52 protein-coding genes and 3 tRNA genes (1 of these 55 cut by a window edge) are annotated in these 54,889 nt (G+C 61.1%); 37 read left to right on the top strand and 18 right to left on the bottom strand.

The genetic code is table 11. The features are described 5' to 3' along the window. Positions 1-479, bottom strand: the 5' portion of a protein-coding gene (locus tag AB5Y84_RS16895; protein ID WP_139741289.1) for a hypothetical protein. It extends 64 nt beyond the left edge of the window; 479 of the gene's 543 nt are visible here — the first part of the coding sequence; the start codon lies at positions 477-479; its stop codon lies off the left edge, out of view. 201 nt (positions 480-680) lie between these two features. Between AB5Y84_RS16895 and AB5Y84_RS16890 the strand changes: the two genes are divergently transcribed. Continuing rightward, positions 681-757 (top strand) — tRNA-Trp (locus AB5Y84_RS16890). 144 nt (positions 758-901) lie between these two features. Here the strand turns inward: AB5Y84_RS16890 and AB5Y84_RS16885 are convergent. Next, positions 902-1,774: a LysR family transcriptional regulator gene (locus tag AB5Y84_RS16885; RefSeq protein WP_368177425.1), complete on the bottom strand. Its 873-nt coding sequence runs from the start codon at positions 1,772-1,774 to the stop codon at positions 902-904. Between the two features lie 100 nt (positions 1,775-1,874). On the opposite strand from AB5Y84_RS16885, the gene AB5Y84_RS16880 reads away from it, so the two are divergent. Together AB5Y84_RS16880 and AB5Y84_RS16875 are read left to right on the top strand one after the other, a co-directional pair. Next, positions 1,875-2,372 carry a lactoylglutathione lyase family protein gene (locus AB5Y84_RS16880; protein ID WP_005357546.1) on the top strand — a complete coding sequence of 166 codons (498 nt, stop codon included), beginning with the start codon at positions 1,875-1,877 and terminating at the stop codon, positions 2,370-2,372. Positions 2,373-2,579: 207 nt separating this feature from the next. Further along, positions 2,580-4,472 (top strand): methyl-accepting chemotaxis protein, encoded by a 1,893-nt coding sequence (locus tag AB5Y84_RS16875; RefSeq protein WP_167557410.1) that lies wholly within the window; start codon positions 2,580-2,582, stop codon positions 4,470-4,472. Positions 4,473-4,537: 65 nt separating this feature from the next. On the opposite strand, the gene AB5Y84_RS16870 is transcribed toward AB5Y84_RS16875, so the two are convergent. Both AB5Y84_RS16870 and AB5Y84_RS16865 read right to left on the bottom strand, forming a co-directional pair. Continuing rightward, the gene (locus AB5Y84_RS16870) at positions 4,538-5,050 is read right to left on the bottom strand and encodes a lipocalin family protein (protein ID WP_110304130.1); all 513 of its coding nucleotides are present in this window, start codon (positions 5,048-5,050) and stop codon (positions 4,538-4,540) included. 17 nt (positions 5,051-5,067) lie between these two features. Then, the gene (locus AB5Y84_RS16865) at positions 5,068-5,970 is read right to left on the bottom strand and encodes an AraC family transcriptional regulator (RefSeq protein WP_005339751.1); all 903 of its coding nucleotides are present in this window, start codon (positions 5,968-5,970) and stop codon (positions 5,068-5,070) included. A gap of 157 nt (positions 5,971-6,127) precedes the next feature. Here AB5Y84_RS16865 and yqhD point away from each other — a divergent pair, with 157 nt between their 5' ends. The 8 genes from yqhD to AB5Y84_RS16825 all read left to right on the top strand — a co-directional run bounded on the left by yqhD (position 6,128) and on the right by AB5Y84_RS16825 (position 16,800). Then, positions 6,128-7,291 (top strand): alcohol dehydrogenase, encoded by a 1,164-nt coding sequence (gene yqhD, locus AB5Y84_RS16860; protein ID WP_368177424.1) that lies wholly within the window; start codon positions 6,128-6,130, stop codon positions 7,289-7,291. Positions 7,292-7,798: 507 nt separating this feature from the next. Further along, positions 7,799-9,325 carry a Re/Si-specific NAD(P)(+) transhydrogenase subunit alpha gene (pntA, locus tag AB5Y84_RS16855; protein WP_368177423.1) on the top strand — a complete coding sequence of 509 codons (1,527 nt, stop codon included), beginning with the start codon at positions 7,799-7,801 and terminating at the stop codon, positions 9,323-9,325. An 11-nt stretch (positions 9,326-9,336) separates the two neighbouring features. Next, the gene (gene pntB / locus AB5Y84_RS16850) at positions 9,337-10,821 is read left to right on the top strand and encodes a Re/Si-specific NAD(P)(+) transhydrogenase subunit beta (protein ID WP_005339759.1); all 1,485 of its coding nucleotides are present in this window, start codon (positions 9,337-9,339) and stop codon (positions 10,819-10,821) included. Between the two features lie 98 nt (positions 10,822-10,919). Further along, complete coding sequence (locus AB5Y84_RS16845; protein ID WP_368177422.1) at positions 10,920-11,699, top strand: substrate-binding periplasmic protein; 780 nt, start codon at positions 10,920-10,922, stop codon at positions 11,697-11,699. Positions 11,700-11,846: 147 nt separating this feature from the next. Then, positions 11,847-12,515, top strand: coding sequence for a transcriptional regulator (locus AB5Y84_RS16840; protein ID WP_368177421.1), 669 nt, complete (start codon positions 11,847-11,849; stop codon positions 12,513-12,515). 21 nt (positions 12,516-12,536) lie between these two features. Then, complete coding sequence (locus AB5Y84_RS16835; protein ID WP_041202390.1) at positions 12,537-13,838, top strand: serine dehydratase subunit alpha family protein; 1,302 nt, start codon at positions 12,537-12,539, stop codon at positions 13,836-13,838. 133 nt (positions 13,839-13,971) lie between these two features. Next, positions 13,972-15,372 carry an L-cystine transporter gene (locus AB5Y84_RS16830; RefSeq protein ID WP_368177420.1) on the top strand — a complete coding sequence of 467 codons (1,401 nt, stop codon included), beginning with the start codon at positions 13,972-13,974 and terminating at the stop codon, positions 15,370-15,372. A gap of 99 nt (positions 15,373-15,471) precedes the next feature. After that, a complete protein-coding gene (locus tag AB5Y84_RS16825) occupies positions 15,472-16,800 on the top strand; it encodes a CoA-disulfide reductase (protein ID WP_368177419.1) in 1,329 nt (442 codons plus the stop codon). A gap of 149 nt (positions 16,801-16,949) precedes the next feature. Here AB5Y84_RS16825 and AB5Y84_RS16820 read toward each other — a convergent pair whose 3' ends face one another. Next, positions 16,950-17,705, bottom strand: a complete 756-nt coding sequence (locus AB5Y84_RS16820; protein WP_058056274.1) for an outer membrane protein assembly factor BamD — start codon at positions 17,703-17,705, stop codon at positions 16,950-16,952. A 117-nt stretch (positions 17,706-17,822) separates the two neighbouring features. Between AB5Y84_RS16820 and rluD the strand changes: the two genes are divergently transcribed. The 4 genes from rluD to AB5Y84_RS16800 all read left to right on the top strand — a co-directional run bounded on the left by rluD (position 17,823) and on the right by AB5Y84_RS16800 (position 23,314). Continuing rightward, complete coding sequence (rluD, locus tag AB5Y84_RS16815) at positions 17,823-18,803, top strand: 23S rRNA pseudouridine(1911/1915/1917) synthase RluD (protein WP_005339771.1); 981 nt, start codon at positions 17,823-17,825, stop codon at positions 18,801-18,803. A gap of 112 nt (positions 18,804-18,915) precedes the next feature. Next, the gene (pgeF, locus tag AB5Y84_RS16810) at positions 18,916-19,653 is read left to right on the top strand and encodes a peptidoglycan editing factor PgeF (protein ID WP_100647063.1); all 738 of its coding nucleotides are present in this window, start codon (positions 18,916-18,918) and stop codon (positions 19,651-19,653) included. A 202-nt stretch (positions 19,654-19,855) separates the two neighbouring features. After that, a complete protein-coding gene (gene clpB / locus AB5Y84_RS16805; protein WP_368177418.1) occupies positions 19,856-22,429 on the top strand; it encodes an ATP-dependent chaperone ClpB in 2,574 nt (857 codons plus the stop codon). A gap of 60 nt (positions 22,430-22,489) precedes the next feature. Continuing rightward, positions 22,490-23,314, top strand: coding sequence for an MBL fold metallo-hydrolase (locus tag AB5Y84_RS16800; RefSeq protein WP_368177417.1), 825 nt, complete (start codon positions 22,490-22,492; stop codon positions 23,312-23,314). A 222-nt stretch (positions 23,315-23,536) separates the two neighbouring features. Here AB5Y84_RS16800 and asnA read toward each other — a convergent pair whose 3' ends face one another. Continuing rightward, on the bottom strand, positions 23,537-24,529 hold the full coding sequence (asnA, locus tag AB5Y84_RS16795; RefSeq protein ID WP_201947361.1) for an aspartate--ammonia ligase: 993 nt from the start codon (positions 24,527-24,529) through the stop codon (positions 23,537-23,539). 154 nt (positions 24,530-24,683) lie between these two features. Between asnA and asnC the strand changes: the two genes are divergently transcribed. Then, complete coding sequence (gene asnC, locus AB5Y84_RS16790; protein WP_005339783.1) at positions 24,684-25,145, top strand: transcriptional regulator AsnC; 462 nt, start codon at positions 24,684-24,686, stop codon at positions 25,143-25,145. Positions 25,146-25,152: 7 nt separating this feature from the next. On the opposite strand, the gene AB5Y84_RS16785 is transcribed toward asnC, so the two are convergent. Then, complete coding sequence (locus AB5Y84_RS16785; RefSeq protein WP_199415256.1) at positions 25,153-25,917, bottom strand: ABC transporter substrate-binding protein; 765 nt, start codon at positions 25,915-25,917, stop codon at positions 25,153-25,155. A gap of 87 nt (positions 25,918-26,004) precedes the next feature. Between AB5Y84_RS16785 and AB5Y84_RS16780 the strand changes: the two genes are divergently transcribed. Continuing rightward, positions 26,005-26,541 (top strand): DUF2301 domain-containing membrane protein, encoded by a 537-nt coding sequence (locus tag AB5Y84_RS16780; protein ID WP_042054827.1) that lies wholly within the window; start codon positions 26,005-26,007, stop codon positions 26,539-26,541. On the opposite strand, the gene AB5Y84_RS16775 is transcribed toward AB5Y84_RS16780, so the two are convergent. Then, positions 26,538-26,942 (bottom strand): CBS domain-containing protein, encoded by a 405-nt coding sequence (locus tag AB5Y84_RS16775; RefSeq protein WP_150390130.1) that lies wholly within the window; start codon positions 26,940-26,942, stop codon positions 26,538-26,540. The two genes, AB5Y84_RS16780 and AB5Y84_RS16775, sit on opposite strands and share 4 nt — an antisense overlap. Before the next feature lie 162 nt (positions 26,943-27,104). Between AB5Y84_RS16775 and AB5Y84_RS16770 the strand changes: the two genes are divergently transcribed. Continuing rightward, a complete protein-coding gene (locus AB5Y84_RS16770; protein WP_203119763.1) occupies positions 27,105-27,809 on the top strand; it encodes an SDR family oxidoreductase in 705 nt (234 codons plus the stop codon). Here the strand turns inward: AB5Y84_RS16770 and AB5Y84_RS16765 are convergent. Then, on the bottom strand, positions 27,735-28,310 hold the full coding sequence (locus AB5Y84_RS16765) for a 2-amino-4-hydroxy-6-hydroxymethyldihydropteridine diphosphokinase (protein ID WP_368177416.1): 576 nt from the start codon (positions 28,308-28,310) through the stop codon (positions 27,735-27,737). The two genes, AB5Y84_RS16770 and AB5Y84_RS16765, sit on opposite strands and share 75 nt — an antisense overlap. A 124-nt stretch (positions 28,311-28,434) precedes the next feature. On the opposite strand from AB5Y84_RS16765, the gene AB5Y84_RS16760 reads away from it, so the two are divergent. The 4 genes from AB5Y84_RS16760 (at position 28,435) to AB5Y84_RS16745 (ending at position 31,832) form a co-directional block, all read left to right on the top strand. Further along, on the top strand, positions 28,435-28,527 hold the full coding sequence (locus AB5Y84_RS16760) for a YnhF family membrane protein (protein ID WP_005339800.1): 93 nt from the start codon (positions 28,435-28,437) through the stop codon (positions 28,525-28,527). A 103-nt stretch (positions 28,528-28,630) separates the two neighbouring features. Beyond that, complete coding sequence (locus AB5Y84_RS16755; RefSeq protein ID WP_368177453.1) at positions 28,631-30,031, top strand: sensor histidine kinase; 1,401 nt, start codon at positions 28,631-28,633, stop codon at positions 30,029-30,031. A 5-nt stretch (positions 30,032-30,036) separates the two neighbouring features. Then, the gene (locus AB5Y84_RS16750; RefSeq protein ID WP_040070048.1) at positions 30,037-30,555 is read left to right on the top strand and encodes a hypothetical protein; all 519 of its coding nucleotides are present in this window, start codon (positions 30,037-30,039) and stop codon (positions 30,553-30,555) included. Further along, complete coding sequence (locus tag AB5Y84_RS16745) at positions 30,552-31,832, top strand: sigma 54-interacting transcriptional regulator (RefSeq protein ID WP_005339807.1); 1,281 nt, start codon at positions 30,552-30,554, stop codon at positions 31,830-31,832. Before AB5Y84_RS16750 ends, AB5Y84_RS16745 begins: the two co-directional genes overlap by 4 nt. Before the next feature lies 1 nt (position 31,833). On the opposite strand, the gene AB5Y84_RS16740 is transcribed toward AB5Y84_RS16745, so the two are convergent. Next, a complete protein-coding gene (locus AB5Y84_RS16740) occupies positions 31,834-32,316 on the bottom strand; it encodes a DUF1097 domain-containing protein (protein WP_005339809.1) in 483 nt (160 codons plus the stop codon). Between the two features lie 368 nt (positions 32,317-32,684). On the opposite strand from AB5Y84_RS16740, the gene msrP reads away from it, so the two are divergent. After that, a complete protein-coding gene (msrP, locus tag AB5Y84_RS16735) occupies positions 32,685-33,686 on the top strand; it encodes a protein-methionine-sulfoxide reductase catalytic subunit MsrP (protein WP_150390133.1) in 1,002 nt (333 codons plus the stop codon). Then, positions 33,677-34,303: a protein-methionine-sulfoxide reductase heme-binding subunit MsrQ gene (gene msrQ / locus AB5Y84_RS16730; RefSeq protein ID WP_199415254.1), complete on the top strand. Its 627-nt coding sequence runs from the start codon at positions 33,677-33,679 to the stop codon at positions 34,301-34,303. The genes msrP and msrQ overlap by 10 nt, the downstream gene beginning before the upstream one ends. Here msrQ and AB5Y84_RS16725 read toward each other — a convergent pair. Further along, positions 34,300-34,548, bottom strand: coding sequence for a PepSY domain-containing protein (locus tag AB5Y84_RS16725; RefSeq protein ID WP_149153769.1), 249 nt, complete (start codon positions 34,546-34,548; stop codon positions 34,300-34,302). The two genes, msrQ and AB5Y84_RS16725, sit on opposite strands and share 4 nt — an antisense overlap. Before the next feature lie 63 nt (positions 34,549-34,611). Between AB5Y84_RS16725 and AB5Y84_RS16720 the strand changes: the two genes are divergently transcribed. Genes AB5Y84_RS16720 through AB5Y84_RS16705 form a run of 4 tightly spaced genes read left to right on the top strand, consistent with a single transcriptional unit; the run spans position 34,612 to position 37,477 of the window. Further along, positions 34,612-34,950, top strand: a complete 339-nt coding sequence (locus AB5Y84_RS16720; protein WP_069526972.1) for a PepSY domain-containing protein — start codon at positions 34,612-34,614, stop codon at positions 34,948-34,950. 21 nt (positions 34,951-34,971) lie between these two features. Beyond that, on the top strand, positions 34,972-35,628 hold the full coding sequence (locus AB5Y84_RS16715) for a response regulator transcription factor (protein ID WP_005339826.1): 657 nt from the start codon (positions 34,972-34,974) through the stop codon (positions 35,626-35,628). Beyond that, positions 35,625-36,974, top strand: a complete 1,350-nt coding sequence (locus AB5Y84_RS16710) for a sensor histidine kinase (protein WP_005339828.1) — start codon at positions 35,625-35,627, stop codon at positions 36,972-36,974. The genes AB5Y84_RS16715 and AB5Y84_RS16710 overlap by 4 nt, the downstream gene beginning before the upstream one ends. 41 nt (positions 36,975-37,015) lie before the next feature. Next, positions 37,016-37,477, top strand: a complete 462-nt coding sequence (locus AB5Y84_RS16705; protein WP_005339830.1) for a hypothetical protein — start codon at positions 37,016-37,018, stop codon at positions 37,475-37,477. An 85-nt stretch (positions 37,478-37,562) separates the two neighbouring features. Here AB5Y84_RS16705 and torA read toward each other — a convergent pair whose 3' ends face one another. Both torA and AB5Y84_RS16695 read right to left on the bottom strand, forming a co-directional pair. Then, complete coding sequence (torA, locus tag AB5Y84_RS16700; protein ID WP_149153766.1) at positions 37,563-40,043, bottom strand: trimethylamine-N-oxide reductase TorA; 2,481 nt, start codon at positions 40,041-40,043, stop codon at positions 37,563-37,565. Between the two features lie 23 nt (positions 40,044-40,066). Beyond that, complete coding sequence (locus tag AB5Y84_RS16695; protein ID WP_368177415.1) at positions 40,067-41,197, bottom strand: NapC/NirT family cytochrome c; 1,131 nt, start codon at positions 41,195-41,197, stop codon at positions 40,067-40,069. A gap of 276 nt (positions 41,198-41,473) precedes the next feature. On the opposite strand from AB5Y84_RS16695, the gene AB5Y84_RS16690 reads away from it, so the two are divergent. The 3 genes from AB5Y84_RS16690 to AB5Y84_RS16680 all read left to right on the top strand — a co-directional run bounded on the left by AB5Y84_RS16690 (position 41,474) and on the right by AB5Y84_RS16680 (position 46,035). Next, positions 41,474-43,441, top strand: coding sequence for an ATP-binding protein (locus AB5Y84_RS16690; RefSeq protein ID WP_368177414.1), 1,968 nt, complete (start codon positions 41,474-41,476; stop codon positions 43,439-43,441). A gap of 55 nt (positions 43,442-43,496) precedes the next feature. Beyond that, positions 43,497-43,994, top strand: coding sequence for a response regulator (locus tag AB5Y84_RS16685; protein ID WP_005339850.1), 498 nt, complete (start codon positions 43,497-43,499; stop codon positions 43,992-43,994). 67 nt (positions 43,995-44,061) lie between these two features. Then, complete coding sequence (locus AB5Y84_RS16680; protein ID WP_368177413.1) at positions 44,062-46,035, top strand: DNA topoisomerase III; 1,974 nt, start codon at positions 44,062-44,064, stop codon at positions 46,033-46,035. A gap of 40 nt (positions 46,036-46,075) precedes the next feature. On the opposite strand, the gene AB5Y84_RS16675 is transcribed toward AB5Y84_RS16680, so the two are convergent. Both AB5Y84_RS16675 and AB5Y84_RS16670 read right to left on the bottom strand, forming a co-directional pair. Further along, positions 46,076-46,516, bottom strand: coding sequence for a DUF417 family protein (locus tag AB5Y84_RS16675; protein ID WP_005357613.1), 441 nt, complete (start codon positions 46,514-46,516; stop codon positions 46,076-46,078). A 13-nt stretch (positions 46,517-46,529) separates the two neighbouring features. Beyond that, positions 46,530-47,063, bottom strand: coding sequence for a carboxymuconolactone decarboxylase family protein (locus AB5Y84_RS16670; RefSeq protein WP_368177412.1), 534 nt, complete (start codon positions 47,061-47,063; stop codon positions 46,530-46,532). Positions 47,064-47,164: 101 nt separating this feature from the next. Between AB5Y84_RS16670 and AB5Y84_RS16665 the strand changes: the two genes are divergently transcribed. Continuing rightward, entirely contained in the window at positions 47,165-47,995 is an 831-nt protein-coding gene (locus AB5Y84_RS16665; protein WP_368177411.1) for a cupin domain-containing protein, read from the top strand. Positions 47,996-48,035: 40 nt separating this feature from the next. Here the strand turns inward: AB5Y84_RS16665 and AB5Y84_RS16660 are convergent, their stop codons facing one another. Both AB5Y84_RS16660 and AB5Y84_RS16655 read right to left on the bottom strand, forming a co-directional pair. Further along, on the bottom strand, positions 48,036-49,391 hold the full coding sequence (locus AB5Y84_RS16660; protein WP_005341850.1) for a TrkH family potassium uptake protein: 1,356 nt from the start codon (positions 49,389-49,391) through the stop codon (positions 48,036-48,038). Further along, positions 49,388-50,041, bottom strand: a complete 654-nt coding sequence (locus AB5Y84_RS16655; RefSeq protein ID WP_005339863.1) for a TrkA family potassium uptake protein — start codon at positions 50,039-50,041, stop codon at positions 49,388-49,390. Before AB5Y84_RS16655 ends, AB5Y84_RS16660 begins: the two co-directional genes overlap by 4 nt. 127 nt (positions 50,042-50,168) lie before the next feature. Here AB5Y84_RS16655 and murB point away from each other — a divergent pair, with 127 nt between their 5' ends. Together murB and birA are read left to right on the top strand one after the other, a co-directional pair. After that, the gene (gene murB / locus AB5Y84_RS16650; protein WP_368177410.1) at positions 50,169-51,206 is read left to right on the top strand and encodes a UDP-N-acetylmuramate dehydrogenase; all 1,038 of its coding nucleotides are present in this window, start codon (positions 50,169-50,171) and stop codon (positions 51,204-51,206) included. Continuing rightward, positions 51,203-52,168, top strand: coding sequence for a bifunctional biotin--[acetyl-CoA-carboxylase] ligase/biotin operon repressor BirA (birA, locus tag AB5Y84_RS16645; RefSeq protein WP_042054815.1), 966 nt, complete (start codon positions 51,203-51,205; stop codon positions 52,166-52,168). Before murB ends, birA begins: the two co-directional genes overlap by 4 nt. 80 nt (positions 52,169-52,248) lie before the next feature. Here the strand turns inward: birA and coaA are convergent, their stop codons facing one another. After that, positions 52,249-53,187 (bottom strand): type I pantothenate kinase, encoded by a 939-nt coding sequence (gene coaA / locus AB5Y84_RS16640; protein WP_120416174.1) that lies wholly within the window; start codon positions 53,185-53,187, stop codon positions 52,249-52,251. Between the two features lie 263 nt (positions 53,188-53,450). Between coaA and AB5Y84_RS16635 the strand changes: the two genes are divergently transcribed. From AB5Y84_RS16635 to tuf, 3 genes are all read left to right on the top strand, one after another. Continuing rightward, a tRNA-Tyr gene (locus AB5Y84_RS16635) sits at positions 53,451-53,535 on the top strand. A gap of 38 nt (positions 53,536-53,573) precedes the next feature. Then, a tRNA-Gly gene (locus AB5Y84_RS16630) sits at positions 53,574-53,648 on the top strand. A 168-nt stretch (positions 53,649-53,816) separates the two neighbouring features. Further along, positions 53,817-54,889: elongation factor Tu (gene tuf / locus AB5Y84_RS16625; RefSeq protein ID WP_021229319.1), on the top strand; the 1,073-nt coding region annotated here is incomplete at its 3' end.

Here is a 54,889-nt window from a genome sequence, read left to right as displayed (position 1 = left end):
CGGACCATGGCGCGCAAATAACCGAGTCTGTGGTGCCCTTCCAGCAGGCAGTAGGGGCGGGGCAGGGGATGACCGTTCGGGTAGCTGGCTCCCTCCTCCGGCGCCAGCACGATGACAGGTTCGGGCCAGGTGCCGTCGCTCAGCATCTTCTCGCCGAGCCAGGATCGGCGGACATAACGGTTGCTGCGCAGCATCTCGCCCCAGCGCTCGATCACCTCCATATGGCGGGAGTCCACCTGATCCACCAGCTGCGCGGTGGGCCAGCTTTCACAGGTGAACTGATGGCTGGCGAGATCGATAAAGCTCCAATTGGACTCAAAACCGCGCCAATGACGGTAAATCCACTGGGAAAGCACATTTTCAGGAATAAAGGGCACTAGCGGCGCGACCCGTTCAAGATAGGCGGGCAGGGCCTCTGTCTTGCGTTCATCCCTGAAGTTGAGGGGCGCCAGTTGTTGGAGCAGTCGGTAATTGAGCATAAGTGGCCTCCCGGTACCTGATTTCACCCTACCCCCATTTATGTCCCATTCCTACCCCGGCAGGGCTGCAAATACAGCAAGTTATCCCGCTTCGCTGCACAAACAACCGCGACTTGTTCGGGATTTGTGCAATCGCATCGAAAGCGTAAAAAAAGCCTTTACCTTTGATCTCCACTTTGTATACTACGCCTCGTTTGTTGCAGGGGCGTAGTTCCAATTGGTAGAACAGCGGTCTCCAAAACCGATGGTTGCGGGTTCGAGTCCTGCCGCCCCTGCCATTTTCAGAAAGGCCAGCTCATTGAGCTGGCTTTTCGCATTTCCGGCGTTCGCCAATTTATCCCTCTCTCCTTTCTCTTCTCCTTCTTGCCGCTAGCCCTCGGTGACTGTGGCCACATTGATCTCGATGTCTGCCGCAAGAGCGTTCAATGTGCAGCAACCCGCTGTTTCAGGACGGTGACCAGCCGCTGGTGGCGGGCGGGGAGCGGCCACTCGGCGCGGTAGATAAGCCAGAGGGTGTCGATCACTTCAATGCTGCTCTGGATCACCCGGATCTTCTCCTGCTGGGCAAAGGCGGTGACGGCGAAGCGGGGTAGCACGGTAAAACCGAGGCCGCGGGCGACCGGCTCCAGGATCAGGCCGATCTGGTTGGTAAAGCCGCGCTGCGGGATCTCGTCAACGCGCTGGCCGGGGTAGCGTCGTCCCAACAGGCGCTGAGCCATGCTGCGGCCATCCGGGTGATCGATAAAGCCGAGCTGACAGAGGTGCTGCCAGCTCTGCTCCTCGCCATCGTTGGGCACCACCAGACAGAGGGGTTCACGGGCGAAGGGCTCGGCGGCGATGCTGGGGTGTTCAGGCGGCTGATCCACCAGTCCCAGATCGCTGCGCCCCGCCAGTACCGCCTGCACTATGTCGGGGGTGGGGGCAAAGCGGTGCTGGATAGTGAGTCCAGGGTGCTCCTGTTGCTGGTCGAGCAGCAGGGGATAGAGCAGCAGGCCGATGCTGCCCGGGGTGGTGAGGGTGATGGCGCCGCGGTGAGGGTCATCGTCAGAGAGGCGCGCCCGCAGCTGTTCGGCGGCCTGCGCCTGCTGGCGGGCGAAGTCGAGCAGCACCAGCCCGCGCGGAGTGAGCTCCAGCTGACGGGGCTTGCGCAGCAGCAGGGTGCCAAATTCGGCCTCGAGGCGCGAGATATGCTGACTGACGGCGGCCTGGGTGAGGTCCAGCTGCTCGGCGGCACGGGTAAAACTGCCGGTTTCATGCACCACCACCAGGGTGTGGAGCCAGAGCGGATTAACCATAAATTTAATTTATGCCTTCCATTAGTTTGACCTTATTTTTCATTATGTCGCCCCTTCCTATCATGTCACCTGTTTCCCACACACAATTTCAAGGTGACGTATGACCTATCCACGCAACTTCTCCCATATCGGTATCACGGTGACTGACCTCGACAAAGCGGTCGAGTTCTATACCAAGGTGATGGGCTGGTATCTCATCATGCCGGCGACCACCATCAGCGAGGATGACTCCGCCATCGGCGTGATGTGCAACGACGTGTTTGGCCCGGGCTGGGGTTCTTTCCGCATTGCCCACCTCTCTACCGGCGACAAGATCGGCATCGAGCTGTTCGAGTTCCCCAACAGCGAACGCCGTGAGAACAACTTCGAATTCTGGAAGACCGGTGTGTTCCACTTCAGCGTGCAGGATCCGGATGTCGAGGGGCTGGCGGCGCGAATCGTCGCGGCGGGCGGCAAGCAGCGGATGCCGGTGCGCGAGTACTACCCGGGCGAGAAGCCCTACCGCATGGTCTACATGGAAGATCCCTTCGGCAATATCGTCGAGATCTACAGCCACAGCTATGAGCTGACCTACTCCGCCGGTGCATATCAGGGGTAAGTGACAGGCCGCCTTCGGGCGGCCTGCTGCTTTGTTGTTACAAGAGTCAGTAGCATGGAATAGCGATCTGGTTCACACGAATAGCGCGTTCTGTTGTTGATAGATGGGAAAATATACAGATTCACTAAAGTCTGTTTATATTGCGGCCGATAGCCTTTGATACATCAGGGTTTTCCCTGCCTGACACAACAACAAGGATTCGTCGTCATGACCCTCTCTCTGCGCGGCAAGCTGCTGGCCACCAGTCTTGGTGTGGTGCTGCTGATGGCATCACTGCTCGGCATCGTTGCCTTTCACACCCTAAAATCCCGCACCATGAGCGCCATCCAGAGCGAGGCGGTCAACTATGGCCACGCCTACTCGGTCGCCATCGGCGAATGGATGACGGATCGCAAGAACACCGTCCATGCGCTGGTCAACCTGATCAGCGACAACCCCCAAGCCGAGCTGGTGCCCCACCTGAAGCAGGCCTACACCTCCGGTGGGTTCGGCCTCACCTATTTTGGCTCCGCGCAGGGGCTGATGACCCGGCAGGACCCCTCCCTCAACACCGGCAACTATGACCCGCGCGAGCGCCCCTGGTATCAGGATGCGGTGAAGGCGGGGCAGCTGATCGTCACTGCTCCCTATGTCAGCGTCACCATGCAGAAGCTGGTGGTCACTCTTTCCGAGCCGGTGCGCCATCAGGGTGAGCTGGTCGGTGCCGTGGGGGCCAACCTGGCGCTCGACAAGCTGATCGACGAAGTGCTGGCGATGAAGGTGCAGGGTGAGGGCTACGCCATGCTGCTCGACAGCAGTGGCCTCATCGTCGGCCATCCGCAGAAGGATCTGGCGCTCAAGCCCATCGCCGAGCTGGCGCCGGGACTCTCTGCCGCCACCTTCCAGCAGTGGGGCCGCGAAAACAGCGAGCTGCACGCCGCCACCCTCGACGGGCGCGATGTGCTGCTGGCGGTACAACCGGTGCCGGGCACCGATTGGCTGCTGGCCATGGTGATGTATCGCGATGTGCTGGAGGCGCCGCTCAGCAGCCTGCTGTGGGAGCTGGTGGGGCTGACCCTGGTGCTGATGCTGGTATTCAGCGCCCTGCTCACCGCCACCTTCAAATACCTGTTCGCCGATCTCGGTCGGGTCGCGCACGCCCTGCACGACATTGCCCACGGCGAGGGGGATCTCACCGTTCACATCAACACCCACAGCAAGGATGAGGTGGGTCAGCTGGCCCAGAACTTCAACCAGTTCGTGGCGCGGCTGCACGGCATCGTCAGCCGGTTGCGGGATGTGACCGTCGAGCTGGCGGCACAATCCCGTGCCCAGGCGGCCGGGGCGCAGGCTCGCAGTCAGCGGGTGCGCCAGCAGCAGGACGAGATCGTGATGGTGGCGACCGCGGTGACCGAGATGGCTTCCGCTACTCAAGAGATTGCCGGCAACGCCGAGTTTGCCGCCACCACCGCCACCGATGCGGTCGCACTGGCGGTCGCCGGCCAATCCCAGGTTGGCCAGAGTCAGCGCAGCATTACCGGTCTGGCGGACGAAGTGGCCGATGCCAGCCAGATCATCAATGAGCTCGACAGCCATGCCCAGAAGATCAGCGGCATTCTGGCGACCATCAGCGGCATCGCCGAGCAGACCAACCTGCTGGCGCTCAACGCGGCCATCGAGGCGGCGCGGGCTGGTGAGCAGGGACGCGGCTTCGCGGTAGTCGCGGATGAGGTGCGGGTGCTGTCACGCCGTACCCACGACTCCACCGACGAGATCCAGCAGATGATCGAGACCCTGCAGCAGACCACCCGTCGCGCCGTGGGTGGCATGGAGACCAGCCGTCAGCTGGCGGGTACCAGCGTCGAGGATGCGGAAGCGGCCAACCAGAGCCTTGCCCGGATCAACGAGGCAATCGGCTCCATCAGCGACATGGCGACCCAGATCGCCGCAGCGGCCGAGGAGCAGACTTCGGTGACCGGCGAGATCAGCCGCAATACCGAGAATATCCGCCACGTCTCGCAAGAGCTTGCCGAGCAGGCGGGCAACGAGGCGGCGCAGGCGGCCGAGCTCAAGTCGCTGACCGAGCGGCTGGAGCAGGAGATCGGCCGCTTCCGGCTCTGACATCCCGCCACGCCAGCAACAGAAAGGGCAGCCCGCGGGCTGCCCTTTGTTATTTCACGACTGGCTTAAGGGGTCTGCTTGACCCAGATAAGCTGGTCGGTGGCAAAGCCCAGCCCCTTGGCCTTGGCGATCAGCGCGTCAACCTTCTCCTTGGGCGGATTGGGGGAGCGGGAGAGGATCCAGAGGTAGTCGTGGTTGTAGCTGGTCACCAGCGAGAGCTGGTAATCGGGGTCGAGATCGATGACGTTGTAGCCGCCGTAGAAGGGGCCGAAGAAGCTCACCTTGAGCCGCGCCTCGTCAGGGCTGCCGACGAAGTAGGCCTTGCCCTCGGCCTCGCGCCAGCTGCCATCGCTCTGCTTGCCGCGGTTGAGCACCTTGACGCCGCCATCGTCACGCAGGCTGTAGGTGGCGCTCACCTGCTCCAGCCCCCGCTCGAAGCTGTGGTCGAGGCGGGCAATCTCATACCAGGTGCCAAGATAGCGGTCGAGCTGGAAGCCGGTGACGGGGCGAATGCCGTCGGCAATCCCGGTACAGGCCGTCAGCAGTAAAGCGGTGAACAGGCAAAGCAGTGAACGCATAAGTAATCCCTCTGTTGTTATCCCTCGATGATGCGCAGCTGACCATCCCGGAAGCGGGAGGCCTGATCCGTCGGCGTGCTGCCGAAGAAGCGCTTGTACTCCCGACTGAACTGGGAGTTGCTCTCGTAACCGACTCTGGCCGCCGCGGTGCCCGCCTTGATGCCGTCGTGCAGCATCATCATCCGCGCCTTGTGGAGGCGAAACGACTTGATGTACTGCAGCGGCGAGGTTGCGGTGACCGCCTTGAAGTGGTGGTGAAAGGCGGAGACGCTCATGTTCACCTCCCGCGCCAGCTCCTCCATGGTGAGGTTGTCGGCATAACGGGACTCTATCATACGCAGCACCCGGGCGATCTGGCCCACATGGTTGTGGCGATTGGCGAGCGCCTGCAGCGCCGGGCCGCCCCCCTCGGTGAGGGCGTGGAACAGCATCTCCCGCACCGTCTGCGGCCCCAGCACCCTGGCGTGCAGCGGGTTGTCCATCAGCTCGATCAGTCGCTCGGCGGCGCAGAACATGGTTTCCGACAGGGGGACCGAGTGGACGCCGCTCTTTTGCGGCGCGGGGGCGGGCAGGGCATCGCCCAGCTCCAGCAGCAGCTCTTGCAGGGTTACCAGATCGATCTCGATGGTAAAACCGATAAGCGGCTGCTCGGGGGAGGCGAAGCACTCGCACTCGCAGGGCAGCGGCAGGGTCATCAGCAGATAGTGGTTGGGGTCGTAGCGAAACACCTGATCCGCCAGATAACCCACCTTGTGCCCCTGCAGGATTACGATCATCCGCGGTTGGTAGAGCACCGGGGTGCGGCCATGGTGTTCGGTGGTATAGATGAGGTTGACCTGTTTCACAGGTGATGGGGTGATGCCGGGGGCGGTGACGTGGCGGGTCAATCTGGTTGCGAGGTCGCTGTAACGGTTTTGCATGGGCGCTCTTTGATTGGACAGTTCCAGTTTTTGCTGCTTTGTAGAAATAGGCAAGAATCAAGCAGGATGTTGTCTTGATGGTAGGGTTGTTCTGGAGAAAAATGCAATCACGATTTCGCGGCCAAGCCGCCCTGACTATCAGAAGAAGGCAATGTCGATGAACAACTTTACTCTCCATACCCCGACCAAAATCCTGTTCGGCCAAGGGCAGATCGCCCAGTTGCGCGAGCAGCTCCCGAGCGATGCCCGCGTCATGATCACCTATGGCGGCGGCAGCGTGGTACGCAGCGGCTTGCTGGAGCAGATCCGTAACGAGCTGGCTGGCATGACCCTGTTTGAATTTGGCGGCATCGAACCGAACCCGGCCTACGAGACCCTGATAGGGGCCGTGGAGCTGGCTCGTGCCGAGCGGGTCGACTTCCTGCTCGCCGTTGGTGGTGGTTCCGTGCTCGATGGCACCAAGTTTATCGCTGCTGCCGCGCACTACGATCTGGCCAAGGATCCCTGGCACATTCTCGAGACCGTCGGCAGCGAAGTGCGTTCCGCCATCCCGCTTGGTTCCGTGCTGACCCTGCCGGCGACCGGTTCCGAAATGAACATGGGCGCGGTCATCACCCGTCGCAGCAGTGGCGACAAGGTGCACTTCTTCTCGCCGTTCGTGATGCCGCGCTTCGCCGTGCTGGATCCGGTGCTCACCTACACCCTGCCCGAGCGTCAGGTGGCGAACGGGGTAGTGGATGCTTTTGTCCACATCGTGGAGCAGTACCTCACCTATCCGGTCAATGCCAAGGTGCAGGATCGCTTCGCTGAAGGCTTGCTGCTGACCCTGATCGAAGAGGGCCCCAAGGCGCTGGCCGAACCGCACAACTATGAGGTGCGCGCCAACATCATGTGGAGCGCCACCATGGCGTTGAACGGCCTGATCGGCGCCGGTGTGCCGCAGGATTGGGCCACCCATATGCTGGGTCACGAGCTGACTGCCCTGCACGGCCTCGACCACGCCCAGACTCTGGCGGTGGTGCTGCCTGCCCTGCTGCAGGCCAAGCGCAAACAGAAACATGCCAAGCTGCTGCAATACGCAGATCGGGTGTGGGGCTTGAACAGCGGCAGCGAAGCGGAGCGCATCGATGATGCCATCGCCGCGACCCGCGACTTCTTCGAGCAGATGGGGGTCAAGACCCGACTGCGCGACTACGGTCTGAAAGATCTGGGTATCGACACCCTGATCGGCAAGCTGGGGGAGCACGGTATGACTGCCATCGGCGAGCACGGCGACATCGATCTGGTGCAGAGCCAGCATATTTATGAAGCGGCCTGGTAAGGGCCGCCAATCGGTGCCAAACGGGCGAAACGATTGAATTGCCGGGGCCCTCTCCCGCCATCTGGCGGCTGAGCGGCCCCGCTTTTGTTGGGAAAATGTTACTTTTCGGCGTTTCGCTGCGAGAAGTGAGACGAAAGCGGATTTCGTAAGAACAAAAAACGCTAAGATAGAGGGCCGGTAAAACATTTTTTTTGACTGGTTGGATCACTTTTTTCAGCCGTTTTTACTGGTATAAGCCTCTAATTTGGTTTGTTTTTTTTAATCGTAGCCAGGGATGGGCTGAATTCTGTACGAGTGCCGTCGGGACTGCGGTTGTAATAAAACTCCAAAATTTGATACTAATCACCTTCGCGCCTGAAAAGCGGGGGCCTGACCATGACAGGAGGTTGAGGTAAAGCCTACTGATTTTCATAACAAAGAGCCCTGGACCTGCACTTTGGTCATGTCTTGTTTCGTCAGAAGTGAGACACTGGGCAGCGATTGTTTATTAACCATCAGGGAATAGTCATGCAGATTGGAATACCGAGAGAGAGTCTCGCCGGTGAGACCCGGGTCGCAGCGACCCCGGCTACCGTCGAGCAGCTGAAAAAGCTCGGCTTCGAGGTCGCCATCGAGACCGGCGCAGGCCTGTCGGCCAGCTTCGATGATGCCGCCTTCGAGGCTGCCGGTGCCAGCGTGGTGCCGAATGTCTGGCAAGCCGACCTTATCTTCAAGGTCAATGCGCCGACCGATGCCGAGATCGCACAAATTAAAGATGGCGCCACTCTGGTGAGCTTCATCTGGCCGGCCCAAAACCCTGAGCTGGTCAAGAAGCTGTCCGAGCGCAACATCAATGTGATGGCGATGGATATGGTGCCGCGGATCTCCCGTGCCCAGTCCCTCGATGCCCTCTCCTCCATGGCCAACATCGGTGGCTATCGCGCCGTGGTTGAAGCTGCGCACCAGTTCGGTCGCTTCTTCACCGGTCAAATCACCGCAGCCGGTAAAGTGCCGCCTGCCAAGGTACTGGTGATCGGTGCCGGTGTGGCCGGTCTGGCTGCCATCGGTACTGCCGGTTCCCTCGGTGCCATCGTGCGTGCGTTCGATACCCGTCTGGAAGTGGCCGAGCAGATCGAATCCATGGGTGGGGAATTCCTCAAGCTGGACTTCGGTGGCGAAGACGGTGCATCCAGCGATGGTTACGCCAAAGTCATGTCCGATGAGTTCATCAAGGCCGAGATGGAGCTGTTCGCCCAGCAGGCCAAAGAGGTGGACATCATCATCACCACCGCCCTGATCCCGGGCAAGCCGGCTCCCAAGCTGATCACCAAAGAGATGGTCGACAGCATGAAGCCGGGCTCCGTCATCGTGGACATGGCCGCTCAGGCTGGCGGTAACTGTGAATACACAGTGCCAGGTGAGCTGCATGTCACCGACAACGGCGTCAAGGTGATTGGTTACACCGATCTGCCGGGTCGTCTGCCTGCCCAATCCTCCCAGCTCTACGGTACCAACCTGGTCAACCTGATGAAGCTGATGTGCAAGGAGAAGGACGGCAACGTTGCCATCGACTTCGAAGACGTGGTTCAGCGCAACATGACGGTGATCCAGGCCGGTGAAGTGACCTTCCCGCCGCCCGCCATCTCCGTCTCTGCTGCCCCGCAGAAACCGGCCGCCGCCAAACCGGCAGCCAAGAAGGAAGAGGCCAAGCCTTCCAACAAGAAGTTCGTGTTCGGTGCTCTCGGCATCGCCGCCTTCGGCTGGATTGCGTCCGTTGCCCCGGCAGCCTTCCTCTCCCACTTCACCGTATTCATCCTGGCCTGTGTGGTTGGTTACTACGTGGTGTGGAACGTATCGCACGCCCTGCACACGCCGCTGATGTCGGTCACCAATGCCATCTCCGGCATTATCGTGGTCGGTGCCCTGCTGCAGATCGGGCAAGGGTCGACTCTGGTCACCGTGCTGGCGTTCATCGCCGTGCTGATTGCCAGTATCAACATCTTCGGCGGCTTCACCGTCACTCAGCGCATGCTGAAGATGTTCCGTAAGGATTAAGGGGGTTTAACGTGTCTCAAGGACTGGTAACAGCATCCTATATCGTTGCCGCCGTGCTCTTCATCCTCAGTCTCGCGGGACTGTCGAAGCAAGAAACGGCCAAGCATGGCAACCTGTTCGGTATCGCGGGTATGGCTATCGCCCTGCTCGCCACCGTATTCAACCCGGAGACCAGTGGCGTTCACTGGATCATCCTGGCCATGGTGATCGGCGGTGCCATCGGCGTGCGTCTGGCACTCAAGGTCGAAATGACCGAGATGCCCGAGCTGGTGGCCGTGCTGCACAGCTTCGTGGGTATGGCGGCAGTGCTGGTGGGCTTCAACAGCTTCATCGATCTGCACCCCTCTGCACCTGCTGAGGTCGTCGTCTCCGTCGGTTCCAACCTGGATGCCACCTTGGCAGCCGCCCGTGCGGCGTTCGAGCAGGCCAACAGCGTTGCTCAGGTCGAGCACCTGACCGGCGCCATGCTGAACATCCACCTGGTCGAGATCTTCCTGGGCGTCTTCATTGGTGCCGTAACCTTTACCGGTTCCGTGGTTGCCTTCGGCAAACTGCGTGGTCTGATCTCCTCCAAGCCGCTGATGCTGCCGCACCGCCACAAGCTGAACCTGCTGGCCGTGGTCGCCTCGCTGGCGCTGATGGTCTACTTCGTCAACGCGGGCGGCTCTACCTTCGCCCTGCTGGTGATGACCCTGATCGCCTTCGCCTTCGGCTGGCATCTGGTTGCCTCCATCGGTGGCGCCGACATGCCGGTGGTAGTTTCCATGCTGAACTCCTACTCCGGTTGGGCGGCGGCAGCGGCGGGCTTCATGCTCTCCAACGACCTGCTGATCGTCACCGGCGCTCTGGTGGGTTCCTCCGGTGCGATCCTCTCTTACATCATGTGCAAGGCGATGAACCGCTCCTTCATCTCCGTGATCGCCGGTGGCTTCGGCTCCGACGGCGTAGCCTCCACGGCTGATCAGGAGATGGGCGAATACCGCGAAACCAGCGCCGAGGAAGTGGCTGACCTGCTGAAGAACTCCAGCTCCGTCATCATCACCCCGGGCTACGGTATGGCGGTGGCGCAGGCCCAGTATCCGGTGGCTGAAATCACCCAGAAGCTGCGTGATCGTGGCGTCAAGGTGCGCTTCGGTATCCACCCGGTTGCCGGTCGTCTGCCTGGCCACATGAACGTGCTGCTGGCGGAAGCGAAAGTCCCGTATGACATCGTTCTGGAAATGGACGAGATCAACGACGACTTCGCCGATACCGACACCGTGCTGGTGATTGGTGCCAACGACACCGTCAACCCGGCCGCGATGGAAGATCCGGGCAGCCCGATCGCCGGTATGCCGGTGCTGGAAGTATGGAAAGCGCAGAACGTCATCGGCTTCAAGCGTTCCATGAACACTGGCTACGCCGGTGTCCAGAACCCGCTGTTCTTCAAGGAAAATACCCAGATGCTGTTTGGCGATGCCAAGGCCAGCGTCGAGGCAATCCTGAAAGCACTGTAAGTGCCATTCAGAGAGTGGATATCAAGGAGGCTTCGGCCTCCTTTTTTATTGCTCATCCCTTGTATATCCTCAATCCATACGGACCATGAGGGATCTCCATGATGTGGTGTCAGGGTTGGCGAAGGATCGGGTTGTACGGCTGGCTACTGGCCTTCCTGTTTGGTGCTGGTTCGGCCGTAGCGGCGGACGAGCCGCCGACTCTGACGCTGCTGACCGAACTGTGGCCCCCTTATGTGATGCGTGGTGACAATGGCGAGCTGGCTGGCGCCGATCTCGATCTGGCCTGTACCGTGTTGCGCCAGATGGGTTATCGCACCGAAATCAGGGTGCTGCCCTGGAAGCGGGTTCTGCAGCAGGCCCGTCTCAGGCAGGGGGATGCGGTGCTCGATGTCTTCTTTGAACCTTCCCGCCAGCACTGGCTCCACTACCCCGATGAGCCGCTCTCTTACAGCGGTGAAGTGCTCTTCTATCCGACGGCTCGCCCAGTGGATTTCAAGCAGCTCTCCGACCTCAAGGGTCTGCGGATAGGTATTCAGGAAGATTATGCCTACAGTCCCGATTTTCTGACCGATCCCGGGGTGATCCGGATGCCGATGACGGGGGAGGGGAATGCCATCAAACAGCTGCATCTGATGATGGCCGGTCGGCTGGATGGGGTGGTGCTCAACGAGCGGGTCGGTCGCTATTTGCTGCATACCCAGGGGCTGCAGGATCAGGTGAGCCACGGCTCGCGCCTGCTGACCGACGACAACCGCAACTTCCTCGCGTTTACCCACAAGCCCGGCCACGACCAGCTGGCTATCCGTTTCTCCTCTGCCCTCAAGGCGTTCAAACAGACTCCCGCCTACAAGCAACTGCTGGCCCGCTATCACCTCTGAGTTGCCGCCCTGCTGTGCGCCGCTTCACAATTTGTCGCACTTTGTTAAAAGGTGGGCATAATGGCGAGCAAAAAGGGGATGCCGCTCAACATTAGTTGATCTTGTTGATAGTAGAATCAACTGCGGTTTACTCAAAGTTACTCATATATGTCCACAGCAGCCACCACTGACCAGATCAATTCGTTAACGGATGAAGAACGTCATCTGATCGCCAGTTTCGAGCCCGCGGTCGAGGCGCTGGCCGTGCTGTTTGGCGCAGGGTGCGAGGTGGTGTTGCATGCGTTCGATACGCTGGATGCATCGGTCATCAAGATTGCCAACGGCCATGTCACCGGTCGTCGGGAGGGGGCGCCGGTCACCGACTTTGCCCTCAACCGCTTGCAGGGGGAGGCGGGCAGCCAGTGGAGCAGCTACTTCAGCCGTACCCGCGACGGGACGCTGATGAAGTCCTCCTCCATCACCATCAGCAACCGGCAGGGCAAGCCCATCGGTATGCTCTGCGTGAACTTCAGTCTGGATACCTCCCTTGGCTGCCTGCTCGATACTTTTGCGCTGCCCGCGGCACCGGCTCCGCTCAACAACGAGACCTTTGCCAGCTCGGTGGATGATCTGGTGACCCAGGTGATTGAGAAGGTGGATCGGGACGATTCGCTCTCCTGCACGGTGCGCAACAAGGAGATAGTGACCCGGCTCTTCGACATGGGGATCTTCGAGATCAAGGAGGCGGCCCAGCTGGTTGCCCGGATGCTCGGCATCTCCCGTCATACTGTTTATCTGCATATCCGCAATCACAAGGCGGATCTGAACAAGCAATAACTGCCTGCGGGCACCCTGAACATGAGAAACACTGCGATGAAAGCACAATGGACCGACTTTATTACCCTGCTCAAGCGTGAAGTGGTGCCGGCCCTGGGCTGCACCGAGCCGATGTCGGTGGCGCTGGCGGCGGCCAACTGCCGCAAGCTGCTGGGGGAGACTCCGACCCGCATCAGCGTCTGGGTCAGTGGCAATCTGTTCAAGAACGGCATGGGGGTCGGGGTGCCGGGCACCGGCATGATCGGTCTGCCGGTGGCCGCTGCGGTCGGCATCACAGGGGGCAATCCCGATGCCGGGCTGGAGGTGCTCAAGACCCTCACACCAGAACAGGTGGAAGCGGCCAAGACGTTGCTGCCGGTGATCAAGGTGGATGTGAAGGATGTGCCGGACGTGCTCTATGCCGAGGTGCTGGCCGAAGTTGAAGGGCACAGTGCCCGGGTGGTGATCTGTACCGACCACACCCGCATCATCCTGATGGAGAAGGATGGCGAGGTGCTGATGGAGCAGGCCAGTGCCCCCGGCGTGCAGATCCAGCCAGCCAAATCCGCCAAACCGACCATGACCCTGCGGGAGATCGTCGATTTTGCATTGGAAGTGCCGCTGGCGGAGATCGACTTTATCCGCGAGGCCGCCACCATGAATCAGGCGCTGGCGGACGAAGGGTTGCAGGGTTACGGCCTGAAGATTGGCAAGATCCTCACCGAGCAGGTGGAGCGCAAGCTGCTCTCCGATGACCTGATGACCCTGGCGATGCGCCTCTCCTCCGCCGCCTCCGATGCACGGATGGATGGCGCCATGCTGCCCGCCATGTCCAACTCCGGTTCTGGCAATCAGGGCATTGCCGCCACCATGCCGGTGGTCGCGGCTGCCCGCTTCCTCAAGGCGAGCGACGAGCAGCTGACCCGGGCGCTGGTGATGAGCCATCTGGTGGCCATCTACATCAAGACCTATCAGAACAAGCTGTCGGCCCTCTGCGCCGCCAGTACCGCCGCCATGGGTGCCGGTGCCGCCATTACCTGGCTGCTGGGCGGCCAGTATCAGCAGATCAGCCACTGCATCAACAACATGATTGGCGATGTCTCCGGCATCATCTGCGACGGCGCGGGCAGCGCCTGCTCCATGAAGGTCTCCACTTCCACCTCGGCGGCGGTAAAGTCTTCGCTGATGGCCATCAACAACCTGCATGTCCCCCAGAGCGAGGGGATCGTTTCCGATGATGTGGACCAGACCATCGCCAATCTGGGCCGCCTCTCCAAAGAGGGGATGCTGGATACCGACATTGAAATCATCAACATCATGCGAGCGAAACAGCAGAAGCAGTGAATCTGTGACAAGGGGGCGATAGACCCCCTTGTTCTTGTCACGACGGCGCAGACCGTCTGACACGGTTGCCAGGGCAAGCATGGCGCTTGCTCTTGTTTCTCGGGCCCAAGCCCGCTTTTTGGGGAGTCATACCATGACATTTAGCGTTATCGGCAATCTGGCCATCGCCGCCATCTTGCTGTTCTTTCTCTACCGGTTACAGGAAAAACATGTGAGCTTCACCCGCCGGGTATTTGCCGGTCTGGGGCTCGGTATTCTGTTCGGCGCCGCGTTGCAACTGCTTTACGGTGCCGGTTCGTCCGTCATTGTTCAGACCATCGACTATCTGGATATCGTGGGTAGCGGCTATGTGAAGTTGCTGCAGATGATCATCATCCCGCTCATCATGGTCTCCATCATCAGCGCCATCCTCAAGCTCAACGGCGGTACCGCCCTTGGCAAGATCAGCGCCATGACCATAGGCGTGTTGATCTTCACCACCGCCATCGCCGCCGGGGCGGGCATCCTGATGTCCAACCTGTTTGGCCTGACTGCTGAAGGGCTCACCTCCGGTGCCGCCGAAAGCGCCCGTGGCGCCGCGCTGCAGACCACCCTCGGCAGCGTCGAGAGCATGTCGTTTGCCAAGATGATGCTGGAGTTCATTCCGGCCAACCCCTTCCTCGACATGACCGGGGCGCGCAAGACCTCCACCATCGCCGTGGTGATCTTCTCCATCTTCATCGGCCTCTCCGCTACCGGCATCGCCCGCAAGAAGCCGGAGATCTTCGCCAGCTTCAGCCACTTCGTGGCTGTGGCTCATGCCATCGTGATGCGAATGGTGACTCTGGTGCTGCGCCTGACCCCGTTCGGCGTGCTGGCGCTGATGACCAAGGTGGTCTCCGGCTCCAACTATGCGGATATTCTCAACCTGCTCAGCTTTGTGATGGCCTCTTACGGCGCTATCGCCATCATGTTTGCCGTGCACCTGCTGCTGGTGAGCATGGTCGGCATCAATCCGCTGCGCTTCCTCAAGAAGATCACTCCGGTGCTGGCCTTTGCCTTCACCTCGCGCACCAGTGCGGGCTCCATCCCGATGAACGTGCAGACCCAGACCAAGTCGCTGGGTATTCCTGAGGGGATCGCCAACTTCGCCGCCTCCTTCGGTTCCACCATCGGTCAGAACGGCTGCGCCGGTATCTATCCGGCCATGCTGGCAGTGATGATTGCCCCGACCGTCGGGGTCAACCCGATGGATCCCGGCTTTATCATGACCCTGATCGCCATCATCACCGTTAGCTCCTTCGGGGTGGCCGGGATTGGCGGCGGCGCTACTTTTGCCGCGCTGATCGTGCTCTCCGCGCTGGACTTCCCGGTGGCGCTGGCCGGTCTGCTGATCTCCATCGAGCCGCTGATCGACATGGGCCGTACCGCCCTGAACGTCTCCGGCTCCATCACAGCAGGGACTGTCACCAGCCGCCTGATGGGCGAAACCGACATGCATGTGTTCAACAGCGATCACGAAGTGAGTCTGGACGGCGAAGAGTCCACCGTCTGATTTGCTGTTGGTTGATCTGGGCGTGGAAAGGGGTGACCCTTTCCCGTCATAGACCGCAGGGAGGGCATGCCCTCCCTGCGCCATTGAGAGGAAAAAACAATGAGAATTCTGATCATCGGTGGCGAAGCCGCCGGTATGAGCGCGGCCGCCAAGGCGCGCCGTCTGGCCAGAGAGGCCGAGATCGTGGTGTATGAGGCCTCCGAAGTGATCTCTTTCGGTGCCTGCGGCCTGCCTTACTTCGTCGGTGACGAGTTTCAGGAGCCTGGCTACATGGCCGAGTTCACCCCCGAGCAGTTCGCCGCCAAGGGGATCGAGGTCAAGATTGGCCATCGGGTATTGAGCGTCGATGCGGCGGCCCAGACTCTGGTGGTAGAGCACAACGGCGACACCTTCACCGACCGCTACGATCGGCTGATGATCGCCACCGGTGCCCGCGAAGTGATGCCCCCCATCCCCGGTTTGCTGCAGCAAGGGGTATTCGGTCTGCGCCGGATGGCCGACGGGCTTGCGCTCAAAGCTGCGGTTCAAGACAAGAACAATCGCCGCGCTGTGGTGATTGGCTCCGGCTTTATCGGGCTGGAGGTGGTAGAGGCGCTGGTCCATCAAGGCAAAGAGGTGCGTCTTATCGAGCTGGCGGATCGGGTCATCCCCGATGCGTTTGATGGCGAGATCACCCAGCATATCGAAACAGAACTGCGCGAGCAGGGAGTCTCCCTCCATCTTGGCGAGCGGGTTGAAGCGCTGCTGGGGGATGGCCGGGTGACCGGCGTGCGAACCAGCCAGGGCGAGTACGAGGCCGATATCGTGGTGGTCTGCACCGGGGTCAAGCCCAACACCGAGTTTCTGGCCGATACCGGTATCGAGCGACTCGGCAACGGCGCCATCAAGGTGGATCGTCAGGGGCGCAGCTCGCTGGCCAACGTCTGGTCGGCCGGTGATTGTGCCAGCGTCTGGCATAGCGTGAAGCAGCAGCAGGTCTATGTGCCGCTCGCCACCATCGCCAACAAGCTGGGCCGCATGGTGGGTGAGAACCTGGCCGGTGCCGAGCAGGAGTTCCCGGGTACCCTCGGTTCTGCGGCGCTCAAGGTGCTGGGGCTGGAGGCGGGCCGTACCGGTCTTTCCGAGCAGGAAGCCAGGGCGATGGGCATCGACTATCGCACCGTGGTGATCAAGGACAAGTGCCACACCAACTACTGCCCGGGTCAGTCCGACATCCACGTCAAGCTGGTCTATGAGGCGGGCAGCAAGCGGCTGCTGGGGGGTCAGATCCTCGGTCGCAAGGGGGCGGTCCACCGCATCGACGCGCTGGCGGTGGCCATCACCATGGGGATGACCACCGAACAGCTCGGCATGCTGGACTTTGCCTATGCGCCGCCCTTCTCCCGCACCTGGGATGCCCTGAACGTGGCGGGTAACGTCGCGAAGTAAGCGTTGCGATGACGGACGGCGTTGGGAAGGCGCCGTTACGTTGCCCCAGCTCTGCAGAGCCCCTGCGGGTAATAGCTGAGGGTAAATTGCAGCGATAAAAAAACCGATGCCAAGGCATCGGTTTTTTGTTACCGGTTTATCCGTATCACTCAGCCACGGCCGAGGCGGTTCTCCGGGTAGTTCTTGGCCAGCACTTCGCGGGCATGCTTGGCCAGCTGCGGCATCTTCAGAGAGTCGTAAGACTCGACCATGATCTCCAGTGCCTTCTCGGTTTCGGCTGTGTCGGGGTAGGTTTCGACAATCAGCTTGGCCCGGTTGGCGGCCGCGACCAGTGCATCACGCTTCACGTAATACTCGGCCACGCTCAGGTCATATCGGGCCAGACGATTCTTCAGGCCAATCATGCGAGCGCGGGCATCGGCGGCATAGACGCTGTTAGGGTAGTTCTGCAACAGGGTCTTGAAGTCCTGGAATGCCTGACGGGCATAAGCCGGGTCTTTGTCGTCACGACCGATGCCGAACAGGCTCTGGAAGAAGTTGTAATCCGCCGCCATGTTGGTCAGGCCGCGCATATAGAAGACGTAATCGATGTTTTTATGCGCCGGATTGAGGCGGATAAAACGGTCGATATTGGCGATCGCCTGAGCGGTATCATCCTGCTTGTAGTAGGCATAGATGAGGTCAAGCTGCACCTGGTTGGAGTAGGCACCGAACGGGTAGCGAGAGTCCAAAGCCTCCAGCAATTCAGTGGCTTGCACGTAATTGCCAACATCCAGTTTGAGGCGTGCTTTCTGGTACAGGGTCTCCGGCGGTTCGTCGGGTACCTTGGGTTTGGTGCTGGAACAGCCTGTGATCAAGGTAGCGACCAAGGCGAGCGACATCAGCAGGTGAGACTTCTTTCCCATCAACAACATCCGGTCCATTTCCACGAAATTGGCAAAGTATCCGTTATGCTTGGCTAAAAGAAAAGCTAGAATACCCGGATTATTTCGAATTGATACCCCCCGCTCAAGAGACCATACATGAGCCAGCATATTGAACTGACAGGCGAATTCCAGGATCACCAATTCGGGCAGCGACTCGACCAGGCCCTGGCCGAATTGTTTCCAGACTACTCCCGCACCCGCATCAAGGAGTGGATTTTACAGGACAGAGTGACCCTGGACGGTCAGGTTGCCAACACCCCGCGCGAGAAGATTCTGGCCGGGCAGCAGGTGCATGTGAATGTCGAGCTGGAAGATGATACTCGCTGGGATGCCCAGGATATCGAGCTCAACATTGTTTATGAAGATGAACACATTCTGGTGATCGACAAACCGGCCGGTCTGGTGGTTCACCCGGGCGCAGGCACGCCGGATGGCACCATCCTCAACGCCCTGCTGCACCGCTACCCCGGCATTGCCGAGGTACCTCGTGCCGGTATCGTGCACCGTCTGGATAAAGACACCACAGGTTTGATGGTGGTTGCCAAAACCGTACCCGCCCAGACCCATCTGGTGGAAGCGCTGCAGGCGCGCCAGATCACCCGTGAGTACGAAGCGATCGCCATCGGTCATATGACCGCAGGTGGCACTGTTGATGCGCCCATCGGCCGTCACCCGACCCAGCGTACCCACATGGCCGTGGTGCCCAATGGCCGCCCCTCCGTGACTCACTACCGGGTTCACGAGAAGTTCCGTGGCCACACCCGTCTGCGTCTGCGTCTGGAGACCGGCCGTACCCACCAGATCCGTGTCCACATGGCCCACATCAAGCACCCGCTGGTGGGCGATCCCGCTTACGGTGGCCGTCTGCGCCCGCTGCGCAACGCGACCCCCGAGCTGACTCAGGCACTGCGCAACTTCAACCGTCAGGCGCTGCATGCCACCATGCTGCAACTGGCTCACCCCATCACGGGTGAAGTGATGCAGTGGCATTCAGCTACACCGCAAGACATGGTGGAGCTGATGGAAGTGCTGCGCGCGGATACTCTCGCCAATCCGGATGATTTAGTCTGGAACTGATGCGATAGGGCCTGCTGCGTCGGTTTCTGGCGTCATCCGGCCCGAACAGATGCCAAACGGGGTTCCCTTGCAGGAGCCCCGTTTTTATATCGGTGAATTGAAGGAGTCACAGATGAAATGGATCGAACCCGACTGGCCAGCCCCGGCGTGTGTCAGGGCGTTGTCGACCACCCGGGATGGCGGCGTCAGTGAAGGGGTCTTTGCCGGTCTCAATTTGGGCGCCCATGTGGGGGATGAACCGGTGCGAGTCGAGGCCAATCGTGCTCGCTTGCAGCAGGCGGCCGCCATCCCGGGGCCCCTCAACTGGCTTAATCAGGTGCATGGCACCGTGGTTCATCCGGTCAGCAGCCATTATCAGCAAGCACCGGATGCCGATGCCGCCTGCGCCCATGAGGCGGATCAGGCCTGCATCGTAATGACTGCTGACTGTCTGCCGGTGCTGTTCTGCGATCGGGCGGGTACTGTGGTCGCAGCTGCCCATGCTGGCTGGCGTGGACTGAAAGAGGGCGTGCTGGAGGCGAGTATCGCGGCCATGGGCTGTGAGCCGGGTGAGATCCTGGCCTGGATGGGCCCGGCCATCGGCCCCACTGCATTTGAAGTGGGTGGCGAGGTGCGCGAAGCCTTTATGGCGGAGCAGGCTGAAGCGGTCGCGGCTTTCGTGCCTTCCGCCAACGACGGCAAATGGTTGGCGGATATCTACCAGCTGGCGCGGTTGCGCCTCGCCCGTGCCGGCGTTACCGCCGTCTATGGCGGCGAATACTGCACCTTCAGCGATAGCGAGCAGTTTTACTCCTATCGTCGCGACGGCCAGACCGGCCGGATGGCCTCCCTCATCTGGTTGGCCCGCTAAGCAATCACCCGCCAAGTAATAGCCCGTCTCTCTCAAGAACAGATCCGTATGAGATAGGCGGGGATCCTGCCCTCTCCCCGCTTTGCAGAAAAAATAACCAGCCCATGCCCTTGAAATAGCCCGTACGGACCTCATCTTTCATCTCAGAAAGTTATGTTGTTTGCCGCGCAAGCGGCGTCTGCCTGTTTGAAGGGGGAGTGCAATGCGCCTCGATCGCCTTACCAGCAAATTCCAGATTGCTATTTCCGATGCCCAGTCTCTTGCGCTGGGTCGTGACCACCAATTCATCGAACCCGTTCACCTGATGACCGCACTGGTCAATCAGGATGGCGGCTCTATCCGTCCGCTGCTCACCCTGACCGGGATGGATATCAACGCCCTGCGCTCCCGCCTCGGTGAGGAGCTGGATCGCCTGCCGCGCGTCAGCGGTGTGGAAGGGGACGTGCAGCTCTCTAACGGCCTCGGCCGCCTGCTCAACGTCTGCGACAAACTGGCCCAGCAGCGCAAGGATCAGTTCATCTCCTCAGAACTGTTCGTGCTGGCTGCCCTCGACGACAAGGGAACGCTGGGTGAGCTGCTGCGCGCCCAGGGGCTGACCAAGGAAAAACTCGAAGCGGCCATCGACAAGGTGCGGGGCGGCAAGAAGGTGGAAGATGCCAACGCCGAGGAGAACCGTCAGGCGCTGGAGAAGTACACCATCGATCTGACCGAGCGGGCCGAAATCGGCAAGCTCGACCCGGTGATCGGCCGTGATGACGAGATCCGCCGTACCATTCAGGTGCTGCAACGCCGTACCAAGAACAACCCCGTGCTGATCGGTGCTCCCGGTGTCGGTAAAACCGCCATCGTCGAGGGGCTGGCCCAGCGCATTATCAACGGTGAAGTGCCGGAAGGGCTGAAGAACAAGCGGGTGCTGTCGCTGGACATGGGGGCGCTGGTGGCCGGTGCCAAGTATCGCGGCGAGTTTGAAGAGCGGCTCAAGGCTGTACTGACCGATCTCGCCAAGGAGGAGGGCAACGTCATCCTCTTTATCGACGAGCTGCATACCATGGTCGGCGCCGGCAAGGGCGAAGGGGCCATGGACGCGGGCAACATGCTGAAACCTGCGCTGGCCCGTGGCGACCTGCACTGCGTCGGCGCCACCACCCTGGATGAGTACCGTCAGTACATCGAGAAGGATGCTGCCCTCGAGCGTCGCTTCCAGAAGGTGCTGGTGGAAGAGCCGACAGTCGAAGATACCATCGCCATCCTGCGTGGCCTGAAAGAGCGTTACGAGCTGCACCACCATGTGCAGATCACCGACCCCGCCATCGTGGCGGCGGCCCAGCTGTCGCACCGCTACATTGCGGATCGCCAGTTGCCGGACAAGGCTATCGACCTTATCGATGAGGCGGCAGCCAGCATCCGGTTGCAGATCGACTCCAAGCCCGAGGCGCTCGATCGCCTCGAGCGGCGCATCATCCAGCTCAAGCTGGAGCAGCAGGCGCTGATGAAAGAGGACGACGACGCCAGCCGCAAGCGTCTGGAGCTGATCAATCAGGAGATTGGCGAGAAGGATCGGGAATACAACGAGCTGGACGAGGTGTGGAAGGCCGAGAAGGCCGCCCTTGCCGGCACCCAGCATATCAAGGCGGCCCTCGAGCAGGCCCGTCAGGATCTCGACGTGGCGCGCCGCGCAGGCGACCTGGGCCGGATGTCCGAGCTGCAATATGGCCGCATTCCGGAGCTGGAGAAACAGCTGGATCTCGCCACTCAGGCGGAGATGCAGGAGACCAGTCTGCTACGCAACCGCGTCACCGATGTGGAGATTGCAGACGTCTTGGCCCGCTGGACCGGTATTCCGGTCGCCCGCATGCTGGAAGGGGAGCGCGACAAGCTGCTACGGATGGAAGATCAGCTGCACAGCCGGGTGATTGGCCAGGAAGAGGCGGTCGATGCGGTCTCCAACGCCATTCGTCGCTCCCGTGCCGGTCTCTCCGATCCGAATCGCCCCATCGGCTCCTTCCTGTTCCTGGGGCCCACCGGGGTGGGCAAGACCGAGCTGTGCAAGGCGCTGGCGGAGTTCCTGTTCGATACCCAGGATGCCATGGTGCGGATCGATATGTCCGAGTTCATGGAGAAACACAGCGTGGCCCGTCTGGTGGGGGCGCCTCCCGGATACGTGGGTTATGAAGAGGGTGGTTATCTGACCGAGGCTGTGCGCCGTCGTCCCTACTCGGTGATCCTGCTGGACGAGGTGGAGAAAGCGCATCCGGATGTGTTCAACATCCTGTTGCAGGTGCTTGATGATGGCCGCCTGACCGATGGTCAGGGTCGCACCGTCGATTTCCGCAACTCGGTGGTGATCATGACCTCCAACCTCGGTTCGGATTTGATTCAGGAGCACCACTCCGAGAAGGATTACGACGAGATGAAGGCCATGCTGATGGATGTGCTGACCCGCAGTTTCCGGCCGGAGTTTATCAACCGGATCGACGAGACGGTGGTGTTCCATCCGCTCGGCGAGGAGCACATCAAGTCCATCGCCCGCATCCAGCTCAAGAGCCTGATGGGCCGTCTCGAGGCTCAGGGTTACGAGGTGGAGGTGAGCGAAGCGCTGCTCAACAAGCTGGTTCACGCCGGGTTCGACCCCGTTTACGGGGCACGACCCCTCAAGCGGGCGATCCAGCAGAAGGTGGAGAACCCGCTGGCGCAGGCCCTGCTCTCCGGCCGCATCGTGCCGGGCAAAAAACTGGTGCTGGGGGCCGACAGCAACGGCCTCACCATGACCCAGTAACGGGATCGTCGATAAAAAACGCAGGCTTGGTGCCTGCGTTTTGTTTTCTGAGGGACTGAAATGCTGAAGTTTTCCGTCTTGGTGGATGACGACGTTCATCTGCCGGACTGTCTGCCCGAGCGAGGGTTGGCGCTGCTGCTGGAGTGTGACGGCCTCAGGGTGCTGTTCGACAGCGGCCGTGGCCAGGCGCTGCGCCACAACGCCGCCGTGATGGGGATCGAGCTCTCCTCGCTCACCCATGTGGTGCTCTCTCACGGTCATTACGACCATGTGGGCGGGGTCGGCTCGCTGCCCGTCTATCCAAAACCCATCCCGCTCATCGCCTGTCCGGACGTGTTTTGCGAGCGGGGCTACTTCCTGTCGCTGCCCTTCTGGCGACGCAACCTCTATCGCCTGTCGTGGGCGCTGGCTCGGGAGTCGCTGCCGGCCAGAGGCTTGCTTCCCCACTGCTCGGCCGAGCCGGTGTGGCTCTCGGATCGTCTGGTGTTCCTCGGCAGCATTGTGCGGCGCAACCGGGCTGCGCCTTCGCTGCTCGGCTACATAGTGCGGGGCGGACGGGTGGAGAAAGACCTGATCAGCGACGACTCGGCGCTGGCCTACAAGAGTGAGCAGGGGCTCATCATCTTTATTGGCTGCGGTCATGCCGGGGTCGAAAACATCATCGCGCGGGCCAAGGAGGTGTGTGGCGATGAGCGGATCCATGCCGTCATCGGTGGCCTACACCTGAAGTTCTCCGGCCCAGAGCGGGCGGCGGCGCTCGGCACCTATCTTCAGGAAGAGGCGGTAGATCAGTTGTTTGCCTGCCACTGTACCGGCAGCAGAAAGGCGGAGTTGCCACGCCAGTGCCAGATCGGAGCCGGGTTCGAACACAGTTTTTCTGCATAAAAAAACGGCAATCCGAAGATTGCCGGGAGGAATGTAGTGACGCGACCTGGCGTGGGTTGAGCGGGTCGCAGGGGCAAGCCCCGGTTTCGCCGTGGGCCATCAGGGATGACCACGCGACTTACAGCATGTCCGGACTGCGCTCGTTCAGTCCGCACCGCCACACACCTTCAGGGCTGACCCGCGTGCCACTGCGCACAGGCCAGACCGGTGAAATAAACGTGTTTACAGCATGCCCGGGATAGCGGCCTTCATTTCAGAGGGCCACACACCAACCTGCACCTGACCGATATGCTCTTTTTGCAGCAGCAGCATGGCCAGACGAGATTGGCCGATGCCACCGCCGATGGTCTGCGGCATCCGTGCGGCCAGCAGGTCCTGGTGCCAGTCGTACTGCAGGCGATCCTCGTCGCCGGTGATAGCCAGCTGACGGCGCAGCGCCTCGGCATCGACCCGGATCCCCATGGAGGAGATCTCGAAGCTGTCTTGCAGCACCGGGTTCCACACCAGAATGTCACCGTTCAGGCCTGCCAGACCCAGCTCGTTGTGGCTGCTCCAGTCGTCGTAGTCCGGGGCACGTACATCGTGGCGTTCGCCATGGGAGAGGGCACCGCCGATGCCGATCAGGAATACGGCCCCCAGCTCTTTGGCGATGGCGCGCTCGCGCCCCTTGGCATCGAGGTCCGGGTAACGGGCCAGCAGCTCTTCGCTGTGCAGGAACTGGATCTCGGCTGGCAGGAAGGGGGTCAGCTCATGTTCGGCGCAGACTGCGCGCTCGGTGGCCTTGATGGCGGCCCAGATGCCGCGCACGGTTTCCTGCAGATAGGCCAGATCGCGGCGCTCGCTCGGCATCACCTTCTCCCAGTCCCACTGATCCACGTAGACGGAGTGGATGGGGGTGAGCTTGTCTTCATCCGGACGCAGCGCCTTCATGTGGGTGTAGATCCCTTCGCCCGGACCGAAGCCGAAGCGACCCAGGGTCTGGCGCTTCCATTTGGCCAGTGAATGAACCACTTCGTAGCTGTGATCCGGCAGAGTTTTTACTTTGACCTGCACTGCATTCTCATGGCCAGAGAGGTTGTCCTGAGTGCCATCACCGACCCGGCTCAGAATGGGTGCTTGCACCTCCATCAGACCCAGTTGTTGGGCGAGTTGGCGGGAGAACATCTCTTTGACGAAGCTAATCTGCTGTTGGCTGCGAATGTAGTGCTGTTTCATGCTGAATTCCTGTTTCAAACCCCGTTGGATGTGGTGATTCTTCAACGGAATGCTAACTAAATTCAATATTCGATAATAGAAATAGGCTTTGTGTATTTTTTTCTTCAAAATAAGCCGTTCTTTGATGAGGTATCGTCAACGGGAGTGCAAAAAAATGCCGGAAAATTACCGAATCGATAATCTCGATCAGGCCATCCTCACCGCTCTGATGGAGAATGCGCGGATCCCTTACGCCGAACTTGCGAAACAACTGGCGGTCAGCCCGGGCACCATCCATGTGCGGGTGGAGAAGATGAAACAGGCGGGGATCATCGAGGGGACACGGGTGCAGGTTAACCCCAAGAAGCTGGGTTACGACGTCTGCTGCTTTATCGGGATCAATCTGAAGAGTGCCAAGGATTACCCCTCGGCACTGGCCAAGCTGCAGGCGCTGGACGAAGTGGTGGAGGCCTACTACACCACGGGCCACTACAGCATCTTCATGAAGGTGATGACCCGCTCCATCGACGAGCTGCAGATAGTGCTGATCAACAAGATCCAGACCATCGACGAGATCCAGTCCACTGAAACCCTGATTTCACTGCAAAACCCGATCCTGCGGGATGTTAAACCCTGACCCCTGATCAGGGGTCGATATAGGGGATGGCGTACTTGTCGTAGAGGGCCTTGAGGCTGCCGTTGCGTTTCATGCGCAGCAGTTCGGCATCGTAGGCCGCCATCAGGGCGGGGGTCTGTGCATCCGCCCGTGCGCGGGCCCAGGTGTTGAAGTAGGGGCTGCTCTTGAGCGGTTTGGGCAGGTAATCGACCTTGCCTGTCAGCCCCTCCTCCTTGATTTGGGTGAAGGCGGTGACCAGCGGCATGGGCACGGTATCGATGCGTCCGGCCAGCAGTTTGCGCAGTTGCAGCTGGTTCATGGTGATCTCCTGGAACTGATAGGCAGGGTCGGTCATGGCCGCTGCCAGTTCAGGGGTGTAGGAGAAATCCTTGGTCACACCGATGCGCCAGGGCTTGAGATCGGCCAGCGTTTCGTAGCGGATCTTCATCAGGTCCGCCTTGCGCACGAAGAAGTGCCAGCTGTGGCGAAGATGGGCCTGTTGGGGATAGATGAGATAGCTCTCCCGCTCTGCCTTGTAGGAGTGGGTCATCACCAGATCGCAGGCGCCGGTTTCGGCATTGCGGGTGAGGCGGGCGCCGGAGTCGGCCAGCTCGATCCGAAAGGGCGTCTCCAGCTTGTCGAAGATGGCGGTGACGATGTCGATATCGAGTCCGCGGGGTTTCTGATCGGCATCGAGATACTTGAGCGGGGGCTCCATGGTGCCGCAGATCACCAGCTCTTTGGCGGGCAATCCGAGTGGAAACAGCAACCAAAACAGGGGGATCACACGCAAACTACGTCTCCTGAGCCCGTTTGAAGATATTCCAAGACCTGATTCCAGTATATTGGATGGCACCTGATCCGTTAGAAGCGACTGTTTATGGCAAATCCTGAAATCGAGAGCCCGCTGGACGGGATCGACAAGTTGACCGTCTCGCTCTACCGCCTTGGCTTGAGTGCGGCAGCCCTGTTGCTGCTTTGCCGCGGTGCGGCGCTGCTGAGCGGGATGGCACTGCTCCCGTCGGCACAATGGTTGATGTCGCTGGCAGTGGCAAGCGCAATCTGCGGCTTCTCGCTGCATATCTACGACAAGCGGATTCGCCTGATTCTGCAGGGATTTGGGTGGGGCGCACTGGCCCTGGCAGCGGTGGGGGCACCGGATGCGCTGGTGCTGGGGGCTGCGTTGGCGACCCTCTCCGGGCTGGCGTTCAAGGAGCAGTTTTGCTTCGCCATTCCCGGCATCAAGCTGGTGCCCGTATTGCTGCCGGCGTTATGGCTGCTGGAGTGGTTGCGGGTGGAGTGGGCCGCCGCATGGGTAGCGCTGGTCTGCGGGGCCCTGTTGACCTTGCTGGCGCTGGCCAAGTGGCGGATGCCCCTGCACTTCGATATCGGTGACAAGGGGCGTTACCAGATCTAGGTCTGCTGGCACACCTTCATCTGCTGGTTGAGGGCTTGCATCACCTGACGGCGGCTGATGATGCCGATCACCTTGCCCTGTTGCAGCACCGGGTAGATCTTGGGCTTGGCGTCGGCCATCTGGCGAGCCAGATCCAGAATGCTCTCATCCGGCCCGACCGAGAGGGGCGAACGGTTCATCAGATCCTCCACCCGGGTGCGGGTATCGCAGTGGTAGCTGCCGGTGAGCAGGCTGGGGATGCAATCTTGTTCGGAAAGAAAGCCGATCAGCCGTTTCTGCTCATCCAGCACCGGCAGGCCGCCAAGACCCGATTGATGCAGGCGATCCAGAGCTTCTGTCAGGCCGAGTCCGGCAGTGAGGGAGTGGGTCAGGCGACCCATGTGGTGGTGTACTTTCAGCATGGTGGTGACTCCGCAAGAGGGGGATGCCGCCACTATGGCGCGGGCGGGTGGCCCGCGACCAATGGCTTGTGCCGCAGGGATTGATAGGCACTGGCCATCGGCGGTGATCCGCTGGCAGGCGGGCTTCGTTCATGCAAGACCATGAAAGGGAAAGGAGATCGTATGCGTGCATTGGTTACGGGCTGCGGCCGTCGACTCGGATTTTATCTCTGTGAACAGCTGGTGGCGGCGGGTTGGCAGGTGACGGGCAGTTATCGCAGCGAGCGGCCGGAGCTGGCCACGCTGGCGGCACTGGGGGTCGAACTGGTGCAGGCGGATTTTGGCCGGGAAGAGGACGTTGGCAAGCTGATCGATGTGCTGGCTGCCCATCAGGATCTGGCGCTGGTGATCCACAACGCTTCGGCCTTCGAGCCGCAGGCAACTGATCCGGCGGCGCAACTGGCCCAGTTCGAGCAGTTCTACCGGGTACACATGGCGGCCCCCTTCCAGCTAAACCGGGCGTTGGCCCCCCGGCTGGCCAGCAATCCCAACGCCAGCATCATTCACATCACCGATATCTATATCCATGCCCCGGCCCCCCGTTTTGCCAGCTATGTGGCGACCAAGGCGGGAGCCCATTCGCTGGCCATGAGCTTTGCCCGCGAGCTGGCGCCTGCGGTGCGGGTCAACACCATAGAGCCGGGGCCGATCCTGTTTCTCGATGAACATGACGAGAGCTGGCGCCAGCAGGTGTTGGCGAAAACGCCGCTGGCGCGGGAGGGGGGGCTTGAGCCCATCTGGCAGGCGGTGCAGTTACTGATGGGGAACAGTTATATGACGGGGGCCAGCATCAAGGTAGATGGCGGGCGCGCGCTGGCCACCCTCTGATAGGTTGCCGAGCACCAGCGGCCCCAGCCCGACCTGCCGAGTCAGCAAGCCCTTGCCGGGTTTGAGCTTGCCCGACGGGGCGGGGAGCGTCACTTGCAGCGCCACCTTGGGGTCATGCACCTCGCCATGGCCGTAGAGCTCGGCCAGCAGCTCCGCCAGATAGGAATCGACCTCTGCCGAGGCAAAGTCACCGCTCCTGTTGCTGGTCAGAATATCGATGTCGAGCGGCCGATCGTGCACCTTGCAGAGCGGATCGCTGCGATCCCGGCCGTGAGCCACTTCAAGGGCGACAAAGTGCTGCTTGAGGCTGGCGGCATCGAGCGGGCTCTCCACCACCAGCAGGCAGTTGAGAAAGTCGTGGCTGGAGTGCATTCCCACCGGCTTGGTGCGGATCACCGAACTCAGCCGCAGGGGGCCGACGTTCGCAAGCAGCTCGGCCAGCGCGCGGCTGACATGGATGTGCGGGTCAATATTGGAACCAATGCTACACAGATAGAACATGCTCACCTTCCCGGGGTTGGGCTCATCTGAAATGTATACGCAGCTCACGGTTATCGGATTAACTATGGCTTAACATTGTCTTATCTATTGTGATCCGGCACTGATTGGCAGAAAGGAGGTTTGCATGAGTGTGGAGCTGAAATGGGCGCTGTTGACCGCCTCGGGCGCGCTGGCGATGATCATGATTATCTGTCTGGCCTCTGTCGCGTTGGCGTGAATCACCACAATCCAGATAATACAAACCGGCCTGTTGGCCGGTTTTGTTTTTTGGGGCGGTGCGGCTATGCTGGCGCACCGGTGAGAATGCAAGAGAAGAGATGATGACCAAGGTTCGCCCACGCTCCCTGCTGCAGGTGGTATTGATGGGATTTGTGCTGGTATTGATGCCGCTGGGCGGCATGATCTGGCACAACAGCACCTCCCTTGCCCACCTCAGTCAGCTCACCAGCGACGAGATGGAGCGGGCGGTCAAGGATACCCGCCGCGCCACCCTGCTGACGGCGCAAGCCATCGATATCGAACGCACCTTGCGCCGCTTCGCGGTGCTGGGGGATCGCCGCAGTCTCACCAGCTACCAGCAGCAACTCGACGGGTATCGGGTGTTGCTGGCGGAACACCGCAACTCCATCACCGACGCCCAGCTTTACAGCGGGCTCGATCAGGGGCTGGCCTGGCTCGACAGCCTGCAGGATGCCGCGCTGGCCCGGGCGGCGGTAGCGGGGGACAAGCTGGAGCAGTTCAACGATGCCAACAAGCAGCTCGAAATAGTCACCCGCAGCCGGGTTGACGAACACATGGATCGGGTGCAGCTCACCATCGCTGGACTGACCAGCGAGCTCTGGTGGGTGAGCGGCGCCGTGGCGGCGCTCAGCCTGCTGATGGTCTTTATCTTCACCTACCTCATCATCCACCCGGTACGACAGATTGAGTCGCGCATCTTGAGTCTGGGAGCCGGGGTCGAACCCGATCCTAAGCCGGTTGACGGCCCTGCCGAGCTGGTATTGTTGGGGGAGCGGATCGTCTGGCTGCACGACAAACTCAAGGAGCTGGAGCTGCAGAAATACCAGTTCCTGCGCCATGTATCCCACGAGCTCAAGACCCCGCTGGCGGTGCTGCGGGAAGGGACGGATCTGCTCTGCGAGCAGCTGGTCGGGCCTTTGACGCCGGATCAGCTGGAGATCTGCCAGATGCTCGACGAGAACAGTCGGCGTTTGCAGACCCTGATCGAGCGGCTGCTCGACTTCAACCGGCTCAGTCAGCAGGAGGCCTTCGAACTGGAGCCCGTCCCCCTGCTGCCGATGTTGTCGGAACTTTCTGCCGAGTACCGGCTGGCATTGGAGTCCAAGCAGATCCGTGTACACTTGCCGACCGTGCCGGTTACCCTGTGGGCGGAGCCCTACCGGCTACGGCTGATCCTCGATAACCTCTTCTCCAACGCCGTCAGTTACGGCGCCAGCGGGGGCAATATCTGGATCAGGGCAGGGCAGAATGAACAGATAAGCTGGCTGGAAGTGGCCAACGAGGGGCCCAAGATCCCCGTGGCCGATCAGCAACGCATTTTTGAACCCTTCGAGCAGGGCGGCACTGTGCGGCAAGGTCTCTTGAAAGGCTCGGGCATGGGCCTCTCCATCGCCCGCGAGTCTGCCAACAGCCTGGGGGGGGAACTGGTTCTGGTAGAGGATGAACAGGCGGATGTCTGTTTCAGGTTGACGTTGAAATGAGGACTATGAAGATACAACGCGTATTCCCAGCTCTGATGGCAGGGCTGCTCGCGGGTTGCTCCTTGCTGCCGCAACAGGCACAGCGGGAGTCCTCCGATATCGCTTTTGCCAAGCGGATGGAGTTTGCCAACAAGGAGATGCAGGTGCGCCTGCAATACTCCGACTGGCTGCTGGCCAGTCACCCCCAACAACGGGTGCAGGAGCGTCAGCGTCTGAAAGGGGCCGACGATCTGGAGAGCCGGGTCAGTCTGGCCATGGTGGACTCCCACCCCGCCGAATCGGTGGCCAATCGCACCGCCGGTCTGGCGCGCCTGAAGCAGATGCTGCCCGAGCTGGGTCTCGATGCGCAGGCCTTTTTACGTAGCTGGATCGCCCTCGGCGAACAGCTGCTGGCCCGCGACAGCCGTCGCGATGACCAGAGTCAGGAGATCCAGCGGCTGCGCCGCCAGATCGAGCAGCTGACCGCCATCGACGACCAGCTCAACCAGCGCAAGCTGAACGAGAATCGTGAGGTAATACCATGAGCCGGATCCTGTTGGTGGATGACGACGTCAGCCTGCTCAAACTGATGAGCATGCGGCTGCGCAGTCAGGGTTATGAAGTGGATACCGCCGACAGTGCGGAAGGGGCCCTCGACCGGTTGCGTCAGCAACGGGCCGATCTGGTACTGAGCGATCTGCGGATGGCCGGCATGGACGGTCTGGCGCTGTTCGAGCGGATCCAGGCCCAGTGGCTGGGTCTGCCGGTGATTATCATGACCGCCCACGGCACCATCCCGGACGCCATTCAGGCGACCCGCTCCGGGGTCTTCAGCTTTCTGACCAAACCCATCAACAAGGATGAGCTGTTCGCCACCATCGAACATGCGCTGAGCCTGACCCGGCCGAAACAGCAGCAGGAGTGGCAGTCGCTGATCCTGACCCGCAATCCCCAGCTGGAGCAGCTGCTGATCCAGGCTCACAGCATTGCCACCATGGAGGTGCCGGTGCTGATCATGGGGCCGTCAGGCTCCGGCAAGGGGGCGATGGCGCAGGCGCTGCATCAGGCCAGCCAGCGGCGCGACAAGCCGCTCCATACCATCAACTGCGCCGCCATTCCGTGGGCGTCACTCGACTTGCAGCTGTTTGGTGAAGATGGCCAGTCCGGCCTGTTCGAGCAGGCCAAGGGGGCGACCCTGTTTCTCGACGAGATTGGCAGCCTCTCCGAATCCCTGCAGGCCAAGCTGCTGCAGGTGATGGAGGAGTATGGTCAGGGCACGCCGGAGGTGAGGGTGCTCAGCTCCAGCCATCAGGATCTGGTCAAGGCGATGGAGGAGGGGCGCTTTCGGGAAGATCTCTTCTACCGTCTCAACGTCGCCAATATCACTTTGCCGTCTCTCAGTGCCCGCAGCGAGGATATCCCCCTGCTGGCCCGTCAGGCGCTCGACGATTACCGTAGCCGCCACAGCGACTGCGCCGCCATGGGTTTTTCGCCCGAGTCGCTGGCGATGCTGGCGGCCGCTGCTTGGCCCGGCAACGTGCGCCAGCTCTGCAACGTGGTGGAGCAGCTCGCCAGCCTCTGTTGCAGCCCGGTGATCGGGGTCTCCATGGTGGAGTCCGCCCTGAGCGGCGGTGGCGGCGGCATCCCCTCGTTCAACGAGGCGCGGGCCGAATTCGAGAAGGAGTATCTGATCCGTTTGCTGCGCACCACCGAGGGCAACGTGACCCTGGCGGCCAACATGGCGGGCAGAAACCGTACCGATTTCTACAAGTTATTGAATCGGCACGGTATCGAAGCTGCAAACTTCAAATCGAAGGGATAAATCAGGCGGGATCAACCACCGCCGGAGCGGCATCGGCTTTTTGAGTTTTATGGGAGAGCCAGAGGCCGCTCGCCTTCATCAGGTAACCGAACAAGGCGCCAATGATGAGGGAGGGCAGGATCAGCCGCCACTCGCCAGCCGCCCCGAAGGTGGCACAGCAACCGGCAAAGGTGCCGGGAATGTAGCCGAGCCACTGCTGCTTGGCCTGTACGCACATCAGGGTTGCGACCACCCCCGTCATCACATAACCCGCCACACCCGCTCCCCACAGACTGTCGCCATGGATCAGCAGCAGTGCCCACAGCATGCCACTGGTGTTGCAGAAGATGGTCTGCAGCAGCGCCTTGTAGCCACCGCTTGACGCGAAATAGCTGGTGCAGCCGAGAAAGCCGACCCAGGAGATAAGGCCGAACGCGACGGCAATCCAGCCCCAGACGGCGGAGAGAATTCCAGTGGTGATGGCGATGGCGATCAGTGGGCTCATGGGGCGACTCTTCAGTTGGCTTCGCAAAATGGGCAGCCTACCCCCGGCAATCGGGGCGGCAAGCGGGGGCCGAATTGTGTGTGATCTTCATCACCCTTTTCAACTCAGGAATACGCTTGCGCTCGCGAAAAAAATTCATTGGTGACCGGCCTGACAGTCGGCCATAGTTAGAGGCCCTGTCCTGCTCATGGAGTGAGTCTGATGGCGCCAAATGTGATCGTTCCCCTTCTGGTGTTCGTAGTCCTGTTTCTGGTCGGCACCATGGCCAAGGCACTGCCCCTGCACCACATGATGTAAATTTGTGTGAAATAAAAATCTGCCGGGGCGGGTCTTATCCATACTGCCTCACTCAGCCCCGGGAGTTTTTCATGTTGATCAAGCGTCGTACCGCCCACCCCCTTACCGAACAGGATGTCACCCCGGAAGCCGTCTATCAGGACCGCCGCCTTATTCTCAAAGGGCTGGGTCTGGGCGCAGCCACCCTGGCATTTCCCACTCAGGCCGGTGTACTCGATCTGCTGCGCGGTAAAGAGGATGCTCCCCAATTAGCCACTAGGCCGATCAACAGCAAGCCTGCGGAGCGCTCGGCCAATCTGGTGCTGACACCGGAAGAGAAGGCAACCAGTTACAACAACTTCTATGAGCTCGGAACCGACAAGTCCGACCCGGCTCGCAACGGCCATTACCTCAAGCCCGAACCCTGGACCCTCAAGGTGGAGGGGGAGGTGGCCAAGCCCTTTACCCTCGATGTGTGGGACCTCATCAACAAGAGCGAGCTGGAGGAGCGGATCTACCGACTGCGCTGTGTCGAAGCCTGGTCCATGGTGCTGCCCTGGAATGGCATCTCGCTGGCGGAGATTATCCGCCGTGCCGAGCCCACCAGTCGCGCCAAGTTTGTTGCCTTCGAAACCCTGTTTGATCCGAAACAGCTGCCGGGGCAGGCCTCCAGTTTGGGGGGCGGCATCGAGTATCCCTACGTCGAAGGGCTGCGTATCGACGAGGCGATGCACCCTCTCTCTTTCCTTGCGATGGGGCTCTACGGCAAGACCCTGCCCGCCCAGAATGGCGCGCCGATCCGGTTGGTAGTGCCGTGGAAGTACGGCTTCAAGAGCATCAAGAGCATCGTCTCGATCCGGCTGGTGGAGGAGATGCCGCCGACCACCTGGAATCTGCTGGCTCCCAACGAATATGGCTTCTACGCCAACGTCAATCCGCAGGTGGATCATCCGCGCTGGAGTCAGGCCAGCGAGCGCTTTATCGGCGAGGGCGGGGTGTTTGGCGCCAAGCGTCAGCCGACCCTGATGTTCAACGGCTATGGTGACGAAGTCGCCTCGCTCTATCAGGGGATGGATCTGCGCCAATGGTACTGAGATTGAAACCGGCCCATATCAGCGGTTTGCGGGCACTGGTGCATCTGGGCGCTCTCGGCTTCCTGCTCTGGCTGGGGTTTGCCATTCCGGCAGGTCTGCTGGGGGGCGATCCGGTGCCAGAGCTTATCCACTACCTCGGCAAGGGGGCGCTCAATCTGCTGCTGCTCACCCTGCTGGTGTCGCCGCTGGCCAAGCGCTGGCGGCAGGGGCAGCTAATCAAGCTGCGCCGCCCCCTCGGGCTCTGGTGTTTTGCCTGGGCGCTGCTCCACTTCATGGCGTGGCTGGGGCTGGATCTGCAGTTTGACTGGGGGCTGATTGGCGGCGAGCTGGTCAAGCGCAGCTACATAGTAGTGGGGATGGTAGCGTTGTTGCTGCTGGCCGCCCTCAGCATCACCTCGCTGCCCGCATTGCAGCGCCGCATGGGTGCCGCATGGCAGAAGCTGCACAACTGGGTCTATGCCATCGCCCTGCTGGTGCCGGTGCATTACTGGTGGTCGCTCAAGAGCGGTTGGGGGGAGCCCCTCATCTACCTGCTGCTGGCCTGCGCCCTGCTCTGGCCGAGGCGGGAGAAACTGCTGCGCCCCATGCGGGGACACTGGAATGCAAAAGAGGCCTAATTGGCCTCTTGTTGTTTGATCTCGCCAGTGTAGGCATCGACGATGAGATGCACCTTCTGATCCTGGCGATTGAGGGTTTTGACCTCGAATTTGTCCCCTTCCAGCTCCACTTCCCGAATGTCGTGATACCCTTGCGCCAGCAGGAGTTTGACCAGCCCGGCCATGTCGAGACGGCTCTGGGCCGCCCAGCTTGTGGCACTCAACAGGCAAAGGATCAGCAGGAAACTGCGCGGGATCATATTCATTCCGGATTCATGGCTGGCAGACTATAAACGCCATTATGTTAGGTTTTTGGAGATGAATCATCCATGAATAGAGCGCTCCCTCTGCTTGGGTTATTGCTGCCGTTGCTGGCACAGGCGGTCACGCCTGATGAAGCCATGCTGCAGCAAGCTGTCCATGAGGGACGGGTTCGGCCCTTCCATGAAATGATGGAGATGGCGGCCAGATTGCCGGTGCGGGTGTTGCGGGTGGATCTGGGGGAAGAGGATGGTATCTGGCTCTATGAACTGCGAGTCATCGATCGGGAAAACAGCGTGATCAAGGTAGCCTATCGGGCCGACAACCTTGAGCTGGTGTGGGCCAAGGGCCACCATCTGGAGCGGCTGTTCGAACCGCCAAAGCCCCCGGTCGAGGATGATGAATAACCCCTGTGTGGAAGCCTGTTCATGCGAATTCTGATTGTTGAAGACGAAAAAATTCTGGCTGGCCAGCTGGCCGAACAGCTGCGCCTCTCCGGCTTTGTCACCGACCTCTGCCACGATGGCAACGAGGCCGGTTTCCTCGGTGAGACCGAACCCTATGACGCCATCATTCTCGACCTCGGCCTGCCGGGGCGCGATGGCCTGAGCGTGCTGAAAGAGTGGCGCAGCAAGGGGATCGATACCCCTGTGCTGGTGCTGACCGCCCGTGGTCAGCTGCACGAGAAGATCGAGGGGCTCAACGCCGGTGCCGATGACTACCTTACCAAGCCGTTCCAGGTGGCCGAGCTGGTAGCGCGGGTCCATGCGCTGGTGCGCCGGGCGGCGGGTAACGCCAGCTCCATTCTGGAGATTGGCGGAGTGCGGCTCGACATGGCGGCGTCGCAGGTGTGGTACGAAGGGACTCCCATCAAACTGACCGCCCACGAGTTCCGCGTGCTGGGTTATCTGATGCAGCACCGGGGCAAGGTGGTATCGCGCAGCGAGCTGATCGACCACATCTATGCTCAGGATTTTGACCGTGACTCCAATACCGTGGAGGTGTTCATCGGCCGGATCCGCAAGAAAACCAATCCAGACCTGATTGAAACAGTGCGCGGCCTCGGGTACCGGATCAACGAATGAGGCTGGTCAGAACCCTGCGGGGGCGACTGGTCGCCATCGCGCTGGTGTGGTGCGGGCTGTTTCTGTTCGCCACCGGTTTCAGTCTGCAGACCATGATGCGCAACTACTGGCAGGAGGCGGAGGCCGACGGCCTTCGCCTGCAGCTTTATGATCTGCTCTCCCGGCTGGAAGTGGCCAAAACCGGCCTGCCGGTGGTCACCGGCTCCCTCTCCGATCCCCGCTTCAATCAACCCTACTCCGGCTACTATTGGCAGCTGGAGTTGGGCCGCGATGTGGTGGGGCGCTCCCGTTCCCTATGGGATACCAACCTGAAGAGCGACGGCCTCAAGTCGGCGTTTGGCGATCCCGACCTCTTCGTCGGCAAGGGGCCCAACAAGGAGCCGCTGCTGATCATGACCCGCACCGTGCTGCTGCCCGGTTCGGATCGGGTGTTCACTCTGGTGATGGCCAAGGACAGTAGCGCTCTGACCCAAACCCTCAACAAGACCCGGATCAGCCTGTTCCTCGGCCTCGGCTTTGCCGCCGCCGGTCTGGTACTCGGCTTCATGTTCCAGATCGTCTACGGCTTGCGGCCGCTGCACCTGCTGCGCCGCGAATTGGGGCGGGTTCACGAGGGTCATCAGGAGGGATTCCGGCTGCGCTATCCGCTGGAGATCCAGCCGCTGGTGGAGGATATCAACCGGCTGCTGCATCACTACGGCGAGCTGCTGCAGCGGGCGCGCTCCCACACCGGCAATCTGGCCCACGCCCTCAAGACGCCGCTCAGCATCATGCGCAATCAGGTGGCTCAATTGCCGCCGGAGGATCAGGCTGCCATCGGCGAGCAGCTCGACCAGATCCAGCGCCATATCGATTACCACCTCGGCAAGGCACGGGTGACCGGCGCCGCCAAGATCCTCGGGGTCTCGACCCCGGTGCGGGCGCGGGTGGAGTATATCTGCCGCGCCTTCTCCCGCCTCTATCCGGGCAAGACGGTGGACCTGCAGGTGCCCGCCAATCTGGCGGTCGGGGTGGAGGAGCAGGATTTCGATGAGATGGTAGGCAACTTGCTGGAGAACGCCTTCAAGTGGTCTGCCAGCGAGCTGCGCATCTCCAGCGCCGAGCTGGGGGGCTGGATCACCTTGCGTATCGAGGATGACGGCCCCGGCATGAGCGAGGATCAGATCGCCAAGGCGGTGCTGCGCGGGGTGCGGCTCGACGAGAAGGTGCCGGGCTCGGGCCTGGGCCTCAATATCGTCTCCGATCTGGCGGAAGCCTATCGGGGCAGTTTCATCATGGGCCGCGCCGAACTGGGCGGTCTGGCCGCCTCCCTCTCGTTGCCCAAGGTGGCAAGAGTCGAGAGCTAGGCATAACATATGGCATTTGTTTTAGCCTGAGGAAGAGAAGCATGACCGACGATCCGTGGGCACTGTGTCACCTTGACGATTCGTTTGATGCCTCTGTGCTGGGGGTCAAGGGCGCCCAGATTCAGTGGTTTGAAGACAGGGATGGCCTGATCGCGTTCCTTCTGGAAGATTTTGTCGACCTGCTGGCCGATGTGGGCGAGCTGGACGAGGAGCAGACCGAGCAGGCGCGGGAGCGCTTCACCCTGCTGGTGGAGCAGAGCTTCGACGATCGCACCCTGATGGATGCCATCAACGATCTCGCCTCCGGCCTGCGCCGCATCGCCTGGTTGGGGCCGCTCTCGGAGCTGGCCGAGATCAGCGACGAGTTTGCCTCCGGCCTGCGCCGCTATTTCTGGAGCCAATACGATGGCGATGAAGATGACCCGGACGCCTGGGTGCCGGAAGAGCTGTGGCCGCAGCTGGTTGAGTGCGCGCAGGAGTATATGGAGGAAGGGGAGTTCTAAACCCGTCCCGACCATGCCTGCGCTTTGGCAGACAGATAAAGAAACGGCGCCTTGATGGCGCCGTTTTTATTGGGTGGCAATCGCCTTAGCCGTTGGCCGGTACCGCGTGGGCGGTGTTGGCCAGCACTGGGCCAGTGTACTTCTCGATCTGCAACTGGGCCATGTGGCCGCAGTTGCCCTGCGCCAGACTGGACGAGCCTTCGTCGAAGGTGAGGCAGTTGACGTTGCCGTTCTTGCAGATGCTGCCCGCTTCGCCCGGCTTGGCCGGGTCATACCAGGCCCCTTCGCAGATCCGCACCACCCCCTGGCGCACATCCTCGGAGAGCAGGGCGCCCACCAAAATCTGGCCGCGCTCGTTGAAGGCGCGCACCAGATCCCCCTGGGCGATGCCGCGAGCCTTGGCGTCGGCGGGATGGATCATGATCGCCTCGCGGTCGGCGATAGCGAACTTGTCCCGCAGCGGGGTGTTGTCGAGCTGGGAGTGCAGCCGCTGGGTCGGGTGGGAGGTGTTGAGCGACAGCGGATAGCGCGCCGCCACCTCGCTCTTCACCCACTCCTTGGGCTCATACCACTTGGGATGGCCGGCGCAGTCGGCGTAACCCATCCCCGCCACCGTGTTGGAGAAGATCTCGATCTTGCCGGACGGGGTGCCGAGCGGGTTGAGCAGCGGATTCTCGCGAAAATCGGCGTGACGGATCCACTGGCGGTTTGCCTCGGGGATCGGGAAGCGGATGTAGTTGTTGGACTCCCAGAACATATTGAACGGCGGCAGCGCCACGCGGGCGCCACGGGCCTGCGCCGCCATGCCGTCGTACATCTGCTTGAGCCACAGCATCTCGTCCTTGCCTTCGGTGTACTGCTCCTGCACGCCCAGTTTGGCGGCGATGGCGCTGAAGATGTCGAAGTCGTTGCGGGACTCGTGCTGGGGCGGCACGCACTGGTGCATCGGGAACACATAGCGCTGGGAGTAGTCGCCACCCATCTCCAGATCGTTGCGCTCGTAGCTGGTGGTGACCGGCAACACGATATCGGCGTGCTTGGCGGTGGCCGTCCAGTAGGGCTCGTGCACGATCACGGTCTGCGGTTTGCGCCACGCTTGCAGCAGGTTGTTGGTGTCCTGATGGTGGTGGAAGGGGTTGCCGCCCGCTACGTAGACCAGCTTGATGTCCGGATAGGTCACCTTGCGGCCGTTGAAGTCGATGGTCTTGCCCGGATTGGCGAGACAGTCGGCGATGCGGGCCACCGGGATTGGGGCCGGGCTGTTCTTCGGTGCGTTGCCGGCGGAGATACCGGCCAGAATGCCGCCCTTGGCGGTGGGGCTGCCACCGGAGGAGTAGTGGTAGCTGAAGCCGTAGCCGCCGCCCGGCAGGCCGATCTGGCCCAGCATGGAGGCCAGAGTGACCAGCATCCAGTTCGGCTGTTCGCCGTGCTGCTGACGCTGCATGCCCCAACCGGCCATGATCATGGTGCGCTTGGCGGCCATGTCGAGAGCCAGCTGGCGGATCACCTTGGCATCGACGCCGCAGACGCTGCTCGCCCATTCGGCGCTCTTCGGTTGGCCGTCATCCTTGCCGAGCAGGTAGTTCAGGAACTTGTCGAAGCCAACGGTGTAGCGATCGAGGAAAGCTTGATCGTGCTTCTTCTCGCTGTAGAGGGTGTGAGCCACACCCAGCATCATGGCCACGTCGGTGTAGGCGTTCGGCGCAATCCACTCGGCACCGACCAGCTTGGCGGTCTCGTTGTAGATGGGGTCGATGCTGATGACGCGGGTGCCCTTCTCTTTCAGCGCCATGAAGCCGGCCTGCCCTTCGTGATCCGGCATGTTCCAGCTGTTCTTCAGAGTTACTTGAGCGTTGACCCCCCACAGCACCACCAGTTCGGCGTTTTCCACCACATTCGGCCAGGCGGTCTGCTGCTCGTACACCTCGATGGAGCCCATCACGTGGGACATGATCACCTGGGCCGCGCCCGTGGAGTAGTCACCGGCATAACCGGTGAAACCGCCGGAGAGGTTCATCAGGCGGTGCAGCAGGGTGCGGCTGTTGTGGAACATGCCGACACTCTTCCAGCCGTAGGAACCTGCGTGGATCGCCTGCGGACCGAAGTCACTCTGCACGCGCTGGATTTCACCGGCCACCAGTTCGATCGCCTTGTCCCAGCTTACTCGCACCCACTCGTCGGCTCCGCGCAGCTCAGGCTTGGCGCCCGGGCCGTGTTCCAGCCAGCTCTTGCGTACCATGGGGTACTTGATGCGGTTCTTGGCGTGCACCTGGAACGGCGCCATGTCGATGAGATCGTTCGGTGCCGGATCATCGGCCACCGGCTGGACGCGCACCATGCGACCATCTTCGACGATCGCCTCGAAAGCACCCCAGTGGGCGCCGGTCAGAATGCCCTTCTGGGCGGGCACCAGAGTCGGGAACTGACTCAATGCGGTGCTGATGGCTTGTGCCAGCGCACTCTTGGGAAAAATGCCGCCGAGCAGGGGCAGGGCTGCGCAGGCGCCGAGCCCCTTGAGCAGGTTGCGGCGGGACAGATTGGTCTTCTTGTCATTGAAAAAAGTCATAACGGTTATCCTCTGTGCCAGCCTTAGTGGGCCGCGCTCATGTCACTGGCGTGTTTCTGGACATACTGGGTCAACATGCGAGCCTGTTCCGGGGTCAGGGAGGTACGAGATTCCATCCCCTTGATGACGCCGATCCACTGGTTGGCATTGAAGTGATCCAGCGCGGTGAGGCCGTGGCAGCCGGTACAGTTGTTGGACATCAGGGTGGAGGCGTATTGCCACAGCTTGCCCTGATCGCCGATGAGCTGGCTCTGGTCGACCCAGGCGGTCAGCTTGACCTGATGCCAGGTGAGGTTGGTGGCGCTGTCGGTTTCGCTCTGGCTGGTGACCAGTGCTTTCTTGGCGGCATCGCCGACCAGTACGCTGAGGATCCGTTTGCCCGGTGCGGCGTAGAACACTTCGCTCACACCATCCTGTTGCCAGCCTTCGATCTGCACCTTGGCGCGGCCGTTTTCGTTGGCCAGCACTTCCACCTTGGTGGAGGGCATCAGGGTGCCTTCGTCGGTCTTGGCGGCAGCATCGAGGAACAGCGGGGTGGTGGCGATGGCGTAACGGGTGGTGACGTTGGCCGGGGTCTGGGCCGCAGCCTGCGCCAGCTCGCTGGCACCGGCGGCAGCCAGGCCGCTCATGTCAGGCATGATGTGGGCGACACCACGGTGGCAGTCGATACAGGTCTGGCCTTCCTTGATGGCGACCGGGTGCTCGGCACGGGCATTGGGGCGCTGGGCCAGAATGTCCATCGCCTCGTAGCTGTGGCAGCTGCGGCAGGTCGCGGAGTCGTTGGCTTTCAGCTCGTCCCAGACGGATTGGGCCATCCGCAGCTTGTGGGCTTCATACTTTTCCGGGGTATCCAGCGTGCCGATCGCCTCGTGATAGATATCCTTCACTGCGCGGATCTTGGTCCACAGGTAGGAGGTGGGGTCGCCCGGGATGTGGCAGTCGGCGCACTCGGCGCGGATCCCCTTGGTGTTCTGGAAGTGGACACTGCCCTGATACTCGGCGAGCGGAGTCTGCATGGAGTGGCAGGAGACGCAGAATTCGGTGGCGCTGGTCTTGTGCAGCACGGTCACGGTGACACCCAGTGCCGCGACACCCAGCAGGGCCCCGAGCAGCAGGAGCCAGAACCAGGTTTTTCTTATCAGTTTTCCAATCATGGCGGCGTTTTCCTACGGTCAATAATTACCTACATAGTACTAGTCCAATAGTAGTAGTAATGACAGGGATAAGGCGTTGACCTCCATCATGGTTTATATTTTTGATTGTTCTCACATTTTGTCTTTTGTTTTGTTTTTTATTTAATTATCGAATTAAATTCAGTTGTTTTCTGTTTTATCTATTTGTGCACTTTCCGCGACAGCTGTTAGCCCCCTCGCAAAACCCCACAAGATTCGCTGATATAGTGAGCAGTGAGCCTCAACGGAGTGTCGCTGATGAGCCCTTTCTCACTGCTGTGTGTCGCCGCCAACGTGCAACTGCTGGCCGAATTCGAACAGGAGTTGGCTCCGCTGCTCGGCCATTTCGCGTTGGTGGTGGTGGTCGGTCAGGGGTCGGCGGAGCTGGCCTTGGACGAGCTGGATCGCAAGGGGCAGCCACCCGCCGTAGTGGTGTGTGACAGCGAGCTGGGGGATGGGAGAGGGGCCGATTTTCTGATCCGCCTCGGCAGCCGTCACGAGGCGTGCCGCAAGATCCTGCTCGGCAGCCAGCCGGAGATGAAATCGATCATCGAGGCGGTCAACCTCGGTCGTCTCGACTACTACCTGCAACGCCCCTGGCGCGATGGCAGCCTGCGCCGGGCGGTGATCGAGCAGGCGAGCCACTTTGTATTGCAGCGTCCCGATGCGGACCTGCTGAGCTATGCCGCCGTGCTCGACAACCAGAAGCTGCTGCGAGCCCATGTCGATCGCCAGTTGGCAGCCTATCGGCAGGGCTTTATGGATTACACCCACTGCAGCGATGAAGAGCTGTCGCGGGTGGTGATCGACGGCCTCTACCAGTTTTTCGAGGGCAATGACGAGGAGCGGGTCTGCCGCCACTACAGCCCGGGCCATGTGCTGACCCGCGAGGGGGAGCCCAACAGCTTCCTCTGGTTTATCGCCAAGGGGGAGGTGGTGCTGCGCAAGCGGGACGAGCAGGGGATCGATCAGGAGGTGGTGCACTACCGTACCGGCTCGCTGGTGGGGGGCATGTCCTTCGTCACCGGCGAACCCGCCTTCACCACCGGCGTGACCCTGACCGGCGCCGAGGTGATCAAGCTCGACAAGCTGCAATTCTCCCGGGTGATGCAGGCGCGCAGCGAACTGCTCCCCTCCTTTACCAACCTGCTGCTGCGCCACTTCAACCGTCGCCTGCAAAACAGCATCCGCACCGAGATGCGGCTGCAACAGACCCTCAACTCCCTCGACGCCGCTCACGCCCAGCTGGTGGAGAGCGAAAAAATGGCGATGCTGGGTCAACTGGTGGCCGGTGTCGCCCACGAGCTGAACAACCCGGTGGCGGCCATTATCCGTGGCAGCGAGACCCTGCGGGCCGCCATCCCCGATCTGGTCAATCTCGAGCTGCCAGCTCCCATCAAGGGTTTGGGCAACCAGACCCTCTGTCAGGCGCTCTCCTCCCAGCCGGTCTCGACCAGCGAGATCCGTGACAAGACGCGGCAGGCAGAGGGGCGCTTTGGTGATCGCCAGCAGGCGCGGCTGGCGGTGCAGATGAATCTGGATGACGAGCTGAACTGGCAGCGCTGGTTTGCCAGCCGCACTGCCGACGAGCGGGAGGCGCTGCTCTCCCGGCTGGAGCTGTTCCAGCAGACCGGCAGCTTCCTGCGCAATATCGAAGTGTGTGCTCGTCGCATCGGCGATCTGGTCAAGAGCCTCAAGCAGTATGCCCGGCAGGATCGGGCCGAGCCCTCGCTGGTAGACCTGCACGAGGGGCTGGAAGATACCTTGATGATTTTCGAAAACCGCCTCAAGCATCATGAGATCTGCAAGGAGTACCAGCCGTTGCCGCTGGTGCGCTGTCATCCCATCGCCCTGCAACAGGTGTGGACCAACCTCATCGCCAACAGTCTGGATGCCATGAGCGGCTCGGGGCGACTCACCATTCGCACCGGGTTGCTGGATCCCGAGTGGGTCATGGTAGAGATCGAGGATAGCGGTTGCGGCATCGAGCCCGAGCTGTGGCAGCGGATCTTCGATCTCAACTTCACCACCAAGCGGGAGGGACATTTCGGCCTCGGTATCGGTCTGAGCGTTTCGCTGCAGATAGTTCAGCAGCACCACGGCCGGATTGAGGTGGCCTCCGAACCGGGCCGTTACACCCGGATGCGGGTCTGTCTGCCGCTGGACGGCATGGGGCAGGCCGGTTACGGGGGCGAACCTCATCACAACAAGGAGCATGCGGCCTGAGCCGTCGCCAGCATCAATCGCGCGGCGTGCCAAACCATGTCGCCAAGGAGGAGCAATGAACAAACACTATCTGATCCTGTGTGTGGACGATGAGCGGGAGGTGCTGGATGCGGTGATCCACGATCTCGCCCCGTTCCGTTCCCACTTCGAGCTGGAGGCTGCCGAGAGCGTCGATGAGGCGCGAGCGGTGGTGGAGGAGTGGGAGCGCGACGGCAACAAGCTGGCGCTGATCCTTTGTGACCACATCATGCCGGGAACCCTGGGGGTCGATTTTCTGGTGGAGCTGAACCGGCGAGCCTCCACCCGTGCCAGCCGCAAATTGCTGCTGACCGGACAAGCGGGGCTGGAGGCCACCGTCGAAGCGGTCAATCGCGGCGGGTTGCACTACTACCTTGCCAAGCCGTGGAAGCTGGAGACCCTGCAAGAGGCGGTGCGCGAACAGCTGACCGACTACCTGCTGGCGGAAGATGGCGAAAATGCCTTCCACTTTGCGCCGCTGCTCAATCAGGCGCGGCTGTTTGCCGCCATCCACGATCACCCGTTCGACGAATAGGGGCAGTTGGGCTTTCGCGGTGGCAGTTGTATACTGTCTGCATATACAGTATTGCAGGTAGCCACCGATGCGACTCTTTATCGCCGAGAAGCCCACGCTGGGCCGTGCCATTGCCGATGCCCTGCCCAAGCCCCACAAGAAGGGCGACGGTTTTATCGAAACAGCCCAGGGGGATGTGGTCACCTGGTGCATCGGCCATCTGCTGGAGCAGGCCGAGCCCGATGCCTATGACGCCGCCTTCAAGCAGTGGCGGATGGAGCATCTCCCCATCATCCCCGCCCAGTGGCAGCTGGTGGCCAAGCCCAAGACCAAAACCCAGCTCACCGTCATCAAGCGGCTGATCAAGCAGGCGGACTGCGTGGTCAACGCCGGTGACCCGGACCGGGAAGGGCAACTACTGGTGGACGAGGTGATCGACTTTCTCGGCTACCCGAAAACCAAGCCGGTGCAGCGCTGCCTCATCAGCGATCTCAACCCGCCTGCGGTGCGCCGCGCTCTCGAGAAGCTGAGGGACAACAAGGAATTCGTACCGCTGGCGGTCTCGGCGCTGGCCCGCAGTCGGGCCGACTGGCTCTACGGTATCAACATGACCCGCGCCTACACCCTGCTCGGGCGTAAGGCGGGTTGCAGCGAGCTGCTCTCGGTCGGTCGGGTGCAGACCCCGCTGCTGGGGCTGGTTGTGCGGCGGGATCTCGAGATCGAGGCCTTCGTCCCCAAACCCTTCTACGAGGTGCTGGCCCATCTGCTGACCGATAGCAACGAGCGCTTCACCGCCAAGTGGCTGCCATCGGAAGCCTGCCTGCCGTGGCAGGATGAGGAGGGGCGAGTGCTCAATCGGGCGCTGGCCGACAAGGTGGTGAGCCGGATCAACGGCCAGCCCGCTCAGGTCGAATCGGTGGAGGAGCAGGCCCGCAAGCAGGCGGCGCCGCTGCCCTACAACCTCTCCAGCCTGCAGATCGATGCCGCCAAGCGCTTCGGCATGGATGCCAAGCGAGTGCTCGACATCTGCCAGAGCCTCTACGAGCGCCACAAGCTCATCACCTACCCGCGCTCCGACAGCCGTTATCTGCCGACCGACCACTTCAAGCGGGCCGAGCAGGTGCGCGGCGCCATCGCTGCCACTGCTCCTGCGCTGGTCAAGGCGGTTGCCGAGGCAGACGGCAAGATCCGCAGCAAGGCGTGGAACGACAGCAAGGTGGATGCCCACCACGCCATCATCCCCACCGAGAAGCAGGGCAACCCCGCCACGCTGGGGGCCGACGAGGCGAAGCTCTATGGCCTGATTGCCCGCCAGTATCTGCTGCAGTTCTATCCCCCGTTCGAATACAACGACTGCAAGGTGCTGCTGCGCATCGCCGGTGGTCTGTTTCAGGCCAAGGCGCGGCGCATTCTCAAAGCGGGCTGGAAGGCGCTGCTCGGGGTGGAGGAGGATGACGACGAAGAGAAGGCGGGCACGCTACCCGCGCTGAAGGAGGGCGAACAACTGTTCTGCGAGCGGGGCGAACTGCAGGAGAAGATGACCCAGCCGCCCAAGTCGTTCACCGATGCCACCCTGCTGGCGGCCATGACCGGCATCGCCCGCTATGTGCAGGATCCCGAGATCCGCAAGACCCTGCGCGACACAGACGGCCTCGGCACAGAAGCGACCCGGGCCGGCATCATCGACCTGCTGTTCAAGCGCCGCTTTCTGGTGCGTCAGGGCAAGAGCATCAAGGCGACCCCGACCGGGCGGGCGCTGGTGCAGGCGCTGCCTGCGACGGCCACCACGCCGGATATGACGGCGCTGTGGGAGCAGAGCCTAGGCCAGATCGCCGAGCGTCACGGCAGCTACCAGCAGTTTATGGGGCCGCTCACCGAGCAGCTCAACGGCCTGATTGAAGGGGCGCGGCAGGACTCCGGCGCCAGCTTCAGCGCCCTGCCCAAGGAGGCGCCGGGTGCCGGCAAGCGGCGTTTTACCAGGCGCAAGAGTCCGGCGGCCAGCACGACTGGCGGGCCCCGACCGCGCAAGACGGCCAGTAAGCGTCAGACCAGGGCGGCATAACGAAAAAAGGCGCCCATCCTGGGCGCCAAAGGCATTGTTGTCAGGCTGCCTGAGTGGACAAGCTGGCACGGATCCTGTGCTGGTAGTGCAGAACCACACCGAGAAACACCAGATCCTTGAACAGGAAGAACTCGGTGACTGGCACGCCGTCAACCATCTTCCAGACACCTGTCAGAGTCAGCAGGAAGCTCAGCGTCGCCAGGAAGGTGACGATAGCCCCCATGCTGCACCAGTAACCGATGCGAGGTTGCCACAGACCCACGACCAGCCCGATGGCGATCACTATCTCGACCACCCCGATCAGGTTCGATACGCTCTGTTCCGACAGGGGGCCATAGAGCCAGCTCATCAAGGGGTGGCTGGCTACCAGTGGTTTGATGGCGGCTGCTTCTGTCGGGGTAAACTTGAAGACGCCGATCCAGAGCAGGGTCAATACCACTCCCGCCAGCGCGACCAGAAAGCCTTTGTCATGTTGCTGCATGGGGGCTCCTTGTTTAAGGGGTCAGAGTGACGGGCGGGAAGTCGATCTCGGTCGCCGCCAGGTGGTTGCCATAGTTGGTCAGGGTATTGACCACCACCTGGCCGAGCACCTCCAGCAGCAGCTCGTCATCTACGCCTGCGGCACGGGCGCTAGCAAGCTGCTCGTCACTGATCACCCCGCGCTGGTTGACCAGTGCCGTTGCCAGTTGCAGCAGGGCGTGATCAAGGGGAGCCGAGGCTTGGCCGAGCCGGGCCGCCCGGATCTCCTGAGCCGAGAATCCGGCCTTGCCCGCCAGTAGTGTGTGGGCAGATAAACAGTATTGGCAGGCGTTGGCTTGACCTATGGCCAGTGCCAGCAACTCCCGTTGTGGGGCAGTGAGACGCCCCTTGCCAAGCGCCTCGGCAAAGGCCAGGAAGCCATTGAGCAGGGCTGGCGAGTGGGCCAGGGTGGCGTAGAGGTTGGGCACCATACCCAGATTGCGTTGCAGGGTGGCCAGGGTCTGGGCGGCTGCGGGGTGCGGCTGGGATACGGGTTGGATACGGCTCATGATCTTCTCCTGTGGTTGTGAAGGTACGGGAGACAGTGTGCCGTCATTCGTGATACGGTTTATCACTCATCGTCTGCAAATAAATACTATTCGTCTCAAATATGGATCCGCTCTCTGCCCTGTTGGTTCATGCCTCCCCCGAAGCCAAGATCTTCTTCGCTGGCAACCTGTGCCAGAACTCCTCCAGTGATGATTATCCGAGTGGCGGACATCTTCATCTGCTGCGCAGTGGCGCCGTCATGTTGCGTGAAGAGGGGGGAGCAAGCTTGCTGCTCGAGGAGCCGACCCTGATCCTGTTCCCTCGGGGACGTCCTCACAAGCTTGAACCCAGAACGCTGGGGGGTTGTGATTTGGTGTGCGCCAATGTCGCATTCGGCAAGGGGGGCGCATCGCCGTTGCAACTGGCATTACCGGGCTCGCTGGTGCTGCCGCTACGTGAGTTGCCTGCCCTGACGCCGGTGCTGAACCAGTTGTTTGACGAGGCATTTCATCCCCGCTACGGGCAGGATCCGCTGATCTCCCGCTTGCTGGAGGTACTTTTGATCCTGCTGCTGCGTCATCTGGTCGAGCAAGGGGTGTGTCAGCAGGGGATGCTGGCAGGCATTTCCGATCCCCAGTTGGCCAAGGCGATCTCGGTGATGCATCAGCGTGGGGATGAACCCTGGACGGTGGCCACGCTGGCGCGGGAGGCCGGCATGTCGCGGGCCCGCTTTGCCGCGAGGTTTCAGGAGCGGGTTGGTCAAGCGCCGCTGGGTTATCTGACCCACTGGCGCATGGCGCTAGCGTGCCAGCAACTGCTGGCGGGGGAGCCCATGGTGCAGGTGGCGTTGGGGGCGGGGTACAGCAGCAGTGTTGCCTTTGGTCGGGCATTCGAGCGGGAGCTGGGGGTGAGCCCGGGGCGCTGGCTCAAGGCGCAGCAACAAGCCGAATAAAAAACGGGGCAGCCAGTGGCTGCCCCGTGTTCATGGCTGGTCAGCCGGTATAGACGTTCTCTTCCGGATAACGGATGCGGGTCTCGACCGGGCGGGCCAGCATAAAGGCCAGGGTCAGGGGGCCGAGACGGCCGCAGATCATCACCAGCACCAGGATCAGCTTGCCCGGCTCGCTCAGGGAGGCGGTGATGCCGGTGGAGAGGCCGACGGTGGCAAATGCCGAGATGGTCTCGAACATGATTTTGTCGAACGGCAGATCCTCGGTCACCATCAGCAGGAACATCGCCAGCATCAGCACCATGGTGCTGACGATGATGATGGCCAGCGATCGGGTCACGATCTGGGGCGACAGGGTGCGGCCAAAAGCGGTGACATGAGGTCGTTTGGTCAGAAACGCCTTGGTCGCCAGCAGCACCACGGCGAAAGTGGTGACTTTGATACCGCCACCGGTCGAGGTGGCACCGGCACCGATAAACATCAGCATCATCAGAAACAGCAGCGCCGCCGGGGTCATCAGCCCGATATCTATGGTATTGAAACCGGCGGTACGGGCACTGGCAGACTGGAAGAAGGCAGCCAGCAGCTGGCCACCGATACCGGCCTTGCCGAGGGTGCCCGGGTTGTTGTGTTCCAGCAGCCAGAACATCAGGGTACCGGCCAGCAGCAGCGCCGGGGTCATCAGCAACATCAGCTTGCTGTGCAGCTTCAGCTTGCGCCAGCGGCGGTTGCGCACCAGATCGACGATGACGGTAAAGCCGATCCCCCCCAGGATCAGCAGACCGGCGATGGTCAGGCTGATGATGGGGTCGTCCCTATAGTCGATGAGGTTGTTGGCAAAGAGCGAAAACCCGGCGTTGTTGAAGGCTGATACCGCGTGGAAGAAGCTGACATAGAGGCCGTGCACCCAACCCATCTCGGGCACCCAGCGGATCGCCATGATGCCGGTACCGATCAGTTGGGCGATAAAGGCGAACAGGACGATCCGTTTGACCAGCTGAATGATGTTGACCGAGCCTTCCTGTCCCAGCGCCTCCTTGGCCAGTACCTGTTGGCGCAGACCGACCCGCTTGCTGAAGATGGCTATCAGCAGCAGGGTCATGGTCATCTGGCCCAGACCGCCGATCTCCATCAGCATCAACAGGAAAATCTGCCCCTGCAGGGTGAAGGCGGTGCCGGTATCCACCACGCCAAGACCTGTCACGCTGATGGCCGAGGTGGCGGTAAACAGGGCGTTGACGAAGGTAACCTCGCCATTGTGGCTGGAGGGTTGCACCAGAAAGATGGTGCCAATCAGCAGAATGATCAGAAAGCTGCCGAGGATCAGCCGGGCTTCGCTCCAGCGAGAGTCCTGCTCCCGATGGAGGGCGAAGGCGTAGCTGCTGCGCCAGTTGATCATAGGGTTTCGAGCCAGTGGTCGATGGCGTGCTTGTTGCCCGCCAGGATCAGGATGTCGCCCAGTTGCAGCTCCATCTTGCCGGTCAGCACGTTGTGCAGCACGTCACCACGCTTGATGGCGAGCAGCTGGAAATCGCTCTGTTGCAGCAGATGGAAGTCGCCCAGTTCCCGGCCGTTCTGTTGCAGGCCGATCACGAACTCGGTCAGCACCATGTCGTGGCCCAGCTCCAGATAGTCGAACAGCCGGTTGTCCAGCATGCTCTGGGCGACCCGGCGGCCCATGTCCCACTCCGGGTTGATCACCTTGTCGGCGCCCACTTTCTGCAGGATCTTGGCGTGGAACTTGTCGCGCGCCTTGACCCACACCTTCTTCACGCCTGCCTCTTTCAAGACGAGGGTGGTGAGGATGCTGGTCTCCAGGTTGTCACCGATGGCAACGAAGACGATATCGAAATTGGCCAGTCCCAGCTCGGCCACGGTGGCCTCGTCGGTGGCGTCGGCCACGATGACGTGATTGCAGAGGGCGGCGATTTGCCGGGTCTTGCTCTCGTCGATATCGATGGCCAGTACTTCGGCATCTTGCCGTTGCAGCTCTTCGCACAGCGCGCTGCCAAACAGGCCCAGGCCGATGACGGCAAACTGGTTGTTCATGAGTTGTTCCTCAGCAGTTGAAGTCGCCTACTCTAAACCACTGCTATTCCCCCGAAAAGGGCTCGGGTTTTTCGTCATGGGGTAACTTGAGGTAGACTGCGCCCTTGCACCAAGCCGGGATAGACCGATGAAACTGAATGCCAACGCCTCCTTGTTGAAGCTCAACACCCTTGCCCTCGATGCGTACTGCCTCTGGCTGGCCGAGGTGGAGCAGGTTGCCGATCTGGCGACCCTGCGTGCCGATCCACAGCTCAACCAGTTGCCACGCCTCAATCTGGGCGGCGGCAGCAACATGCTCTTCACCACCGATTTTCTCGGTCTGGTGGTGCTCAACCGGCTCAAGGGAATTACCGCTGAAGATGGCGGCGATCACTGGTTGCTCCATGTGGCGGCCGGTGAAGATTGGCATCAGCTGGTGCGTCATACCTTGCAACAGGGTTGGTTCGGGCTGGAGAATCTGGCGCTCATTCCCGGTACGGTCGGTGCAGCGCCGGTGCAGAACATCGGTGCGTATGGCGTTGAGCTGGCCGACTTCTGCGCCTATGTCGAGGCGTTCAACTGGCCGAGTGGCGAGATTGAACGGATCGCGGCGGCAGAGTGCCGCTTCGGTTATCGCGACAGCATCTTCAAACACGAGTATCAGGATTCCCACCTGATCACCGCCGTCGGGCTCAAACTGCCCAAGGCGTGGCAACCGGTGCAGGGCTATGGCCCACTGGCGGCGCTCGGTGACGCGCCTTCGGCGCAGGCCATCTTCGATACCGTCTGTGCCACCCGCATGGCCAAGCTGCCGGATCCCGCCGTGCTCGGCAATGCGGGCAGCTTCTTCAAGAATCCGGTGGTGCCTGCCGCGCTGGCGGAGAATCTCAAGACGCGCTATCCGCAGATGCCCTGCTATCCGGCCGGAGAAGGGCAGGCCAAGCTGGCGGCGGGCTGGCTCATCGATCAGTGCGGTTTGAAAGGTTTCGCCATTGGCCGCGCCGCCGTCCATCAGGAGCAGGCGCTGGTGCTGGTCAATCTGGGGGGCGCCAGTGCCATGGAGCTGATCGCGCTGGCGGCCCATGTCCGCGACAGCGTGGAGCAGACGTTTGGCGTGGTGCTGGAGCATGAGGTGCGCTTTATGGGCGCGCACGGTGAAACCTGGCTCGACGAGGTGCTCTCATGACGTTGACTCCCATCAGACAGACCCTGATCACCCTGCTTAGCGACGGCCAGTTTCACTCCGGCGAACAGCTGGGTGAGCAGCTCGGCATCAGCCGGGCGGCGGTAAGCAAACACATGGCGGCGCTCAAGGAGCTGGGGCTGGATCTCTTTAGCCTGACCGGCAAGGGCTACCGGCTGGCGGTGCCGATGGCGCTCTATGATCAGGCCACCTTGCAGGCACTGGCTCCGATGGCGCCGGTGCACTGTTTTCCGGTCATTGGCTCGACCAACCAACACCTGCTGGATCGGGTCAATGAGCTGCGCTCTGGCGAGAGCTGTCTGGCCGAGTGCCAGACAGCCGGGCGCGGGCGTCGTGGCAAACCCTGGATTTCGCCGTTTGGTTGCCAGCTGATCCTCAGCATGTACTGGCGACTCGAACAAGGCATGGCGGCGGCCATGGGGTTGAGTCTGGCGGTCGGCGTGGCAGTGGTTGAAGCGCTGGAGTCCCTTGGTTATCAGGGGGTCGAGCTCAAGTGGCCGAACGACCTCTACTATCAGGGCCGCAAGCTGGCGGGCATTCTGGTAGAGATGAGCGGTAGCGCCGGGGCCAGCTGTCATCTGGTGATCGGCATCGGTCTCAATCTGGCGATGCCTGCCCGCGAAGGGGAGAAGATCGATCAGGCCTGGGCCGAGCTGCGCCACATTAATCCGGAACTGGTGGATCGCAATCAGTTGGCAGCCCGGATGATCGTCCATCTGCAGCGGGCGCTGCACACCTTTGAGCAGCAGGGGCTGGCAAGCTTTGTCGATGACTGGAACCGGCTCGATCACTTTGCCGGTCGCCCGGTGCGCCTGCTGATGGGTGATCAGGAGATCCGCGGCATCGCTCGTGGTATCGACGATCGCGGCGCCCTGCGACTGGAGACAGGCGAAGGGATCAAATTCTATCTGGGGGGCGAGCTCTCCCTGCGCCGGGGCGACTGAGGGTCAGCAAGGCCGCTCATGATGCCAAATAGAAGAGGGGGCCTGCGGGCCCCCTCTTCGTTATCCGGCAACTGCAGTCATCATTTGCGCAGTTTGATCTGCTCGATGGCGTGCTCATGGCCCTTGGTCATGATCAGGTTGGCTCGCTCACGCGTTGGCAGGATATTTTCTTGCAAATTCAGATAGTTGATATCTTGCCAGATGTTGCTGGCGATCTGGGTCGCCTCACTCTCCGCCAGCTTGGCGTAGTTATGGAAGTAGGAGTCGGGATCCGAGAAGGCGCCGCTGCGGAATTTCAGGAAGCGTTCGATATACCAGGTACGCAGCAGTTCGGTATCGGCATCCACATAGATGGAGAAGTCGACGAAGTCCGACACGAAGACCCGATGGGGCTCCTGAGGGTAGTCCATGCCGCTTTGCAGCACATTGAGCCCTTCCAGGATCAGGATGTCCGGCTGCTCCACCACCTTCTTCTCATCGGGAATGATGTCGTAGATAAGGTGGGAGTAAACCGGCGCTTCGACCTTCTCGTGACCGGCGCGGATGTTGGCGACAAACTCCACCAGATGGCGGATGTCGTAGGATTCCGGGAACCCCTTGCGGCGCATCAGGCCGCGCTCTTCCAGTACCTTGTTGGGATAGAGGAAGCCGTCGGTGGTGACCAGTTCCACCCGCGGGTGTTCCGGCCAGCGCTCCAGCAGGGCCTGCAGAATACGGGCCGTGGTGCTTTTTCCCCCCGCCACACTGCCGGCAATGCTGATGATATAGGTGCCCTTGCCACGGGACTGGCCGAGGAACTGCTCCAGCACCCGGCTGCGACGCTGTTTGGCTTTGACATAGAGATTGAGCAGGCGGGAGAGAGGCAGATATATCTCTTCCACTTCCCGCAATGACACCTTCTCGTTGATCCCGCGCAGGGTCTGCAGATCGTGTTCGGTCAGGGTCAGGGGGACCGAATCGCGCAATAACGCCCATTGTTCGCGGGTGAATTGCAGATAGGGGTTATGCTCTGTCGTCATGGTGTCATCACTGTTTCTTGGGCACGGCGACCATACACCAAGGGTGGGGGAGCGACAAGGGACGCAGCAGGATTGGCTTGTTTGCCCCCGCTTTTTTGCAAACTTCCCAGCAATAAAGCATATTTTGCCGGGTTCAATGGTTGCATCCCCCAAAACCTTACAATAAAATGCGCGACGCTTGACTGTCTGTCGTCTATTTGCCGTGCAAAAGCGATAAACACAACGGGTGCAAGCAGAATTACCGTTGTGACAATCTGGCGTCTGGAGGGGTTCCCGAGCGGCCAAAGGGATCAGACTGTAAATCTGACGGCTCTGCCTTCGAAGGTTCGAATCCTTCTCCCTCCACCATATTTCTCTGCGGTTTGAGTTCTTTGGGTTAGAGAAATGCGGGCATCGTATAATGGCTATTACCTCAGCCTTCCAAGCTGATGATGCGGGTTCGATTCCCGCTGCCCGCTCCAAGATGCTGATATGGCTCAGGCGTTAGCAGAGCCACACCCTAGGGTGAGTTCGGCAAGCGAACCAGCCATCAGTACCTCTCTCTTTCCCACCAGATTCAAATCCATCATATAAACTGTTCTGTGGTTAGCTTGCCACCGCGTACTCAGCGTTAGTTTAGAGGGACGATCATGTCTAAAGAAAAATTTGAGCGTAATAAACCGCACGTTAACGTGGGTACCATCGGCCACGTTGACCACGGTAAAACCACCCTGACTGCAGCTATCACCAACGTGCTGGCCAAGCACTTCGGTGGTAAAGCTTTCGCCTTCGACCAGATCGACAAGGCACCGGAAGAGCGTGAGCGTGGTATCACCATCAACACCTCCCACGTAGAATACGACACCGCTACCCGTCACTACGCCCACGTAGATTGCCCGGGTCACGCCGACTACGTTAAAAACATGATCACCGGTGCTGCCCAGATGGACGGCGCGATCCTGGTAGTAGCAGCGACTGACGGCCCGATGCCGCAGACTCGTGAGCACATCCTGCTGGGTCGTCAGGTTGGTATCCCGTACATGATCGTGTTCATGAACAAGTGTGACATGGTTGATGACGAAGAGCTGCTCGAACTGGTTGAGATGGAAGTTCGTGAACTGCTGACCGAGTACGACTTCCCGGGTGATGACCTGCCGGTAGTTCGTGGTTCCGCACTGAAAGCGCTGGAAGGCGACGCTCAGTGGGAAGAGAAGATCATCGAGCTGGCTGGCCACCTGGATACCTACATCCCGGAGCCGGAGCGCGCGATTGACCAGCCGTTCCTGATGCCTATCGAAGACGTATTCTCTATCGCTGGCCGTGGTACTGTAGTTACCGGTCGTGTAGAGCGCGGTATCGTTAAAGTAGGTGAGACCGTAGAAATCGTTGGTATCAAAGATACCGTTTCTACCACCTGTACCGGTGTTGAAATGTTCCGCAAACTGCTGGACGAAGGTCGTGCAGGCGAGAACATCGGCGCGCTGCTGCGTGGTGTTAAGCGTGAAGACGTAGAGCGTGGTCAGGTACTGGCCAAGCCAGGTTCTATCAAGCCGCACACCAAGTTCGAATCTGAAGTGTACGTACTGTCAAAAGAAGAAGGTGGTCGTCATACCCCGTTCTTCAAAGGCTACCGTCCGCAGTTCTACTTCCGTACTACCGACGTGACCGGTACCATCGAACTGCCGGAAGGCGTAGAGATGGTAATGCCGGGCGACAACATCAA

This window comes from Aeromonas sp. s11 (assembly GCF_040907945.1).
GTDB lineage: Bacteria > Pseudomonadota > Gammaproteobacteria > Enterobacterales > Aeromonadaceae > Aeromonas > Aeromonas veronii.
The sequence above is the reverse complement of the archived record's forward strand: the minus strand, read 5'-3'. Positions and strand labels throughout refer to the sequence as shown.

What these genes read in the sequence shown, in the direction of transcription:
- AB5Y84_RS16885 (WP_368177425.1), bottom strand. Translation starts at nt 1,774, where the DNA reads ATGGTTAATCCGCTCTGGCTCCACACCCTGGTGGTGGTGCATGAAACC.
- AB5Y84_RS16880 (WP_005357546.1), top strand. Translation starts at nt 1,875, where the DNA reads ATGACCTATCCACGCAACTTCTCCCATATCGGTATCACGGTGACTGAC.
- AB5Y84_RS16875 (WP_167557410.1), top strand. Translation starts at nt 2,580, where the DNA reads ATGACCCTCTCTCTGCGCGGCAAGCTGCTGGCCACCAGTCTTGGTGTG.
- AB5Y84_RS16870 (WP_110304130.1), bottom strand. Translation starts at nt 5,050, where the DNA reads ATGCGTTCACTGCTTTGCCTGTTCACCGCTTTACTGCTGACGGCCTGT.
- AB5Y84_RS16865 (WP_005339751.1), bottom strand. Translation starts at nt 5,970, where the DNA reads ATGCAAAACCGTTACAGCGACCTCGCAACCAGATTGACCCGCCACGTC.
- yqhD (WP_368177424.1), top strand. Translation starts at nt 6,128, where the DNA reads ATGAACAACTTTACTCTCCATACCCCGACCAAAATCCTGTTCGGCCAA.
- pntA (WP_368177423.1), top strand. Translation starts at nt 7,799, where the DNA reads ATGCAGATTGGAATACCGAGAGAGAGTCTCGCCGGTGAGACCCGGGTC.
- AB5Y84_RS16845 (WP_368177422.1), top strand. Translation starts at nt 10,920, where the DNA reads ATGATGTGGTGTCAGGGTTGGCGAAGGATCGGGTTGTACGGCTGGCTA.
- AB5Y84_RS16840 (WP_368177421.1), top strand. Translation starts at nt 11,847, where the DNA reads ATGTCCACAGCAGCCACCACTGACCAGATCAATTCGTTAACGGATGAA.
- AB5Y84_RS16835 (WP_041202390.1), top strand. Translation starts at nt 12,537, where the DNA reads ATGAGAAACACTGCGATGAAAGCACAATGGACCGACTTTATTACCCTG.
- AB5Y84_RS16830 (WP_368177420.1), top strand. Translation starts at nt 13,972, where the DNA reads ATGACATTTAGCGTTATCGGCAATCTGGCCATCGCCGCCATCTTGCTG.
- AB5Y84_RS16825 (WP_368177419.1), top strand. Translation starts at nt 15,472, where the DNA reads ATGAGAATTCTGATCATCGGTGGCGAAGCCGCCGGTATGAGCGCGGCC.
- AB5Y84_RS16820 (WP_058056274.1), bottom strand. Translation starts at nt 17,705, where the DNA reads ATGGGAAAGAAGTCTCACCTGCTGATGTCGCTCGCCTTGGTCGCTACC.
- rluD (WP_005339771.1), top strand. Translation starts at nt 17,823, where the DNA reads ATGAGCCAGCATATTGAACTGACAGGCGAATTCCAGGATCACCAATTC.
- pgeF (WP_100647063.1), top strand. Translation starts at nt 18,916, where the DNA reads ATGAAATGGATCGAACCCGACTGGCCAGCCCCGGCGTGTGTCAGGGCG.
- clpB (WP_368177418.1), top strand. Translation starts at nt 19,856, where the DNA reads ATGCGCCTCGATCGCCTTACCAGCAAATTCCAGATTGCTATTTCCGAT.
- AB5Y84_RS16800 (WP_368177417.1), top strand. Translation starts at nt 22,490, where the DNA reads ATGCTGAAGTTTTCCGTCTTGGTGGATGACGACGTTCATCTGCCGGAC.
- asnA (WP_201947361.1), bottom strand. Translation starts at nt 24,529, where the DNA reads ATGAAACAGCACTACATTCGCAGCCAACAGCAGATTAGCTTCGTCAAA.
- asnC (WP_005339783.1), top strand. Translation starts at nt 24,684, where the DNA reads ATGCCGGAAAATTACCGAATCGATAATCTCGATCAGGCCATCCTCACC.
- AB5Y84_RS16780 (WP_042054827.1), top strand. Translation starts at nt 26,005, where the DNA reads ATGGCAAATCCTGAAATCGAGAGCCCGCTGGACGGGATCGACAAGTTG.
- AB5Y84_RS16775 (WP_150390130.1), bottom strand. Translation starts at nt 26,942, where the DNA reads ATGCTGAAAGTACACCACCACATGGGTCGCCTGACCCACTCCCTCACT.
- AB5Y84_RS16770 (WP_203119763.1), top strand. Translation starts at nt 27,105, where the DNA reads ATGCGTGCATTGGTTACGGGCTGCGGCCGTCGACTCGGATTTTATCTC.
- AB5Y84_RS16765 (WP_368177416.1), bottom strand. Translation starts at nt 28,310, where the DNA reads ATGTTCTATCTGTGTAGCATTGGTTCCAATATTGACCCGCACATCCAT.
- AB5Y84_RS16760 (WP_005339800.1), top strand. Translation starts at nt 28,435, where the DNA reads ATGAGTGTGGAGCTGAAATGGGCGCTGTTGACCGCCTCGGGCGCGCTG.
- AB5Y84_RS16755 (WP_368177453.1), top strand. Translation starts at nt 28,631, where the DNA reads ATGACCAAGGTTCGCCCACGCTCCCTGCTGCAGGTGGTATTGATGGGA.
- AB5Y84_RS16750 (WP_040070048.1), top strand. Translation starts at nt 30,037, where the DNA reads ATGAAGATACAACGCGTATTCCCAGCTCTGATGGCAGGGCTGCTCGCG.
- AB5Y84_RS16745 (WP_005339807.1), top strand. Translation starts at nt 30,552, where the DNA reads ATGAGCCGGATCCTGTTGGTGGATGACGACGTCAGCCTGCTCAAACTG.
- AB5Y84_RS16740 (WP_005339809.1), bottom strand. Translation starts at nt 32,316, where the DNA reads ATGAGCCCACTGATCGCCATCGCCATCACCACTGGAATTCTCTCCGCC.
- msrP (WP_150390133.1), top strand. Translation starts at nt 32,685, where the DNA reads ATGTTGATCAAGCGTCGTACCGCCCACCCCCTTACCGAACAGGATGTC.
- msrQ (WP_199415254.1), top strand. Translation starts at nt 33,677, where the DNA reads ATGGTACTGAGATTGAAACCGGCCCATATCAGCGGTTTGCGGGCACTG.
- AB5Y84_RS16725 (WP_149153769.1), bottom strand. Translation starts at nt 34,548, where the DNA reads ATGAATATGATCCCGCGCAGTTTCCTGCTGATCCTTTGCCTGTTGAGT.
- AB5Y84_RS16720 (WP_069526972.1), top strand. Translation starts at nt 34,612, where the DNA reads ATGAATAGAGCGCTCCCTCTGCTTGGGTTATTGCTGCCGTTGCTGGCA.
- AB5Y84_RS16715 (WP_005339826.1), top strand. Translation starts at nt 34,972, where the DNA reads ATGCGAATTCTGATTGTTGAAGACGAAAAAATTCTGGCTGGCCAGCTG.
- AB5Y84_RS16710 (WP_005339828.1), top strand. Translation starts at nt 35,625, where the DNA reads ATGAGGCTGGTCAGAACCCTGCGGGGGCGACTGGTCGCCATCGCGCTG.
- AB5Y84_RS16705 (WP_005339830.1), top strand. Translation starts at nt 37,016, where the DNA reads ATGACCGACGATCCGTGGGCACTGTGTCACCTTGACGATTCGTTTGAT.
- torA (WP_149153766.1), bottom strand. Translation starts at nt 40,043, where the DNA reads ATGACTTTTTTCAATGACAAGAAGACCAATCTGTCCCGCCGCAACCTG.
- AB5Y84_RS16695 (WP_368177415.1), bottom strand. Translation starts at nt 41,197, where the DNA reads ATGATTGGAAAACTGATAAGAAAAACCTGGTTCTGGCTCCTGCTGCTC.
- AB5Y84_RS16690 (WP_368177414.1), top strand. Translation starts at nt 41,474, where the DNA reads ATGAGCCCTTTCTCACTGCTGTGTGTCGCCGCCAACGTGCAACTGCTG.
- AB5Y84_RS16685 (WP_005339850.1), top strand. Translation starts at nt 43,497, where the DNA reads ATGAACAAACACTATCTGATCCTGTGTGTGGACGATGAGCGGGAGGTG.
- AB5Y84_RS16680 (WP_368177413.1), top strand. Translation starts at nt 44,062, where the DNA reads ATGCGACTCTTTATCGCCGAGAAGCCCACGCTGGGCCGTGCCATTGCC.
- AB5Y84_RS16675 (WP_005357613.1), bottom strand. Translation starts at nt 46,516, where the DNA reads ATGCAGCAACATGACAAAGGCTTTCTGGTCGCGCTGGCGGGAGTGGTA.
- AB5Y84_RS16670 (WP_368177412.1), bottom strand. Translation starts at nt 47,063, where the DNA reads ATGAGCCGTATCCAACCCGTATCCCAGCCGCACCCCGCAGCCGCCCAG.
- AB5Y84_RS16665 (WP_368177411.1), top strand. Translation starts at nt 47,165, where the DNA reads ATGGATCCGCTCTCTGCCCTGTTGGTTCATGCCTCCCCCGAAGCCAAG.
- AB5Y84_RS16660 (WP_005341850.1), bottom strand. Translation starts at nt 49,391, where the DNA reads ATGATCAACTGGCGCAGCAGCTACGCCTTCGCCCTCCATCGGGAGCAG.
- AB5Y84_RS16655 (WP_005339863.1), bottom strand. Translation starts at nt 50,041, where the DNA reads ATGAACAACCAGTTTGCCGTCATCGGCCTGGGCCTGTTTGGCAGCGCG.
- murB (WP_368177410.1), top strand. Translation starts at nt 50,169, where the DNA reads ATGAAACTGAATGCCAACGCCTCCTTGTTGAAGCTCAACACCCTTGCC.
- birA (WP_042054815.1), top strand. Translation starts at nt 51,203, where the DNA reads ATGACGTTGACTCCCATCAGACAGACCCTGATCACCCTGCTTAGCGAC.
- coaA (WP_120416174.1), bottom strand. Translation starts at nt 53,187, where the DNA reads ATGACGACAGAGCATAACCCCTATCTGCAATTCACCCGCGAACAATGG.